Origin of the sequence: Marinicella pacifica, assembly GCF_014636635.1 — a bacterium.
Taxonomy (GTDB): Bacteria; Pseudomonadota; Gammaproteobacteria; order Xanthomonadales; family Marinicellaceae; genus Marinicella; species Marinicella pacifica.
The window spans coordinates 205,354-251,214 of the sequence record NZ_BMEO01000005.1 but is presented as its reverse complement, the minus strand read 5'-3'; the positions used below and the strand labels follow the sequence as shown (position 1 = coordinate 251,214).

The 45,861-nt window shown below is 45.1% G+C and carries 50 protein-coding genes and 1 tRNA gene (1 of these 51 only partly in view); 24 read left to right on the top strand and 27 right to left on the bottom strand.

Annotated elements, in window-relative coordinates; genetic code table 11:
• The first annotated feature begins 713 nt into the window (after nucleotides 1–713).
• The 4 genes from IEV16_RS08150 (at nucleotide 714) to IEV16_RS08135 (ending at nucleotide 1,953) form a co-directional block, all read left to right on the top strand.
• Complete coding sequence (locus tag IEV16_RS08150; protein ID WP_188365190.1) at nucleotides 714–926, top strand: addiction module protein; 213 nt, start codon at nucleotides 714–716, stop codon at nucleotides 924–926.
• A 16-nt stretch (nucleotides 927–942) separates the two neighbouring features.
• Nucleotides 943–1,242: a type II toxin-antitoxin system RelE/ParE family toxin gene (locus tag IEV16_RS13555; protein WP_188365189.1), complete on the top strand. Its 300-nt coding sequence runs from the start codon at nucleotides 943–945 to the stop codon at nucleotides 1,240–1,242.
• A gap of 101 nt (nucleotides 1,243–1,343) precedes the next feature.
• Nucleotides 1,344–1,625, top strand: a complete 282-nt coding sequence (locus IEV16_RS08140) for a type II toxin-antitoxin system RelE/ParE family toxin (RefSeq protein ID WP_188365188.1) — start codon at nucleotides 1,344–1,346, stop codon at nucleotides 1,623–1,625.
• 16 nt (nucleotides 1,626–1,641) lie between these two features.
• Nucleotides 1,642–1,953, top strand: coding sequence for a HigA family addiction module antitoxin (locus IEV16_RS08135; protein ID WP_188365187.1), 312 nt, complete (start codon nucleotides 1,642–1,644; stop codon nucleotides 1,951–1,953).
• A gap of 79 nt (nucleotides 1,954–2,032) precedes the next feature.
• Here the strand turns inward: IEV16_RS08135 and IEV16_RS13550 are convergent, their stop codons facing one another.
• The gene (locus IEV16_RS13550; protein ID WP_188365204.1) at nucleotides 2,033–2,281 is read right to left on the bottom strand and encodes a type II toxin-antitoxin system RelE/ParE family toxin; all 249 of its coding nucleotides are present in this window, start codon (nucleotides 2,279–2,281) and stop codon (nucleotides 2,033–2,035) included.
• Nucleotides 2,282–2,349: 68 nt separating this feature from the next.
• Nucleotides 2,350–2,592 carry a ribbon-helix-helix domain-containing protein gene (locus tag IEV16_RS08125; protein ID WP_188365186.1) on the bottom strand — a complete coding sequence of 81 codons (243 nt, stop codon included), beginning with the start codon at nucleotides 2,590–2,592 and terminating at the stop codon, nucleotides 2,350–2,352.
• A 259-nt stretch (nucleotides 2,593–2,851) separates the two neighbouring features.
• Here IEV16_RS08125 and IEV16_RS08120 point away from each other — a divergent pair, with 259 nt between their 5' ends.
• The 3 genes from IEV16_RS08120 (at nucleotide 2,852) to IEV16_RS08110 (ending at nucleotide 6,286) form a co-directional block, all read left to right on the top strand.
• A complete protein-coding gene (locus IEV16_RS08120) occupies nucleotides 2,852–3,127 on the top strand; it encodes a helix-turn-helix domain-containing protein (RefSeq protein ID WP_188365185.1) in 276 nt (91 codons plus the stop codon).
• Entirely contained in the window at nucleotides 3,127–4,449 is a 1,323-nt protein-coding gene (locus IEV16_RS08115; RefSeq protein ID WP_188365184.1) for a type II toxin-antitoxin system HipA family toxin, read from the top strand. Before IEV16_RS08120 ends, IEV16_RS08115 begins: the two co-directional genes overlap by 1 nt.
• 736 nt (nucleotides 4,450–5,185) lie before the next feature.
• A complete protein-coding gene (locus tag IEV16_RS08110; protein ID WP_229728296.1) occupies nucleotides 5,186–6,286 on the top strand; it encodes a DUF2333 family protein in 1,101 nt (366 codons plus the stop codon).
• A gap of 73 nt (nucleotides 6,287–6,359) precedes the next feature.
• Here the strand turns inward: IEV16_RS08110 and IEV16_RS08105 are convergent, their stop codons facing one another.
• From IEV16_RS08105 to htpG, 3 genes are all read right to left on the bottom strand, one after another.
• Complete coding sequence (locus tag IEV16_RS08105) at nucleotides 6,360–6,650, bottom strand: type II toxin-antitoxin system RelE/ParE family toxin (RefSeq protein WP_188365183.1); 291 nt, start codon at nucleotides 6,648–6,650, stop codon at nucleotides 6,360–6,362.
• Nucleotides 6,643–6,882 carry a ribbon-helix-helix domain-containing protein gene (locus IEV16_RS08100; RefSeq protein ID WP_188365182.1) on the bottom strand — a complete coding sequence of 80 codons (240 nt, stop codon included), beginning with the start codon at nucleotides 6,880–6,882 and terminating at the stop codon, nucleotides 6,643–6,645. Before IEV16_RS08100 ends, IEV16_RS08105 begins: the two co-directional genes overlap by 8 nt.
• 316 nt (nucleotides 6,883–7,198) lie before the next feature.
• Nucleotides 7,199–9,094, bottom strand: coding sequence for a molecular chaperone HtpG (gene htpG / locus IEV16_RS08095; protein ID WP_188365181.1), 1,896 nt, complete (start codon nucleotides 9,092–9,094; stop codon nucleotides 7,199–7,201).
• 114 nt (nucleotides 9,095–9,208) lie between these two features.
• Here htpG and ylqF point away from each other — a divergent pair, with 114 nt between their 5' ends.
• The 7 genes from ylqF (at nucleotide 9,209) to nth (ending at nucleotide 16,154) form a co-directional block, all read left to right on the top strand.
• Nucleotides 9,209–10,150 carry a ribosome biogenesis GTPase YlqF gene (gene ylqF / locus IEV16_RS08090; RefSeq protein WP_188365180.1) on the top strand — a complete coding sequence of 314 codons (942 nt, stop codon included), beginning with the start codon at nucleotides 9,209–9,211 and terminating at the stop codon, nucleotides 10,148–10,150.
• Nucleotides 10,151–10,831, top strand: coding sequence for an RluA family pseudouridine synthase (locus tag IEV16_RS08085; protein WP_188365179.1), 681 nt, complete (start codon nucleotides 10,151–10,153; stop codon nucleotides 10,829–10,831).
• 46 nt (nucleotides 10,832–10,877) lie between these two features.
• On the top strand, nucleotides 10,878–11,747 hold the full coding sequence (locus tag IEV16_RS08080; RefSeq protein ID WP_188365178.1) for a sulfotransferase family 2 domain-containing protein: 870 nt from the start codon (nucleotides 10,878–10,880) through the stop codon (nucleotides 11,745–11,747).
• 159 nt (nucleotides 11,748–11,906) lie between these two features.
• Complete coding sequence (locus IEV16_RS08075) at nucleotides 11,907–13,196, top strand: glycosyltransferase family 4 protein (protein ID WP_188365177.1); 1,290 nt, start codon at nucleotides 11,907–11,909, stop codon at nucleotides 13,194–13,196.
• Nucleotides 13,180–14,499: a sulfotransferase family 2 domain-containing protein gene (locus IEV16_RS08070; RefSeq protein ID WP_188365176.1), complete on the top strand. Its 1,320-nt coding sequence runs from the start codon at nucleotides 13,180–13,182 to the stop codon at nucleotides 14,497–14,499. Before IEV16_RS08075 ends, IEV16_RS08070 begins: the two co-directional genes overlap by 17 nt.
• Nucleotides 14,500–14,509: 10 nt before the next feature.
• Nucleotides 14,510–15,517 carry a sulfotransferase gene (locus IEV16_RS08065; protein ID WP_188365175.1) on the top strand — a complete coding sequence of 336 codons (1,008 nt, stop codon included), beginning with the start codon at nucleotides 14,510–14,512 and terminating at the stop codon, nucleotides 15,515–15,517.
• 1 nt (nucleotide 15,518) lies between these two features.
• Nucleotides 15,519–16,154, top strand: coding sequence for an endonuclease III (nth, locus tag IEV16_RS08060; RefSeq protein WP_188365174.1), 636 nt, complete (start codon nucleotides 15,519–15,521; stop codon nucleotides 16,152–16,154).
• 9 nt (nucleotides 16,155–16,163) lie between these two features.
• On the opposite strand, the gene sfsA is transcribed toward nth, so the two are convergent.
• The 10 genes from sfsA to hemB are packed head-to-tail and all read right to left on the bottom strand — an operon-like array spanning nucleotide 16,164 to nucleotide 24,628.
• Nucleotides 16,164–16,883, bottom strand: a complete 720-nt coding sequence (gene sfsA / locus IEV16_RS08055) for a DNA/RNA nuclease SfsA (RefSeq protein WP_188365173.1) — start codon at nucleotides 16,881–16,883, stop codon at nucleotides 16,164–16,166.
• Between the two features lie 7 nt (nucleotides 16,884–16,890).
• A complete protein-coding gene (locus IEV16_RS08050) occupies nucleotides 16,891–17,490 on the bottom strand; it encodes an HAD-IB family hydrolase (protein WP_188365172.1) in 600 nt (199 codons plus the stop codon).
• Nucleotides 17,487–19,019, bottom strand: coding sequence for a hypothetical protein (locus IEV16_RS08045; protein WP_188365171.1), 1,533 nt, complete (start codon nucleotides 19,017–19,019; stop codon nucleotides 17,487–17,489). The genes IEV16_RS08050 and IEV16_RS08045 overlap by 4 nt, the downstream gene beginning before the upstream one ends.
• Nucleotides 19,016–19,747, bottom strand: coding sequence for an SDR family oxidoreductase (locus IEV16_RS08040; RefSeq protein WP_188365170.1), 732 nt, complete (start codon nucleotides 19,745–19,747; stop codon nucleotides 19,016–19,018). The genes IEV16_RS08045 and IEV16_RS08040 overlap by 4 nt, the downstream gene beginning before the upstream one ends.
• 2 nt (nucleotides 19,748–19,749) lie before the next feature.
• On the bottom strand, nucleotides 19,750–21,075 hold the full coding sequence (locus IEV16_RS08035) for an FAD-binding oxidoreductase (protein ID WP_188365169.1): 1,326 nt from the start codon (nucleotides 21,073–21,075) through the stop codon (nucleotides 19,750–19,752).
• Entirely contained in the window at nucleotides 21,068–21,490 is a 423-nt protein-coding gene (locus tag IEV16_RS08030; protein WP_188365168.1) for a GtrA family protein, read from the bottom strand. The genes IEV16_RS08035 and IEV16_RS08030 overlap by 8 nt, the downstream gene beginning before the upstream one ends.
• A complete protein-coding gene (locus IEV16_RS08025) occupies nucleotides 21,490–22,362 on the bottom strand; it encodes a UbiA prenyltransferase family protein (protein WP_188365167.1) in 873 nt (290 codons plus the stop codon). Before IEV16_RS08025 ends, IEV16_RS08030 begins: the two co-directional genes overlap by 1 nt.
• A 30-nt stretch (nucleotides 22,363–22,392) precedes the next feature.
• On the bottom strand, nucleotides 22,393–22,839 hold the full coding sequence (locus tag IEV16_RS08020; RefSeq protein WP_188365166.1) for a YciI family protein: 447 nt from the start codon (nucleotides 22,837–22,839) through the stop codon (nucleotides 22,393–22,395).
• An 11-nt stretch (nucleotides 22,840–22,850) separates the two neighbouring features.
• Entirely contained in the window at nucleotides 22,851–23,639 is a 789-nt protein-coding gene (gene aroE, locus IEV16_RS08015; protein WP_188365165.1) for a shikimate dehydrogenase, read from the bottom strand.
• Entirely contained in the window at nucleotides 23,636–24,628 is a 993-nt protein-coding gene (gene hemB, locus IEV16_RS08010) for a porphobilinogen synthase (RefSeq protein WP_188365164.1), read from the bottom strand. The genes aroE and hemB overlap by 4 nt, the downstream gene beginning before the upstream one ends.
• 81 nt (nucleotides 24,629–24,709) lie before the next feature.
• On the opposite strand from hemB, the gene map reads away from it, so the two are divergent.
• Together map and glnD are read left to right on the top strand one after the other, a co-directional pair.
• Nucleotides 24,710–25,480 carry a type I methionyl aminopeptidase gene (map, locus tag IEV16_RS08005; RefSeq protein ID WP_188365163.1) on the top strand — a complete coding sequence of 257 codons (771 nt, stop codon included), beginning with the start codon at nucleotides 24,710–24,712 and terminating at the stop codon, nucleotides 25,478–25,480.
• A 2-nt stretch (nucleotides 25,481–25,482) separates the two neighbouring features.
• Nucleotides 25,483–28,092, top strand: a complete 2,610-nt coding sequence (gene glnD, locus IEV16_RS08000) for a [protein-PII] uridylyltransferase (protein WP_188365162.1) — start codon at nucleotides 25,483–25,485, stop codon at nucleotides 28,090–28,092.
• On the opposite strand, the gene IEV16_RS07995 is transcribed toward glnD, so the two are convergent.
• Both IEV16_RS07995 and IEV16_RS07990 read right to left on the bottom strand, forming a co-directional pair.
• Nucleotides 28,086–28,745 (bottom strand): glutathione S-transferase family protein, encoded by a 660-nt coding sequence (locus tag IEV16_RS07995; protein WP_188365161.1) that lies wholly within the window; start codon nucleotides 28,743–28,745, stop codon nucleotides 28,086–28,088. The genes glnD and IEV16_RS07995 overlap by 7 nt on opposite strands.
• Before the next feature lie 55 nt (nucleotides 28,746–28,800).
• Nucleotides 28,801–31,344, bottom strand: a complete 2,544-nt coding sequence (locus tag IEV16_RS07990; RefSeq protein WP_188365160.1) for a bifunctional aspartate kinase/diaminopimelate decarboxylase — start codon at nucleotides 31,342–31,344, stop codon at nucleotides 28,801–28,803.
• Between the two features lie 89 nt (nucleotides 31,345–31,433).
• Here IEV16_RS07990 and IEV16_RS07985 point away from each other — a divergent pair, with 89 nt between their 5' ends.
• The 8 genes from IEV16_RS07985 (at nucleotide 31,434) to pth (ending at nucleotide 38,783) form a co-directional block, all read left to right on the top strand.
• Nucleotides 31,434–33,803, top strand: a complete 2,370-nt coding sequence (locus IEV16_RS07985) for a Lon protease family protein (RefSeq protein WP_188365159.1) — start codon at nucleotides 31,434–31,436, stop codon at nucleotides 33,801–33,803.
• Between the two features lie 197 nt (nucleotides 33,804–34,000).
• Nucleotides 34,001–34,744: a hypothetical protein gene (locus IEV16_RS07980; RefSeq protein ID WP_188365158.1), complete on the top strand. Its 744-nt coding sequence runs from the start codon at nucleotides 34,001–34,003 to the stop codon at nucleotides 34,742–34,744.
• A gap of 5 nt (nucleotides 34,745–34,749) precedes the next feature.
• Nucleotides 34,750–35,352 carry a lipoprotein insertase outer membrane protein LolB gene (lolB, locus tag IEV16_RS07975; protein WP_188365157.1) on the top strand — a complete coding sequence of 201 codons (603 nt, stop codon included), beginning with the start codon at nucleotides 34,750–34,752 and terminating at the stop codon, nucleotides 35,350–35,352.
• Complete coding sequence (gene ispE, locus IEV16_RS07970; protein ID WP_188365156.1) at nucleotides 35,340–36,149, top strand: 4-(cytidine 5'-diphospho)-2-C-methyl-D-erythritol kinase; 810 nt, start codon at nucleotides 35,340–35,342, stop codon at nucleotides 36,147–36,149. Before lolB ends, ispE begins: the two co-directional genes overlap by 13 nt.
• Nucleotides 36,150–36,296: 147 nt before the next feature.
• A tRNA-Gln gene (locus tag IEV16_RS07965) sits at nucleotides 36,297–36,372 on the top strand.
• A gap of 54 nt (nucleotides 36,373–36,426) precedes the next feature.
• Entirely contained in the window at nucleotides 36,427–37,380 is a 954-nt protein-coding gene (locus IEV16_RS07960) for a ribose-phosphate diphosphokinase (protein WP_188365155.1), read from the top strand.
• A 61-nt stretch (nucleotides 37,381–37,441) separates the two neighbouring features.
• The gene (locus tag IEV16_RS07955) at nucleotides 37,442–38,137 is read left to right on the top strand and encodes a 50S ribosomal protein L25/general stress protein Ctc (RefSeq protein WP_188365154.1); all 696 of its coding nucleotides are present in this window, start codon (nucleotides 37,442–37,444) and stop codon (nucleotides 38,135–38,137) included.
• A 70-nt stretch (nucleotides 38,138–38,207) separates the two neighbouring features.
• Entirely contained in the window at nucleotides 38,208–38,783 is a 576-nt protein-coding gene (pth, locus tag IEV16_RS07950) for an aminoacyl-tRNA hydrolase (RefSeq protein ID WP_188365153.1), read from the top strand.
• On the opposite strand, the gene metX is transcribed toward pth, so the two are convergent.
• The 10 genes from metX to IEV16_RS07900 all read right to left on the bottom strand — a co-directional run.
• Complete coding sequence (metX, locus tag IEV16_RS07945; RefSeq protein WP_188365152.1) at nucleotides 38,762–39,859, bottom strand: homoserine O-acetyltransferase MetX; 1,098 nt, start codon at nucleotides 39,857–39,859, stop codon at nucleotides 38,762–38,764. The genes pth and metX overlap by 22 nt on opposite strands.
• Nucleotides 39,860–39,950: 91 nt before the next feature.
• A complete protein-coding gene (locus IEV16_RS07940; protein WP_188365151.1) occupies nucleotides 39,951–40,916 on the bottom strand; it encodes a hypothetical protein in 966 nt (321 codons plus the stop codon).
• Complete coding sequence (locus tag IEV16_RS07935; RefSeq protein ID WP_188365150.1) at nucleotides 40,913–41,770, bottom strand: ABC transporter ATP-binding protein; 858 nt, start codon at nucleotides 41,768–41,770, stop codon at nucleotides 40,913–40,915. Before IEV16_RS07935 ends, IEV16_RS07940 begins: the two co-directional genes overlap by 4 nt.
• Nucleotides 41,767–42,138 (bottom strand): GntR family transcriptional regulator, encoded by a 372-nt coding sequence (locus IEV16_RS07930; protein WP_188365149.1) that lies wholly within the window; start codon nucleotides 42,136–42,138, stop codon nucleotides 41,767–41,769. Before IEV16_RS07930 ends, IEV16_RS07935 begins: the two co-directional genes overlap by 4 nt.
• 4 nt (nucleotides 42,139–42,142) lie before the next feature.
• Nucleotides 42,143–42,343 (bottom strand): hypothetical protein, encoded by a 201-nt coding sequence (locus tag IEV16_RS07925; RefSeq protein ID WP_188365148.1) that lies wholly within the window; start codon nucleotides 42,341–42,343, stop codon nucleotides 42,143–42,145.
• A gap of 84 nt (nucleotides 42,344–42,427) precedes the next feature.
• Entirely contained in the window at nucleotides 42,428–42,862 is a 435-nt protein-coding gene (locus IEV16_RS07920) for a hypothetical protein (protein ID WP_188365147.1), read from the bottom strand.
• A 59-nt stretch (nucleotides 42,863–42,921) separates the two neighbouring features.
• Complete coding sequence (prmC, locus tag IEV16_RS07915; RefSeq protein WP_188365146.1) at nucleotides 42,922–43,740, bottom strand: peptide chain release factor N(5)-glutamine methyltransferase; 819 nt, start codon at nucleotides 43,738–43,740, stop codon at nucleotides 42,922–42,924.
• Between the two features lie 33 nt (nucleotides 43,741–43,773).
• Nucleotides 43,774–44,271: a hypothetical protein gene (locus tag IEV16_RS07910; protein ID WP_188365145.1), complete on the bottom strand. Its 498-nt coding sequence runs from the start codon at nucleotides 44,269–44,271 to the stop codon at nucleotides 43,774–43,776.
• Entirely contained in the window at nucleotides 44,258–44,806 is a 549-nt protein-coding gene (locus IEV16_RS07905; protein WP_188365144.1) for an RNA polymerase sigma factor, read from the bottom strand. The genes IEV16_RS07910 and IEV16_RS07905 overlap by 14 nt, the downstream gene beginning before the upstream one ends.
• Nucleotides 44,807–44,816: 10 nt before the next feature.
• Nucleotides 44,817–45,861, bottom strand: partial view of an ankyrin repeat domain-containing protein gene (locus IEV16_RS07900; protein ID WP_188365143.1) — the 3' portion only. It continues 461 nt past the right edge of the window; 1,045 of the gene's 1,506 nt are visible here — the last part of the coding sequence; its start codon lies off the right edge, out of view — the gene reads right to left on this strand; the stop codon is at nucleotides 44,817–44,819.

The following is a 45,861-nucleotide window of genomic DNA, read 5'->3' as shown; positions in this document are numbered from 1 at the left end:
AGTTTGTCCTTGTTATTTTACAAGACAGGTACTTTGATACCGTCACTGGGGGCGTTCATCTCATCATGCATATATTTAATGAGTCAAACCAGATTATTTAATTGATATTCATTCTATTTGCTTGGGTGTTTTGTGATAATTCCGAGAGATTTATATCTAATTTTAGAAAAACGATGCGTTTGACTGGTTTTTTTGTTTTGGCCCGATTCAGGCCAAGCGGTATAGCGTGCAATTTGAAAAGGTAGAGCCCTAATTGCCTTATCAAATTAAGAAGAATGTCTTTTAGTCATTGATCAAGTTTCTTCAAACAAACTTTCAATGTCACGATGAATCAACAAGGACAGGCACTATATTAGAAACCTAATGGGCTGGATTTAATTAAAAATTTGGCTATAAGATTTGAAATCCTGAATGAATTTAAAAGTAATTTGCCAGAAAAGCAGATGATTTAAAGATTTAGCAGATTTCTATGGGTATTTCCTGATTTGGGCCGAGTGGTCTGGCTTCACTGATGTGAAGTATGATGGATAGATCTCTGAATTTATGCTATTCGAGAGCAGGTTTCAATCGTAAACCCACAGACCATTGGTGGTCTCCCAGTTTAATACACTACACTAGCTTTTAAATTTGCTGAAATATAGCGTTGGTGCGCGTATAATAAATATGCGACCATATATGGTTTAGCGATTTTTTAACCATTTATTTAAAGCATTATGCAAGACACATTAATCAAAAAGTTATCTCGACTTGATATAGATGACAGAATTACCTTAGTAGAGGCCTTATGGGATTCGATTGCTTCTGATTCTAATTTATTAGATATTCCCGAACATCATAAAAATGTTTTAAATGAACGGCTTCAATCCCTTGAACAAGATACTCAGAATGGCAAGCCGTGGGATGAAATCCGAAAAAATTACATATAAAAAATTCATATGAATTGTGGCTAAATCACTTGTTCTTACCCCGCAGGCCGAAAAGGACTTTGTGGAGGCGTATGATTGGTATGAAAATCAAAACCTTGGACTTGGGAAAGAGTTCGCACGTTGCGTGGACAAGAAAATTGCTTCTATTCTTGCAGCTCCCTGTCATTACCAAGTTATTTACAAGGATATAGTCAGAAGGGCGTTAGTCAATCGATTTCCATTTTCTATTTACTTTGTTAATCAAAATGATTGCATTTCAATCTTTGCAATTTTACACCAACACAGAAACCCGGAATTCTGGAAGTCACGGATTTAGTCTGATTTTAATCGCAACAAAGCAAAGTTTTTTCGGTATAGTCAATGTGGTAATTAGCATCGTGATTGGCATTCGTCAAGTGACGGACTACAATGGATTTCATGATTAAGACCTTTGCTGATAAGCACACTAAGGCTATGTACGAATCTGGGACGTCGAAAAAATTTCTACCTAATATTCACGCACGTGCTTCAAGGAAGTTAGATTATGTAAATCTGGCGACTTGTCTTGATGATCTTAAGGTTCCGCCTGGGAATAGATTGCACAAACTCACTCATGATCGTAAAGGGCAGCATGCCATAGCAATTAATGATCAGTGGCGTTTTTGTTTTCGGTTTGATGACGGTGATGCTTTTGATGTTGAGGTCTGCGATTACCATTAATGTGAGGTGATATAAAATGACGATTAAAAATACCCGAATGAAACGAAAACCCACTCATCCTGGCGAGATGTTGCGTGAGGATTTTATGCCCGATTATTCTTTGAGTGTTACTGCGTTAGCAGAGTCCTTAGGTGTTTCAAGACAATCGATTAATGAATTGCTAAGAGAGCGGAGAGCGCTTAGTCCTGAAATGGCCGTACGTTTGAGTAGATTGTTTGGAAATTCAGCTGAGTTTTGGCTAAATGCACAGCGAGGCGTGGATTTGTGGAAGGCAAATCAAGCGCTTAAATCTGAAGTTGCCCGGATTCAGCCTATTAGAGTTGCTTAATAATAAATAATTAGTAGATTTACTTGGGTAGAGCCCTGTTTACCTTTATGAATTGAGAAGAATGTCTTTTAATCATTGATTAAGTTTCTTCAAACAAATCTTCAATATCACGGTGACGATGTAAAATCCTCACTATTTCAGGCGTGTTTTGGAACAGACGGTAGAAAATTAAAAAGTTTTGAAATTTACCAGCCGGGAAAAACTGAAATGGCTGCGACTTTATAAAAGAAACTTCAGCACCCAAGTCTGGCATTTGAGCCAGTGATTGGCAGATTCGCTTGACTTCATCTAAAAATTTATTGGCAGTTTTGACGCTGTCTTGAGCAATGTATTAGGTGAGTGAATCAATACACTACACCAGTTCAGCCAGTCGCGTAAGTCGGTATTGATTAGGCATTATTTTAAATTTGAGCGGAGCTGTTTAAAAAACTCTTCGGGAGTAGTATCTGAGGTCCCTGAATCAATGCCTTGCTGGAGTAAGACTTTAAGCTTTTTGCGCTCGGTATCTTTTTCAGCTTCACGTCTCAATAAATACTGAATATACCGACCCACTGATCCATGCTTTTGTTCTACGGCCAGCTGCTTGGCTTTTGTTTTTAAGTCTTCCGGGAATGAAATATTTAATGACTTTGTGTTCATGGCTTAATTCTTAAGATCAGTACTTATAGCATACAGTTAATGCATTTGATGCGCAATTAATGCGTATTGGAGGTCCAATCAAAGAGTTATCTTCCATTAATTTTCAAAAGTCGATTTGGATGCCTGTCTCTGATTGCTTTCCCTGATTGGTTTCATACAGACAATACAACATATACGTTGTTAGTGTGGAAATACAGCAAATATGTTGTATTGTTTTTATACAACGTATACACTGTAATTGTCAGTTAAAAAACATAAGATGAATTACACAATACAAAATATCGACCAATTAAAGCCTATTTTGAAAGGATTTCGAAAATTAAGAAATCTAACGCAGCAAGAAGTGGCTCAAAAATTGGGTATTAGCCAGCAGGCTTATCAGGTTCTTGAGGCCAATCCACAAAATGTTACGATGGAGCGTTTATTCCGAGTGTTTGTTATTCTTGATGTGAAATTCGATTTAATAGATAAGCAAGATAATACACGGGCAGATGTGGCTGAAGGTTCTGGAAAATACGATATGGATATGTGGTGATGGCCAAAAATATTAATTCCTTAGATATTTGGTTCAATGGTGAATATGTCGGTGTTTGGGGAAAACATAGGGGTCAAGAAACTTTTCAGTATGATCCAAGTTGGCTAACTAATAAATATGCCAGGGTGTTGTCTTTGTCTTTGCCTTTTACACCGGGTAATCAGGTGTTTTCGGGTGATGTGGTTAGATTTTATTTTGACAATTTATTACCCGATAGTCGTGATATCAGAGAAAGAATGGCGACAAAATTTTCGGCCAATGGTATTTCTGCGTTTGAATTATTGGCTGAAATAGGTCGTGACTGTGTCGGTGCCATACAGATTTTGCCCGCAGGTGAAGAACCACAATCGGTTAAATCTATTCAATATCAAGCATTAGATGATTCTGAAGTTGCAGATATTTTAAGAAACACAGTTGGATCAAATGTATTGGGTTTAATTAATCCGTCCAATGATTTACGACTCTCATTAGCAGGTGCCCAGGAGAAAACGGCATTACTTTGGTGTGATAACCGTTGGTGTCGTCCATTGGGTTCAACACCAACCACGCATATCCTGAAATTACCGATGGGATTGATTGGTAATATGAATTTAGATTTGAGTCACTCAGTCGAAAATGAGTGGCTATGTTCAAAGATTATTCGCGAATATGGCTTACCGGTTGCTCATTGTGATATGGCTTATTTTGAGGATATGAAGGTTTTGGTCGTGGAGCGTTTTGATCGAAAACTGTCACCGGATGAACAATGGATTATGCGTTTAGCGCAGGAGGACTTCTGTCAAGCCAAAGGCTTATCGCCGTTAGATAAATATCAAAAGGATGGTGGCTTGGGAATTACTGATGGTTTGAGGTTACTGGATGGTTCGATTCAGGCAAAAAAAGATAAAGAGATATTTTTTAAAGCCCAAATAATTTTCTGGATAATGTGTGCCACGGATGGCCATGCTAAGAATTTCAGTTTAAAGCATTTTGCCGGTAATCATTATAAATTAGCGCCTCTTTATGATGTGCTGTCGGTGTATCCTGTGATTGGCAAGGGCAAAAATCAATTGTCTTTTTATGATGCAAAATTGGCGATGTCGATAGACAGTAAAAATAAACATTATCGCGTCAAAGAAATACTAAGAAGACATTTTATCAATCACGGCATTAAAACGGGTTTCAGTCAAGAGGATGTCAATATCATGCTTGACGAGATTGCTTTGAGTACTGGTGATGTTATTAAAAATGTAAAACAGATTTTGCCTAATGATTTTCCATCGATTGTGTCGGATAAAATATTTGAGGGAATGATTAAGCAGGCTGATAAATTATTGGGTTAGAATGGGTTTTAGATTTTACCAAGAAAATCCAAAGTGATTGTTGTGAAAAGATTAGGGTAAATCTTCCAAACCTTGACGTTCGAGACTCTGTAAATAATTCTCTGTATCTGCCTGCGAGATTTTAAATAGTCGAACTTAAATAATTCACTTCAACGCCAACGATTTTGGTGAAAAAATTAGCCATTGGCGAGTATGTTTAGTGAATTTATTTAAGACCCAATAAAATGCCTTCAACAACTTTGTGAAGTTGAATGCAGCGGCGGCTAATACAGTATTATTTGTAGAAGTTCAGCCCCAATCTGACAGTTACCCATTTTCAATAACCGATTGTCAGCTTGGATTTAGTTGTTTAGCGAGGATCTTGCTTGATTGAGGATTTGTGCTTTATTGTCATGAATAAAACCGCTATTTTCAGCCCGTTCTATTTTTGCCTGAATCCAATTTAATTGCGGTTGCTGCTTTCTGGCTTTTCGAATGAGGTCGTTGACTATTTCACTTTTTACTGGAATATTCCTGATTGGCAACTTGATTATTGAGCCATTCATTGTTGCGTGATGTGTAGTGAAATGGTTTAAATGCCATGAAGTCATCAGTCAAATGGGTGATATAAGTAAATCCATTGGGTATAGTGTATCGAAGAAATTAGAGCATTGTAAATAACCCCAACCTCCGGCACATGCATTCTTAACGCTGATGTTGTTATAATCTTTATTTAATTTCCTGAAAATAAACAACCATGAATAACCAAATTCCTGATTCTGATAAGGCGGTGCATGATGAGATGCCGGCGGATTATAAGGCTGAGCCCGGTGATGGCGGCAATCGTTATAAGAAAAAGCGGGCGTTGACTTTGCGTAAGTCGTGGCGCTGGTGGGGCGTGGGGCTGGCTTTGTTTTTGGCTTTGCAGGTTTTGCTGGTGATGTTTTTTGACCGGGAGCCGGCATTATTTGATGTTCAGGTGAACGCCGAGCAATACGCGAAAGAACATCAGTGGCGGGATGTCACCGGGGTGACATCGGGGGCGGCTTTTTTGGAAATCACGGATGTTCTTTTAAATAAACCGGGCGGTTATATGGCCAATGATGTGATGCCGCCGTTTTTGTTAATGGATAATATGCCGAGCTGGGAATTTGGGGTGGTCATCCAGGTGCGAGATTTTGTGCGGGTGATGCGCAATGACATCAGCCGTTCGCAGAGTCAGTCGGAAGAGGATGCGGATCTGGCAGATTCAGATCCGAAGTTTCATAATGACCATGATAAATGGATTTGGCCGGCCACCGAGGGGCGGTATAAATCAGGTCGTGAGTTTTTTACCAGGTACATGAATCGACTGGCGGGTTCGGCACAACCGCCGGCGGAGTTTTATGCCCGGACCGATAATCTGGTGGTGTGGCTGAATCTGGTTGAAAAGCGTTTGGGGAGTTTATCAAAACGATTATCTGCCAGTGTTGGTGAAGACAGGATTAATACCAACAGTGGCGGTGATTCAACTGCGGAATCGGCGACCTATCAGCCGAGTGAGCTGCAGGTGAAAACCCCGTGGCTGCAAATCGATAACAATTTCTATGAAGCCCGTGGTTCGACCTGGGCGCTGATTCATTTGCTGAAAGCCATTGAAGTGGATTTTAAAGGTGTGCTGGAAAAGAAAAATGCGCTGGTATCTTTGCGGCAAATTATCCGTGAACTGGAGGCCACTCAGGACAGCATCTGGACGCCGATGATTCTCAACGGCTCGGGCTTTGGGTTTTTCGCCAATCATTCTTTGGTAATGGCTTCGTATATATCGAGGGCTAATGCCGGTGTCATTGATTTGCGGCAGTTGTTGGAGGATGGGTGATTTTGGGCTTAGTAGGTAGGCTTACAGAACGGGTAAGATAAATCGCAGGTCGGAATGCAGAAATATTTACAGACTATAAAAGTATGTTTTCTAAATCCTGCTTGCCGATAATGGTCATTATTTCAACCGTGTTATTTTGGATTCTAAAATAAATACTGTCAGAACCATAAACACATCTTCTGTAGCCGACTTTAATGTGATTAATTGATTCATAAGAAAATGGCCGCTGAGCGATTGTGTCGAATGACTTAAATAATGCGTTATAGTACTTGTCGGCTTGATTTATACCAAAGTTCTTTACGCCGTAATGATAAATCCTGATGAGATCATCTTTGGCTTCATTACTTAATTTATACTTAGCCATCCAATGAGGATTTTGCTTGTTTAAGGATTTGTTCTTGGTTGTCTTCGGTAAACCCACTTTTTTCAGCTTTTTCCAGTTTTAATTGAATCCAATCAATCTGGGCTTGTTGTTTTCTGGCTTGTCGAATGAGGTCATTAACAAGTTCGCTTTTACTGGAATATTCTTTACTGGCGACCTGATTTTTTAGCCATTGATCATTAGGTGGTGTAAAGGAAATGCTTTGTCTTGACATATGAGTACTCAACGGTTAGTGGTGTTAATATACACCAAAAGTGTATCAGGTGCAAAATATTGCACAATAACATGAGTCTTTCGTAAGGATCTTTGGCTCTTCTGGATATTTTTTAATTGGTGAATTTATGCTTTGCTTTTGTTTGCTGTCGCAAACTGGGGTATCGGGTGGCCAATAGGACGTAGGTCTGTCACGTTAAAAAGGACGAGATAGTGATCAAGTCCGATAACGACGCATCATAGTTGTTATTTAAAAAATTTGTGAAGTTATCGGGTTGCCATAACGGCAATCCGATAACTTCACAATTAAAGTAAACTTACCCCAACATATCCAGCATCAGTTGGTTCATTTTCTGGACGTATTCGGCGGGGTTTTTGAGTTGGCCGCCTTCGGCGAGGAGGGCTTGTTCGTACAACAGTTCGGACCATTGCTTGAATTGCTCGTCGTTGTCCATGTTTTCGATGTGTTTCACCAACGGATGGTTCAGGTTCACTTCCAGCGCCGGTTTCTGGCCGGGCATGGCCTGGCCGGCTTGTTCCATCAGCTTTTGCATGTGGATGGCCATGGCGTGTTCATCCATCACCAGGCAGCTGGCAGAATTCACCAGGCGGGTTGAGGCGGTGACTTCGCTGACATGGTCTTTAAGCTGTTCTGACAGCTTTTTTAGAAAGTCTTTGTCTTCTTCTGACGTTTTATCTTCTTTGTCTTTATCTTCGTCACCCAGGTTAATTTTACCTTTGGCCACGGACTGGAATTGTTTACCGTCATATTCCTGGACATGGCCCATCATCCATTCGTCGATGCGGCTGTGCATCAGCAGAACTTCGATGCCTTTTTCTTTGAATTTCTCTAAGTGCGGCGAGTTTTTCGCGGCCGCATAAGACTCGGCGGTGATAAAGTAAATTTTATCCTGCTTGTCCTGCATGCGACTGATGTAATCATCCAGCGATACATTCTCGGTGGCGTCGTCATTGTGTGTGGAGGCAAAGCGCAATAATTTCAGTACCGCTTCGCGGTTGGAAAAATCTTCCACCACGCCTTCTTTTAAGGTGTCACCGAATTCTTTCCAGAATGTGCCATAGACTTCGCTGTCGTTGGTTTTCTTTTTCAACATGCCCAAGACCCGTTTAACCAGACCTGAGCGGATTTTTTTCAGTAACGGGTTATCCTGTAAAGTTTCGCGCGAGACATTTAAAGGCAAATCGTTGGAGTCCACCACACCTTTAACGAAGCGTAAGTAATTGGGTAACAGTTCTTTCGAGGCATCGGTGATAAAGACCCGTTTAATGTACAGTTTTAAGCCTTCGCGGTCATCGGGATTCTGGAACATGGCGAACGGGGCTTTTTTCGGTACGTATAACAGATTGGTGTAACTTTGCGTACCTTCGATGTGGTTATGGGTCCAGAACGCCGCTTCGTTAAAGTCGTTGCTGATTTGTTTATAAAACGCCTGATAATCCTTGCCTTTGAGGTCACCGGGGTTTTTCTTCCACATTGCGGTGGCGTCATTAACCACTTCATACTCAGGCTCTTTGGCCGGCTTGTCATTACCGTCTTCGTCCTTTTCAGGATAAATGACTTCCAGCATTTTAATCGGGAAAGCCACATGCTCGGAGTATTTTTTTATTAATGAACGCAGGCGGTGGTTGTCAGCGAAATCCGCTTCGTCATCTTGTAAGTGTAAGATGATTTCGGTGCCGTGGCTGTCTTTGCTGATGGGTTCAATGGTGTAATCGTTTTTACCGTCTGAACGCCAGTTCCACGCTTCGTCGGCAGGCGCGCCAGCTTTGCGGGTTTTGATTTCGACTTCTTTGGCGACAATAAACGAGGCGTAAAAACCGACCCCGAACTGGCCGATTAAGTTGGCATCGGCTTTGTCTTTTTTAGCGATGGATTCGAGGTATTTTTTGGTGCCGGAGTTGGCGATGGTGCCGATGTTTTCAATCAACTCATCGTGGCTCATGCCGATGCCGTTATCAGAAACGGTGATGGTTTTGGCCTCTTTGTCGAAGTCCACCTTAATGTGTAAATCTTCGGCATTCAGTTCTTTGTTTTTAATCGCTTCAAAGCGCAATTTATCGCAAGCATCAGATGCATTTGATATTAATTCGCGCAAGAATATGTCTTTGTTCGAATATAGAGAATGAATCACCAGGTCAAGCACCTGATTCACTTCTGCCTGAAATGTGTGTTTTTTGGCTGTTTGGCTCATGATTAATCGTAAAATTTTAGGATGCCAGTAAATTAGGGATGATTGGGTGGTTTTCAAGGCGCAAGCCGGGACAGTCATGTAAAATGTGGGTTTTGTTCATGTTGTACCGATATTATGACGATTAACTGGTTCCCGGGTCATATGCATAAAGCCCAAAAAGAAATTCGGGCTTTGTTGCCGGAGGTGGATTTGGTGATTGAGGTGCTGGATGCGCGGTTACCGTACAGTTCACAAAATCCTTTGCTGGCCAAAATCCGCGGGCATAAGCCGACCATTCAGTTATTAAATAAAGCGGATTTGGCTGATGCCGATGTTACCGGGCAATGGCTGCAGGCTTTTGAACAAGTGGATCAGGCTAAAGCCTATGCCGTCAGTCTGTCTGAACCGGCAGTGATGAAACAGATTCCTGACTGGTGTCGCGCCATGTTTCCGGAGCGTGAAGTCAATAAAAAGCCCATTCAGGTACTGATTATGGGTGTCCCCAATGCCGGTAAATCAACGGTGATTAATGTGATTGCCGAACGCGGCATAGCCACCACTGGTGATGAAGCGGCGGTGACCAAACGACAGCAGCGGATTAAATTACCAAAAAATGTGATTTTGCATGACACCCCAGGAGTTTTATGGCCGCGATTTGATAATCAATACAGCGCCCATCGTTTGGCAATCGCCGGCAGCATTAAATCTTCAGTGGTCGATATGGGGGATTTGGCGCATTTTCTGACTGCATTTTTAGCGGCACATTATCCGCAAGCCATCCAAGAGCGGTTTCAGGTTAGTGTAGATAGCGTCTTCGATACTGCTGATGAGATGGCGGTCTATGAATTAATGGAAGCCATTGCCAAAGCCCGGCATTTTGTCAAAGCCGGTCATCAGGCGGATATGGAGCGTTTTTACCGTCAGTTAATTACCGAATTCAGACAAGGCCAGTTAGGCCGAATTACTTTAGAAACGCCGGCCATGCAAACAAAAGAAGTGGCGGAAGTTGAGCAGATACTGGCCGAAAAAGCCGCCAAAAAAGCCGCGCGAAAACAGCGCTTTAAAAAGAAACGCTAAATGATTGATTATCAACCGCCTGAAACGGCCATTGAAAGGGTGTATGGTGACGACGATATTCTGGTGGTGAATAAACCCGCAGGCTTATTGTCTGTACCGGGGCGGATTTATAAAGATTGTCTCGTTAGTCGGTTACAGGCTGATTTTTCAGGTGTGCGTTGTGTCCATCGTCTGGATATGGAAACCTCCGGTTTAATGGTGCTGGCGCTTAATAAGCCGTCTCAGGTGAATTTAAATAAGCAATTTGAGCAGCGCCGGGTGGATAAACGCTATGTGGCACGGGTTATCGGTCACCCCGAACAAGATTCAGGTGAAATCAATGTGCCATTAATTTGCGACTGGCCTAATCGCCCGAAGCAAAAAGTAGATTTTGACGGCGGTAAGACAGCCCTAACGCACTGGGCGGTTTCTGAAAGAGAAGCGGCGACCACGTTGTTGGACTTAACGCCGGTTACGGGTCGTTCGCATCAGTTGCGGGTGCATTTGTGGTATATGGGTTTACCGATTGTGGCTGATTCGCTTTATCAGCCAGCGGCGATGGACCGGGAGCAAATAAAGCAGATCAAAACAATACAACGCAAAAAGAACCGTCACAGTTTGCATCTGCACAGTACACTTTTACAGTTGATGCATCCGGCTAACGGTGCAATCATGACTTTTGAATCAGCTGTGCCTTTTTAGGCAATTTTAATGAATAACGGCAGAATAGGGTAAAATCAAATATTTAATGAACGATAATAACGTGACTCAGGACAGTGAATATTTTAATCAGGCACGGGGTTTTTTGAGCCAATGGGTGTTGACGCCTGAACAAGCCATGCAGAATCAGTCGCCGCGTCTGGTGTTTTCGCATGTGCCTAAAACCGGTGGTACCACGCTGGAAGCGATTCTTGCAAAAAATTACCGCTTGTCGGATGTGCTGCACCTGAATGCGCCGGAGTTTAAGCGCTATCCTGAGATACTACAATTAAAGAAAAACCCGCCGCGATTTATCTGTGGCCACCATCCCTTGCATTCACCACTTTATCGGCATTTATCGCCTGCGCCGTTGTTTCATCTGACTGTGGTGCGTGAGCCGGTGTCGCGGGTCCTGTCTTACTATAACTATCTGCGGCATAAAACCGACCATCCACTGCATCCACAGGCCTGTGATCTGGATTTGGTGGATTTTGTGGAAAGTGGTGCCAGCCCGGAGTTAAACAATGGTCAGGCGCGCCGATTCAGTGGTTATCTTCACCAGAGTCCACCGGATGACCTGTCCTTGTTTGAAATGGCCCGGGATGTTTTACAGGATAGTTTTTCGCTTGTTGGGACCACGGCGTGCTTTGATGAGACTTTGCTGTTACTGCATCATTTTCTGGGCTTTTCTGATATTTTCTATCAGCGCCGTAATCAATCGCCACAAAGCATAAAGCCCGAGGAATTAAACAATCACCAGCGTTCGGTTATCGGGCGTTATAACCAGGCTGATGCCCATTTATACCGCTACGCCGAAACCCGGCTGAACAAGCTGATATCAGAATATATTTCAGATACATTGATACAAAAATTCTGTGAAGCCAATTCACAAAATCACCAATGGTCAGGATTAATCTGACCGTTTTTACAGTTAATTGGCGTTAAAGAACATTAATTTTCACAGAATTAAGATTCGGAAACGATTGAATCAATTCAATGGGTACATTGTTTTGTTACAATGAGACTTCTGCTAAGGTCCAAGTTAAGAGACCCCGATACAGACACAAGAGGGATATGAATGGATAAAACAACAAACATATTGGTGGATGGTTTTAATCTGGCCTTAAAAAAAGGCTCCGGGATTAAAACCTACGGCATGACCACCCTCGATGCCTATCAGAAATTAGGTTATGACGTCGGGGTGCTCACAGATAATCAGTTTGTCACCGGCGAAAACGCTTTACTGGATGAGGTAAATTTATTTGACCAGGATGAGGTGCGTTTGCATCCCTGGTTAAATTACAAATGGTTGCGCAATCTGCGCGCGGCCAGTTATATGCTGCGATCACGTCAATCACACCGAGTGGTGCCGCATTATGTGGAGCCTGATCCGGATAATTATTTATCCAAAGTCGGTGGTGATAAATACAGCTATATTGAGAATATTCCTGATGTGTTTCATATGGCCAACCGCATGTTTGCGCTGACCAAACGGCTCACCAAAATAAAGCCCACTGAAAAACCGGATATTTTTCACCTGACCACGCCCTGGCCGGTGAAGATACCCGGGGTTAAAACCGTGGTGACCATTCATGATTTAATTCCCTTAAAAATTCCGTTTACCACCCTGGATTTCAAAAAATATTTTTATTATTTGTTTAAACAGGCGGCCGAATCGGCGGATTTGATATTGTCGGTGTCCGAACACACCAAGAAAGACATCATAAATATTTACGGTGTTTCCGAAGATAAAATCAAAGTCACGTACCAATCTTACCGGGCGTCGAAAACGGTCAATCATGACGACGCAAAGACCTATTTAAAAGCCCAAAACCTCACCCCTCAAAAATATATTTTGTTTGTGGGTAATATTGAACCGAAAAAGAACATCAAACAACTGATTCAGGCCATGGCCTATGTCAAGAAAGGCTATAAACTGGCGGTGGTGGGACGCAAAGCCTGGATGCATGAAAGTCAGTTAAAAGGACTCAATAACTTCTTGAAGAAAGATGACTATGTGTTTCTTGATTATGTGCCGGAATATGAGCTGGGTATGTTGTACCAAAACGCCACCTGTCTGGTGATGCCATCGTTATATGAAGGTTTTGGTTTGCCGGTGCTTGAGGCCATGCAACATGATTGTCCGGTGATTTGTTCCAACCGATCGTCTTTGCCGGAAGTGGCCGGTGATGCGGCGATTTATATCGATCCCTACCAATTCGGTGAAATTCGTGATGCCATTAACAGTTTAATTGAACATCCGACTAAACGGGCCGGTATGATTAAAAAAGGCCGGGAGCGGGTGGCCTTTTTTAGCCCTGATAATTATGCCCATCGTTTGGCAAAAGCCTATGAAGGCCTGGTTTAAGCGTCTGTTAAAAAAGGATAAACAACCGGCGTATTACTTTGCCCATATTCCCAAAACCGCCGGTACCAGTCTGATTGTTTTGCTGGACCGCTATTTTGCCCACCAGGATATCATGCCTGAACAGTTATGGCGGCAGGTCAGTGATCTTGCGGCGGTTAAATCTCATAATTACCGCTTTATTCGGGGCCATTTTGGTGGTGGCGGTGCGGCCATGTTGACCCATAGGCCTCTAAAAAAACTGACCATGTTGCGCGACCCGGTTGAATTGTCCTTTTCTACTTATGCATTTATTAAACGCGAAAAAAACACCGTGGTGCATGATTTAGTGGTGGGTGAAGCCCTGAGTTTTGAGGATTTTCTGATCCATCCGGACACTCAGAATCTTGTCAGCAATCGCATGGTGCGTTACCTGTCTTTTGATTTCAAGCACGACCCCAGCGCCCAGGAAGTATTTTTATCACCGCAAACCATTGCGGATTTACAGCCTTTGTTGTCCGGAAACAGCCCCATATTAACGGATGAACAACGTTACCAGCGGGCCAAAAAATGGCTGAATCAAGCCTTATGGTTTGGGGTTTTAGACCGGTTTGATGATGCCATGCGCTTATTGAGTTATCGCATGCGCTGGCCGCCGATGGGTGCCAGTCAGAAACTCAATAAACACATTAAACGACCGGTAATCAGCGATTTGGCAAGACAGCGGGTGTTAGACAATAACCGCCATGACAGTCAACTCTATGACTATGCGCAACAACAATTTGGCAGTCAGTACCGAACCATGCTGAATGCCTTAGATCTGGATGAACTCAGTTCGGAAAAAGCCATTGATGCGGCGCTGGATCAGCATTATCAACGGCATTATGCCCGTCAACACATAATGGCTGAAGCGATTGATTATGATTGTGGTCAGAAATTGCTGGGACAAAACTGGCACCGACGCGAGTGGATTGAGGCAGACAAGGCTTTTTTCAGGTGGTCAGGGCCGACAACGCGCGCCAGTTTGGATTTTTGGGTAAAGCCACATAATTACAAGATAACACTGCATATCATCAATGCTTTGAGCGAATCATTATTAGACGGATTGAAGATTTTCATTAATGACCAGGCCGTTGACTGGTCAAGTAACGACAGTGGTGTGGTACGGACAATACAGTTGAATTGTCCAAAAGCACTGGTTCAAGACAACGGTTTACTGCGGATTGGATTTAAATGTTCTCAGGTTATGTCGCATGCCGAGGCGTTTGGCAGCAATGATCAGCGGCAAGTTGGATTTGCCCTGAAAAAAATTATCATAAAGCGTTAAAATAGGGTGTATGAAACAAAATCCTGTATTTATTGTGGGCCGGTTTCGCAGCGGCACGTCCTATTTCTGGCATATATTTAACCAGCTGGACAGATTCCGTGCCTGGTATGAACCGCTACACCCGCAATTGCCGGCACAAATTAAACACACCGCACCCAAAGCAGATCATGTTTATATTCAGGATTACTGGACTGCTTACCGGGCGTTGGATGATTTGAGTCGCCATCATCGCATTGAGTTTGGCAGTGAGCGCTTGTACCTGACTGCGCAGGACAGTTGGCCGGAATTGCGTCATTACCTGGATTATTTAATCAACGCCAGTGGTGATCGACAGCCGGTTCTGCAGTTTAACCGCATGGATTTTCGATTGCCCTGGTTAACGGGTTTTTACCCGCATGCACAATTGGTGTATTTAAAGCGCGATCCGATACAACTTTGGTGTTCGCAAAGAAAACATATTCCCAAAATCAATCGCAACAATGAATCTTATGCTGATGCCTATGAGTTGATGCAATGGTGCGCTGATCTGGCGCCGTTGCTGCCATTTTTAGCGCCGCAAAAAGAACGGCACGGGTTTTATCGGTTTTATTGTTTGTACCGTTTATCCGTTCTGATGGGAACCTATTATGCGGATGTGGTGATTGACCTGGATGAAGATGTGTTTAACAGTGATAATTATTTATCCAAATTAGCGTTGTTGGATTTTAATGAAAACGAACTTGAAACAGCCCGAACCCTTAAGCATGTGCCCGAAAGCCACGAATTACCCGATCAGGAAGTCGAGATTTTAACCGCAATCATGACTGAAGTGGATGGTTTGTTAGAAACTTCCGGATTGGCTGCCGGGTTTGCAAAACACAGTCTTGCTGAGATTAAACAACAACATGCTGATTTCTGGTCTCAACAAACGTTTAATCCTTCAACGGTGATTGCCGAGCTGACCCAAAGCTGGCATCAGGAACAAATGGAAAAAATCAGCTTATTGGCCGCGTTAAATGAAATGAAAACGCCGCCTTAATATGAATAAACAAAAACGTACCGAAATTTTTAAACGCCTGCGGGACAACAACCCTGAGCCCACCACTGAGCTGGAATACAGCACACCTTTTGAGTTATTGGTGGCGGTGACCTTATCGGCTCAAGCCACCGATGTTGGTGTCAACAAAGCCACCGCCCGATTATTTCCCAAAGCCAATACTCCTGAAGCCATCTTGGCGCTGGGCGAAGAAGGTTTAAAAGATTACATCAAAACCATCGGTTTGTATAATTCCAAAGCCAAGCACATTATCCAGGCTTGTCAGATATTGGTGGATAAATTTGATTCCGTGGTACCTGATAATCGCAAGGATTTAGAATCATTACCGGGTGTCGGTCGTAAAACCGCCAATGTGATTTTGAATACCGCCTTTGATCAGCCGACCATGGCGGTGGACACACATATTTATCGGGTGTCCAATCGCACCAAAATTGCACCCGGTAAAACTGTTTTAGAGGTTGAAAAAAAGTTACTGCGACTGGTGCCCAAAGAATTCCTCAAAGACGCTCACCATTGGCTGATTCTCCACGGCCGTTATGTTTGTAAAGCCCGCAAGCCTTTATGTAAAAAATGCATTATTGTGGATTTATGCGAGTATAAAGACAAAAATCTGGATTAGTGTCGTGCTTTAAACAACTTCAATGGCCTGTTTAATGGTCATCTCATTGGCTGTGATTGCGGACTGATAAGCGATGACTTCGACCCCGGCTTGACGGGCCTGGTCATATAAGTCTGCGTACTTTTGATCGATATGTTTGGCCGCATCAACGGTTTGAATACCGCTGTGTTGCACCAAAAAGAATAGAACGGCGCGGTGACCTTGTTGTTTCATTTCAATCAGCTCGCGTAAATGTTTTTGCCCGCGGGTGGTCACGGCATCGGGAAAAAAGCCGGCACCTTTTTCGAAGTCATCACCGGATTCCAATAAAGTGACGGTTTTAATTTCCACATAACAGTCGGATCTATCCGGGGCAGTCAGCAACAAATCAATGCGGCTGTTTTCATCGCCGTATTTAACTTCCTGTTGTACCTGGGCATAGCCCTGTAATTCATGAATGATACCGTTTTCAATACCTTCCATCACCAGTTGATTGGCCAGATGGGTGTTGATACAAATCATGTGGCCGCCCCGGGTTTCATTAATCACCCAGGTATAGCGGTATTTGCGCTTGGGATTTTCAGAATCCAATAACCAGGCGCTGTCGCCTTCAGCCCAGCAATTTTTCATCGATCCGGTGTTGGGACAATGGGCAGTGAAATCACCCATCTCAGGGTGCGTTACATCGGCCAGAAAGCGTTTATGGCGTTTAATTAAGGTGGTTTTTATAAGCGGGGGATTAAATTTCATAGGTATTCTATCGAAATGGTTTGTAATGAGGCTCATCGGCCAATGCCAGCATATCGGTATCACCGGACGAGTCACCGTAAGCGTAAATATAACTGTAATCATCTAAGGTCAGATGTTTTTTGAGCCGTGTGACTTTTTCAGTCCCATGACAATTAACACCATGTAAGCAGCCATTGATTAACGGACCGGCTTTGTCTAAATGACTGGCAATCAGATCAACCCGGATTTGCTCGGTCCAGGGTTTTAGCCAGTCTTCAACAGAAGCAGAAATAATCACAATTCTGTGCTGCTGTTGTTGATGCCATTGAATCTGTTCTACTGCTTTGGGACGAATAATGGCCGGTAATTGATTGCGGGCATAATCGTTGGCCAAAGCCTCAAATTGTTGCACCGTTAAATGGGATAAATAATGGGCCATAAATAATTGCTTGGCTTTGCTGTTAGAAGTTCTTTTTAACAGGTAAGACAACAGCATCGGGGATTGTTTGATCAGACCACTGTAATAACGGCGATGACCCACGGCAAACTGAATAAAGTCCACCATGCTGTCTTTGTGACTGATGGTGCCGTCGAAATCAAACAAAGCCAGTGTTGATGGTGTGTTCATAAGCCCGGTGTGGTGTATAAACCTTGTGGAAAATAATGAACATCAAACAAGCCGCAAGAAAAAGTGCTGTTGATTTGTTTGGGGCTATAGGCTTTTAGGCGTGCTAAATCCAGTTGGTAATTTGCATCGTGATTGTTCCTGATTAACACAAAATCATATCGCTCATGTTGCCATTGACTGGTACTGATCCAGTTATAGGGTACTAAATCGGGCGTGTATGCGGCGATGGACACCTTGTTTTTGCTTAATAACATGGTGCGTTTGGCATCCCAGTAATGAGCAATCCCCCGTTGAGATTGGGTTGTGCTTATAAATTCATCAAAGCACTGAACCGCCGGCGGGTAATAATTAAATTTGAGCGGTTGTGTTTGTTTGTGCCATACGTTCACACAGAGAACGATGCCAATCACTAACAAACCCACGCGTTGAATCCACAGTGTTAAAACGGATGAGGTGGGCAACAGGATTAACAGCAACGGCAACAATAATAACGGCATAAATAACAACGGAATAAAGTATCTGAAATCAATGGTTAAGTTACTCAAAGCAATCACAGCAATATTTGTGACGCTTATCAATGCCACCGATAAACACAGCATTAAAAAGAATGTGTCTGGGAAGGAACCGGTGAATAAATACTTTGCCAATTGATAAGCCAATAGCCCGTAAAAAACAACAAAAATTAAGGTGTAAACAAAATGGTCGTTGAATAATTGAATAAATAGTCCGGTAATCACCGGCAGATTTTCGACCCAATGCTGGAATCCAAATTGAGGCGAGAATCGGGTGGGGTTGGGTACCCATAAATAATGTAAACTATAGCCCAGGATCAAACCCATAACGAGCAGTACTAAGGACAAGAGAAAAACGCGCTTTGAAATCCTGTTGATTAGGTGCAATACGGATAGGACGACTGTGACTGGTAAAATAAATTGAACAATAAAAAGCTTATCTGCTGCCACTGTTAAGCCAGTCAGGATGATTAAAATGAGGCTCAAGGCGTGACGTTGACCATCAAAATTGAGCCATTGAGCAAACATGTAGAGGCCGATTAAAAGGCTTATAAAAGCGCCAAAATGGTGACCGCTGATAATGGCATGAATGGTTGGATGACCCATGACAGACAAATACAGCAAAGCCAAAACCAAGGTTGTATGTAAGCATGCTTGCGTGCGGCTAAAAAATAGGCGATTTAGGCCATATAGTGCGAGTCCTACCAGCAAACCTTGTAGCAGAGCAAAAATAAATTGAGCCAGATAAGCATCCTGACTTATAACATAGGCAATTAGATACAGGGGTAAATCCGGAAAAAAATAAGGCGCTGGTGGTAAAGTCCAATCTTGCCAGGCCCCATGCTCATACAGCAGATTATTCAGCAAGGCCGGCAAATATAAGCTGTCGGCATTAAACAGCATGCCAAAGCGTTGCAGGTCATGACTGAAATAAATAACCCCGAAATATGCGCAGGTTAGCAAGAACACAAGAAGACTTAATATAAGCCAGGTTTTTGAATAGGGTTTTCGGCTCATAAATCCATTTTCTTAAACTGCCACTCGGGGATGGCGCGGATGATGCGCATAATCCAGGCCCAGATGCCTTTGCTGTAAAGTACGTTTTTATTTTTCTGCTGGGCTTTATAAATGGCTTTGGCGACCTGTTCGGGTTCTGCCGTGAGTTTTTGCGGTAAATCCATATCGGCGGTCATTTGGGTGTTCACAAAGCCCGGCTTAACCGTTAACACATGCACCTTGTCTTGATACAGTCGGTTGCGTAAGCCCGATAAATAGGTGCTAAAACCGGCTTTGGCGGCGCCATACAGGTAATTTTTCTGCCGGCCTCGGTCACCGGCCACGGAGCTGATGCCGATAATAAAGCCCGATTGTCTTTCAGCAAATAAATTGGCCAGAATATTGAGAACAGACACATTGCCCAGCAGATTCTGGTTCATGATTTGTTCGGTTTCTGACCAGTCATTTTCGGCCTGTTGCTGGTCACCTAAATAACCAATCGCTGTTATAACGCCATCGGGTAACTCCGGCAGCTTTGCAACAAACGCCGCATGGCTGTCAAAATCATTGGCATCAAATTCATGGAGGAATACCTTGATGTCGTGTCTAATGGCCAAGTCTTTGGCCAAATCATCCAGTTCGTTGATGGCCCGACCGGCGAGCAATAAATCCCAGCCGTTGGCCGCGTATTGTTGGGCCACGGCCCGGGCGATGTCACTTTTGGCACCAAGTATAAGTAATGAAGACATGGTTATAAGCCTACTCGTAAAGATTGTGCGGAATTAAAGTGCCGGTGCATGTTATGCGTCCGACGAAATTGTCTGAATTGGTCAATGTTCGGGTAACCGCGCTCAAACACCTCTTGGGAAACACGGGCATCTTTGGCCAGATAAAAGCGGCCGCGGTGTGTTAAGACAAGTTGATCCAGTTTTTTCAACAGTGGGAACAGTTTATCCTGAATTTTAAAATCCAGCGCCAAGCTGTAACCTTCCAATGGGAAGGACAGCCAGTTGTTGTTTTCTTTGCCATGGAGTTTTAAAACGGCTAAAAAAGAGCCTTGTCCAGCATCGGCAATGGTTTTTAGAATTTCTTGCAGCCCCTCGAAACTGGTGTCTTTGGGCAGGATAAACTGATACTGGATAAAGCCTTTGTGGCCATACATGCGGTTCCAGCGCTGAATACCGTCCAGGGGGTAAAAAAATCGTTCATAATGAACCCGTTCGGTCTTAACCGGTTGTCGTTGGCGGTGATAATATAAGGTGTTAAAAAGTTGAATGGTCCAGGCGTTGAGCATAAAGCTCGGAAACCAGCGGGGCATGGTGCGTGCTTTTTTTCTGGCCAATGCGATGGGCCCGTCTTCTGAAAACTCACCCAGACTGACTAAACTTCGTCCCAGGGATTTGTTTTTCGCATAACAGTCAATCCAGGCCACTGAATAGGGACTGGATTGGTTGTGTTCAAAGACCGCAAAGGTTTCTTCTAAGTTTTGGGTTTTGTGGGTGGTTTGATTAATTTCTGTGGATGCAATGGCTTTGAGCTGAATGGTGGCCGATAAAATAATCCCGGTTAAACCCATACCGCCACAGGTGGCGCGGAATAAATCGGTTTCAAGGTTTTGGTTACAACGAACGGTGGTGCCGTCAGACGTTAACAAATACAGATCGGTAACATAAGCACTAAAACACCCGGCTTGGTGGTGGTTTTTACCATGCACATCAGCCGCAATGGCCCCACCGAGGGTGATAAAACGGGTGCCGGGTGTGACCGGCAAAAACCAGCCTTTGGGCACAATGACCTTAAGAATCTCATCTAAGATGACTCCCGCCTGACAAGTCAGTAAACCTTGTTGGGTATCAAAATCAATAAAATAATTCTGGGCTTTGCGACAGTCGATAATGCACTCACTTAAGGCACTGTCACCATAACTGCGGCCATTGCCAAAAGCGATGGTTTTGGGGTTATCGTTGTTGCGAATAAAGCGATGTAAATCTGCTTGTGTGCGGGGTGTAAAAACGCTGTGCTGTAATGCCGGAAAGCGGCCCCAGCCACTTAATTGTTGGCTATTGGCTCTAGGCATGGTGAGTTTCGTGTTGCTTAAAACTGAACAGGCTGTGGCCAATAAAACTGGTGATCGCCGGTACCGCTATGCCGCAGGCATGGGCCATGGCTTCGGGATAAAAAGTAATGTTCAATATTGGAAACACGGTGTTGGCGAGAAATAGGCTGATAATGAGGGTCTGTGCAATCGCTAACACGTTCACAATCGTGAAATACATCAGCTGTTTTTTCACCGATTGTGTCGATGGTTCGAACACACAGGTTTTAAATAATATAAACGCCACCACCATGCCGGTCAGATAAGCGCAGACAATGGCCACCGGATAACTGAACACAGTGCTGTATAAAAATCGGCTGCCAAAATTCACCAAAGCCGCCAGTCCGCCGGTAAGCAAAAACAAAATAAAGCGTTTTGAAAAAAAATCGGTGCGCATTATGGGTGTGCGGCAAAAAAGTAAATCAGCAAATAACTGACCAACCAACCTGCAATGGTCAGCTGGATGAACCCATCATACATCAGTACCCGGGTCGGGCTGCTGCTTTTTTGATCCACAAAGGTAATTTGCATGTACCTTAAAATCCCTAAAATCACAAACACTGCGGTTAAATAAACATGCTGAGTTCCAAAACGATTCATCACTTCCGGTGTAATGGTGTATTGAATGTAGCCGATAATAATCACCGCCGACATCAGCACCATGGCGGCATTGATAAACTCCAGATTATAGCCATCAATGTTTTTGCGGGTGGCCTGACCTTGTTGTTGCAGTAAAACATCATCCCGCCGTTTGGCAAAACCTAAGAAAATCGCCAATAAAAAGGTCATGATAATTATCCACATGGACAAAGGTTGATTTAAAAACACATTGCCGGCAAATAAGCGCAACACAAAACCAATTGCAATGATAAAAATATCAATAATCGGCACATGTTTCAGACCCAGTGAATAGGCGATGTTCATCAAAAAATACAGAGCCAACACGTAAAATAAGTCGGTCTGCAAAAAAAAAGCGCCACCCAACGCCACAACACCTAAGCTCATAAATAAAAACCAGGCGGTTTTTGCGCTCACGGCCCCTGAGGCAATCGGACGGTTTTGCTTGCTGGGGTGCCGGCGGTCCTCAGCAACATCATTGAGGTCATTAAACACATAAATGCTGCTGGCCACCAAACAAAAAAGCCCAAAACCCATCAGTGTCTGCCAGAGAATGTCCGCCTCAAAGGCAAAAGCAAAAAACAAAGGCGCAAACACAAACAAGTTTTTTAACCACTGGTGAGGTCTGATCAGGCTGATTAAATTGTTCATAGGCATTAAGTCAAATTTCCAGACAATTCTTTAAAAGGATTTTTTACTGATTTTTTTATGCCATTGATTGATCATCGGTAGGGTGGCTGAGCCGTACCAAGGTATCAGTTCCATACGCAGGCGACCGGCCTTTATGGCAGGGTCAGTTTCGGTAAGTTGTTTGGCGGCTTCGACCGTGGCGACATCAAACACATAAATACCGCGTAAATCCTGTTCATTGGGCATAAAGGGACCGGCCAGCACCAGTTGGCCCGCTTCAGCTAGGCGGCGGATATTGGCCAGATGGGCCTGTTGGAGCTGCTGTGCGGTTTCTTGGTCCTGATCCTGGTTGGGACCGGGTTTCAGCAGTGCCAACACATAGATTTTCATGCCATAATCATCCGCCCCTAAAGATTGAGCAAGTTCAGCGTCATAATCCTGTTGCGCCACCGACAGGTTCGTCATCAGCAATAAAACCATGACATCAATTATTTTCATTTTATTCACTCCTAATTATTATTCGGCAGGGTAATTTTAGGCACCCGGTTAAACCAGCGTTCAAATGCCAGCGCCGCCTGGTGATGCAACATACCCAAACCCGCAAAAGTTTTGGTGACACCCAGTTGCATGGCTTTCTTGAGAAAAGGTTGGGCGGCCTCACCATAGGATAAATCATACACGATGGTGTGTGGTTTTATCCACTCAGGATGTAATGGTGGTGACTGGCCGTGATGACCTAAAGAGGTGCCGTTGATCAAAACATCAAAAGCATGCGTCGTGTCATCTTTGATTAACACGTCACAGTTTCCTGACCGGGCAGCCAGTTGCCGGGCTTTTTCAATGGTGCGGTTATAAATACGGATGTGTTCGGGTTTTGTGGCTAACAGAGCCGGCAGAATACCTTTGACCGCACCACCGGCACCCAGAATTAAAATCCGTTGGTTGTGTGTTTGGATTTGTTTTTGTTTGAAATCATTGACCAGACCCGCACCGTCGGTGTTATCGCCCCACAATTGACCGTCTTTGATAAATAAGGTATTAACAACAGCGGCTTGTTGTGCCCGTTCGGTGAGCTGATCGGTGACGGCCAGTGCCGCTTGTTTGTGGGGTATGGTGATGTTGGCGCCGTGGCCGCCGCTGTTAAAAAAATCATTAATCCGTGATCTTAGTTCGGCGGCACTGACTTGAATCAGTTGATAATCAATGTCGAACCCAAATTGTTGCGCAAATCCTTGGTGAATCTGCGGCGATAAGCTGTGTTTAACCGGGTCACCGAATAAAGCCAACTGGTATGTCATGAAGCATCCAGCCAATGAATCACCCGATCGGCGTAATAGGTCAAAATGGCGTCACAGCCGGCGCGTTTAAAGCACAGCAGAGATTCCATCACAGCACCTTTTTCATCTAAAAAGCCGTTGTTGATGGCGCTTTGCAGCATGGCGTATTCACCGGATACCTGATAGGCGCAAATCGGCACATTAAAATAATCTTTGGCGGTTTTAATAATATCGAGGTACGGCATGCCGGGTTTAATCATCACCATATCGGCACCTTCATCAATGTCCATTTGAATTTCATCAATGGCTTCGCGGGCATTACCGGGATTCATCTGGTAGGTTTCTTTTGAACTTTTGCCGAGATTCCCGGCTGAGCCCACCGCGTCGCGGAAGGGTCCGTAAAACACTGAGGCGTATTTGGCTGAATAGGCCAGAATGCCCACATTGTGACGTTTTTTCTGCTCAAAAGCGGCGCGGATTTCACCTATACGGCCGTCCATCATATCCGAAGGTGCCACCATATCAGCACCGGCGTCGGCGTGAGACTGTGCCTGCATCACCAGGGCTTTGATGGTCACATCATTCAAAATTTGCCCCTGGTCGTTAATGATGCCGTCCTGACCATGAGAAGTATAAGGATCTAAGGCCACATCGGTGATTACCAACAAATTCGGAATTTCTGATTTGATGGTTTTGACCGCTTTTTGGACCAGGCCTTCGGGGTTCCAGGCCTCTGAGGCGTCATCGGATTTAAAAGCCTTGTCCACCACCGGAAATAAAGCCACTGCGTTAAGACCTTTATCCACCAGTTTATGTAATTTATCCAATAAAAGATCAACACTCATGCGCTGGACGCCGGGCATGGATTGAACCTGCTCAGAACGATTAAAGCCGTCCAGGATAAAAACCGGCCAGATGAGGTCATCGGCACTGAGTCGGTGTTCTTGCGACAAATTTCTGATTGACTGGTTTTGCCGTAACCGCCGTTTACGGGTGTGGGGGAAATACATGTCTTTTCAAGCTTTTGGAAACAAAGGTGATAGTTTAGTGAATTTAAGTTAAAATTTCAGCCTTTATCAAACGACCGAAATATGGCTGTTATCATTAAAACGCCTGAACAAATTGAGAAAATGCGCGCTGCCGGCCGGGATGCAGCTGCGGTTTTGGACATGATTGGCCCTTATGTACAACCGGGTGTGTCCACACTGGAACTGGATGAACGCTGTCACCGGTTTATTGTGGAAGAACAAGGCAATATTCCGGCGCCCTTAAATTATCGTGGATTCCCAAAATCTATCTGCACATCTGTGAATCAGGTGATTTGTCACGGTATTCCGAGTGCTGACCGAATTTTGAAAGACGGTGATATCATCAACATTGATGTCACCGTGATTAAAGACGGCTGGCACGGTGACACTTCACGGATGTTTTTTGTGGGTGAACCCAAACAACGCGCCAAACGCTTGGTTGAAGTCACCTATGAAGCGATGAAAATGGGTATTGAAATGGTCAAGCCCGGTGTTCAACTGGGAGATATTGGTGCGGTCATTCAGGCCCACGCCCTCAAAAACCGATACGCTGTGGTGTACGAGTACTGTGGTCACGGCATCGGACAGACCTTTCATGAGGATCCGCAGGTATTACATTATGGGCGTCCGGGTACCGGTCTGGTGTTGGAAAAGGGCATGACCTTTACCATTGAACCGATGATTAACCTCGGTAAACGACACAGCAAATTATTATCTGACGGCTGGACCGTGGTGACTAAAGACCGATCCTTATCGGCACAATGGGAACATACGTTGGCGGTCACCGATGATGGTTTTGATGTGCTCACTGAATCGCCTAATTTTCCACTTTAACCATGGCTCTGCTGGCGCCACCGGATCATGCGGAAGAATACCTCAACATTATCGCCCTGGATACGGTTGAGGACGATGATTATCTGGCGGTTTTAAAACAGCTTTTACAACAGGCCGAAGAAAAAATCAACGCCGATTTTTATCGCTGGCACAACATCACACGTTTGGTCAAAACCCGTGCCTGGCTTGTAGAGCAATTCGTTTTAGAATTATGGTTACGCTGCGATTTACATCATCATGACCTGACTCTGGTGGCGGTCGGCGGCTTTGGCCGTGGTGATTTACAGCCTTTTTCTGATGTTGATTTGCTGATTTTATTTGATCAGGTCTTGCCGGAAGAAGCGGTCAGTCTGTTTATTCAGAACCTGTGGGATTTAGGCCTCGATGTGGGACATGCGGTGCGTACCGTGGCGGAAACGGTTCAATTGGCCGCGCAAAATATTGTGGTCGCGACTAATCTCATGGAAAGCCGTTTTTTGCGCGGCAACCCAAAATTGTACCGGGACATGATGACTTTAACCGGTGATCAGCGGATGTGGTCAGGCCGTGATTTTTTTCAGGCCAAATACGCCGAACAGCAGGAGCGTCATCGCAAATGTGGCGGCAGTGCTTATAACCTCGAACCCAATATAAAGGAAGGACCGGGTGGTTTGCGTGACATCCAAATGGTCACCTGGGTGGCACAACGGCATTTTCATGTGCAATCCATGCACGGTTTGGTGGATGTGGGTTTTTTACACCCCGATGAATACATTCGCTTACAAAAAGGCTTGCGTAAGTTGTGGAAAATTCGCTTTGCTTTACATCTTTTGGCCGGGCGAAAAGAAGACCGGTTATTGTTTGATTACCAGAAACAATTGGCCGTGGTGTTTGGTTATCAGGACGATGATGAATCCCTGGGCGTGGAAAAATTCATGCAGAATTATTACCGCAACGCGATGTATTTAGAGCAACTCAATATGCGTTTATTGCAGTTGTTTAAGGAGAATATTCTGCAGGGTGATGAAGACAAACAAGTGACCCTTATCAATGATGAATTTTCCATTATTAACGGTTTTTTGGAAGTCAACGACCGACAGGTGTTTCTGGATCGTCCGGCGGCCTTATTTGAACTGTTCCACCATTATCAGCAAAACCCCAATGTCTATGGTATCCGTGCCAACACCCAACGGTATGTGAGCATGAGTTTACATTTGATTAACGATGAATTTCGTCATGATGAATCGGTTAAAGCCATTTTTCTGGCAATTTTTAAACATAAAAACCTGGTGTTCAATCAATTAAACCTGATGAATGCTCTGGGGGTTTTGGGTCAGTTTTTACCGGTTTTTGGTCGCATTGTTGGGCGCATGCAATACGACCTGTTCCATATGTACACCGTTGATCAACATACCTTATTTGTGGTGCGCAATATCCGGCAAATTTTTCTTAACGATGAGGTCCACCCGCTGGCGCATAAAGTAGCTGATCAATTCAAACGTCCATATGTTCTCCATTTGGCGGGATTTTTCCATGACATCGGCAAAGGCCGTGGCGGTGACCATTCAGAAATCGGGGCCGGCGAAGCGCGTTTATTTGCCGAAGAGTTTAAATTACCCAAAGCCGATGGACAATTACTCGAATGGCTGGTGAGGCACCATCTGGTGATGTCGGTGGTGGCCCAGAAGCAGGACATCAATGATCCGGCGGTTATACAACGTTTTGCTGAGCTGGTGCGGCGTCAACGTTATTTGGATGCCTTGTATATTTTAACCATAGCCGATATTGAAGGCACTGATCCCAAATTATGGAATTCCTATAAAGACAGTCTCCTCAGTGAATTGTACTTGCGCACCACGGTGCATTTGGACAGTTCCCAACAGGCCGACGCAGTGGCGCAAGGTAAATCAGAAGCCCGGGAATTAATTTCCGAAGCGCAAATACCGGCGATTGAGTCTTTATGGCAGAAAATACCCGAACGTTTTTTTGATTACGCCACGCCTGAGCAGGTCGCGGCAGTGAGTATGGCGATTGTGGCGAATCTGGGGCGCGATACGGTGTGTGTGACCGACCGCCATGATGATGGTTTTGAGGTGATGCTGTATGGCGAGAACCAATTGGGTTTATTTCATCAGGTGGTGGAAGTGTTTTCCAATCATCACATCAGTGTGGTCAATGCCCGTATTTTTAGTGGCAGTGACGGCCGTATTCTGGATCATTTTCACTGTCTGGGTGAGTATGATCAAGAATTATTGACCCACATTGAAGCGGCGTTGTTAACCGCGCTTAAAACACCGGTGAAAGAAATTCGTAAGCGCGATATGGTGGCCACCCGTCGTGAACGGCTGTTTATCGAAATGCCGGAAATCACCTTTACCCGAGGTCGTGATGACAGTGAAACCCGGGTCGATGTAAAATGTTCTGACCACGATGGCTTGCTGGTCAATTTGACCCGGATTTTCGTGTCCCACGGCATTGATATGCAAGCGGCAAAAATTGCCACTTTTGGCAACCGCGCTGAAGATGTGTTTTGGTTATCTGTGAATCAAAAAGCCTTACCCGTCAAGTTACAACAAACCATTGCTGCTGAGTTTAAATCTTTGCTCAGTGATTTATCCGCAGACAGTCATTGAATCAGCTTGCTGCCGGCTTGTTGTAATTGTTTTTCATCGATTTCACTGGGTGGGATACTGATGCCTTTTTGTACTTGCGGTCGCGTGGCAATCGCAGCGACCCAGCGTTTGAGGTTTTTAAAAGGCTCAATGTCCACGCCGGACCATTCATGGGTGTGTACCCAGCACCAGTTGGCGATATCTGCAATCGAATAATCACCGGCCAGGTAATCTCGGTTTTCCAATTGTTTATCCAGCACCGAAAAAAGTCGGTTGACTTCTTTTTGATAGCGTTCAATGGCGGCGGGTATCTTTTCAGGGAAATAACGGTAAAATACATTGGCCTGGCCCATCATCGGACCGATGCCGCCCATCTGAAACATCAGCCACTGAATTACCCGTGAACGCGCCTTGGTTTCCGTGGGTAAAAACCGACCAAATTTGTCGGCCAGATAAATCATGATGGCTCCGCTTTCAAACACCGCAAAGTCATCGTTATCGGTGTCAACAATCGCCGGGATACGGCCGTTGGGATTAATGGCCAGAAAGCGTTCGGATTTTTGTTCGTTTTGATTAAAATCAATCACGTGAACTTCGTAATCAACACCCAATTCTTCCAATAAGACAGAAATTTTGTGGCCATTGGGGGTGGCCGCTGTGTAAAGTTTAATCATGGTTTTTAGCGTGTAAAAAGACCATTATAACGCGTGAACCCCGGCAGGTTAAGGGTCAGTCGCCAATGATCAATTCCTGCGCCGGATCGCGTAGATTATAGCGTGATGCCATAGTCGCACCATAGGCGCCGGTGTTGGCAATTAATACCACATCACCGGCCCGGGTGGCCGGCATCGGACGGTCGATGCCCAGAATATCACCGCTTTCACACATCGGTCCGACGATGTTGGCGCTGAAATCACAGGGCGCATCCAATCGGGTTAAATTGACAATATTGTGCCAGGCACCGTACAGGGCCGGACGAATCAATGAATTCATGCCGGTTTCAAGTCCAATGTAACCTTGCTTGCCTTTGAGCTTGGTTTGGGTGACTTTGGCCAGCAGCACACCACAGTGTGCCACCAAAAAACGACCCGGTTCCATCCACAAGGCAATATTTGGGTGTTGCTGTTTAAAGTCGGACAAAGATGCGTTTAGGGCTTTGAAGTCCAGACCGCTGTCTCCGGGGTTTTCTTTAATCCCCAGACCACCGCCGACATTAATCACTTCAACATCTTTAAAATAAGCCAGACCGCGGGCCAGAAAATGAGCAATCCGTTGCCAGTTCCGGTGATCCAGAATGCCGCTGCCGGTGTGTGCATGTAAACCGAAGACCAGGATCTCATGTTGCTCACACCAGTCGGCCAGATTCGGCAAGGTGGACTCGGGTATCCCGAATTTTGATTGCTCCCCTGCGGTACGCACATAGCGGTGGTGTCCACTGCCATGACCCGGATCAAGGCGCAAAATAATACGCCGGTTTTTAAAAACCGCCGGATAATCATACAGCAGCGCGGGGTTGTCGATGGTGGTGGCAATGCCCTGTTCCAGCGCCCGGCTGTATTCTTCAATGGGTGCAAAATTCGGCGTAAACAGTAAATTCCGGCGATCAGGAGGTGATTCAAGGCTTAAGCAACGATCAATTTCTCCGGGTGACACCGTTTCCAGGCCAATGCCCTGCTGTAATATTTTTCCTAAAACTGCCGGATGTGCGTTGGCTTTCATGGCAAAGAAGAATCGATCCACGGCGGTCAGTGATTTTAGGATATCCGCTTGTTCAGCCAGGGTGTTTAAATCATAAACATAGCAGGGCGAATGCAAGTCTGCCATAGCCAAAAGCCGTGATCGCTGTTGCTGCCACCAGGGGATGACGGTGACCGGGTTGTCGGTGCGTCGGGCCACCAAATCCGCCCAACTCGGTCCAAATTCATCGCGTTCGGGTAAGCGGGTGATTAACACTTCATGTAACGCACGTGCCAGCTTATCGGCCTGATCTTCATCCACCACAAAGGTTTGGTTCAAGTCATTGGAAGATTGGGTGGTGATGTAAATCCGCTGGTCGGCAAAGGTGGCGACCACTGAAGCAATGGTGTCAGCCAGCGCACGAATGCGGTAACCCACCAAGGTAACAGCCGAACAGTTGGTGGTGATATTTACCGCACACAAAGGCGTTAAATGCTGTTTTAACCGGGTTAAAATAGCCGGGGTGATAACATTGTCGGCTGCATCCAATGACACGGTGACATTGGTCTGAGCGGTTGAAACCAGATCCACCGACAGTCCCAGTTCTTTATAGACCGCAAATAAATCACTCATAAAACCCGCCTGATGCCACATATTGATTGATTCCATAGACACCAGTGTCACCCGATGGCGGGTGTTAACAGCACTGACTCGGGGTTTGGTGGGACTGAATTCACGCTTTAATACAGTGCCCGGTGCATCAGGTCGCAGAGTGTTTTTAATGTATATGGGGATGTTGTATTGTTCGGCCGGCAGAATCGAGCGCGGATGAATCACGGTGCCGCCACTGGCGGCAATTTCGCGGGCTTCTTGGTAACCCAGGCGTAATAATAATTTGGCTTGCGGAATCTGGTGCGGATTGGCGCTGAAAATACCGTCCACATCGGTCCAGATTTCTATGCGTTCGGCTTGGAGTAATACGGCCATATAAGTGGCAGAGGTGTCCGAGCCGCTGCGCCCCAATAACACGGTTCGACCGGCTTCATCGGCGGCAAAAAAACCCGGCATCAGGTAGAAAGATTGTTTAAGTTGTTCCCGGATAACCGGATTGGGGTGGACCTCGCACTTGGCTGATAACACCCGGGAATGCGGGTTTCTGTGGTCATTCACCGTGGTTGTCAGCCAGTCTTTAGGATTCAGGCTGTCCACGGTCTGTCCCGTTCGAATATGGTTGATAAATACACGGTGACAGACCCGTTCGCCCCAGCACAGTAACTCGGCCTGCTGATAATCATTCAGTTGCGGTAAATCACATAACTGGCGCAATTGGCTTAAATCAGATTTAAAATCATTGATCGGCTGTTCAAAGTCATTAAGTAATGCCTTGAGTCTGCTTTCAACGGACTTATATACGCTGGTGCCGGTTTTTATTTGTGCTTCCAGGGCATTGGTTAAACCATAACAGGCCGAATGGACCACTAAAACCCGATAACCTTGTTCGATGTTGTTGCTGACTTGTTGTAGAATAGTGCGCCATTGCGCCGGTGTCGAAACCGAGCTGCCGCCAAACTTTAATACGCGCCACTGCATGCCCATGAAAGTGTTGATAAAAAGAACAGACTTTAGGGGAAAAGAGCAGTCCGTGCAAGCATAATTTTGACTTTGATTTTAACCAGAGGATTTTCATGAAACACGCCACACAATTAAACGGTGCCGCAGTCAGATGGCGCTGTGATGCTGATCAGTTGGGTTTTAAGACCACCGATGAAGTACAACCGGTTAAAGGGGTTGTGGGTCAGGATGAGGCGGTCGATGCCTTGCGGTTTGCCATTGAGTGTCGTGCTTTTGGCCAAAATGTGTATGTGCGGGGTCTCAGCGGTACCGGTCGCATGAGCATGGTGTCGGATATTCTCAAAGATTCAAAGCCACAAGTGAATGGTAAAAAAGAGCATTGCTATGTAATGAACTTTGAACAGCCCGATCGGCCACGGTTGTTGACTTTGGCGGCGGGTCAGGCACAGTCTTTTGGTCAGGCCATGGATGAACTGGCGGCTTACATCGCCGATGATTTGCGCGAATCACTGGACTCCAAAACCATGGCGGAGGAAAAGGCCGAGACCGAGACCGCTATTCAACAAGCCATTAATGCCGTCACCGAACCTTTTGAAAAGGAACTCAAAAAACAATCACTGACGTTAATGAATGTGCAAACCAATCAGGGAAATCAAACCATCATTGTTCCGGTGGTTGAGGAACAGGCGCTTGATCCGCAAAGCTGGCAACAAAAAGTCCATGCCGGAGAAATCAGCGAAGAACAGCAAAAACAACTGATGGACAGACAACAGCAATACAGTCGAGAGCTGGAGGAAATCAGCCGCCAGGTGAATGAAATCAAAAAAAACGGTATCAAAGATATCCGTGCCATCATGGAACGCTATATTTCACAATTATTGGATGTGCAGATTCAGAACATCAAAAGTCAGTTTGCCACTGAGGCTGTTCATGAATTTTTGGATGCCCTAAAACAGGATGTGATTGACCAGTATTTTTATAAAAAGAACAAAAATTATCAGCCCCGGGAACGCTATGTGGTGAATGTCCTGTTGTCCAGACGTGATGATAAAAAATGTCCGATTGTTACCGAAAGGGTGCCTACTTTGCAAAATTTATTGGGCACCATTGAAAGTAAATGGGGTGAAAACGGTCCGGTGATGGCCGATCACATGAGTATAACCGGTGGTTCCCTGCTGCAGGCAGACGGGGGCTTTCTGGTGCTGGATGCACGCGATTTGATGACCGAACCCGGTGCCTGGAAAATTTTAAAACGCACCCTGAAAAACAGTTTGCTGGAAATCGTACCGGCTGAAATGAGTTGGCCTTTCGGTCAACCTTCCTTAAAACCGGAACCGATACCGGTAAATATCCGGGTGATTTTACTGGGCGATGCCGGGTTGTATTATTTGCTGGATAACCGGGATGCGGATTTTCCTGAGTTATTTAAGGTACTCTCTGATTTTGATTCTGTGATTGACCGAAACGCCCAAGGCTTTAAGCATTACAGCGCCATTATTGCCAAAATTATTGAAGAAGATGACCTGTTGCCATTTACTGCCGAAGCGGTGGCGGGTTTAATCGAACACGGCGCGCGGGTTTGTGCCCAAAAGGATAAACTCACCGCACGTTTTTCGCGGATAGCCGATATAGCCAGAGAGGCGCATTATGTGGCGTGTAAAGGCAAGCAGCTTTTGGTTGAAGGTGAAGATGTTACCACCGCTATCCGTCGCACCAAACAGCGCGCCGGATTGCCTGCCAGAAAATTTCGTGAACAACTGGCCAACGGTACCATTAATGTCGCCACCTCAGGTAACCGGGTGGGACAAATCAACGGTTTGGCAGTGATTCACGCCGGTCCGATTGTCTATGGTTTTCCCTCCCGCATCACCGCCTCAATCGGGGCCGGCCGTGCCGGGGTGATTGATATTGAAGGTAAGGCCGGTAAATCCGGTTCCATTCACACCAAAGGGTTTGAGATACTGGGCGGTTTGCTGCGCCATATGTTGCCCTTAAAACACCCGCTCACTTTTTCCGCTTCCATTGCCTTTGAGCAGAGTTACGGCGGGATTGACGGCGATTCGGCCTCCGGTGCCGAATTTTGTTGTTTGATATCCGAATTGACGAAAATCCCTATATACCAGGGTATCAGCATGACCGGTGCCATTGACCAGCATGGTCTGTTACAAGCCATTGGCGGGGTTAATGAAAAAATAGAAGGATTTTACGATGTGTGTACCCTAAACGGCTTAAACGGCCAACAAGGTGTGATTATTCCGGCCAGTAATGCCGGAGATCTGATGCTGCGACCAGATGTGCAACAAGCCTGTATCGATGGTCAGTTTAGTGTTTTTGCGGTTGACAACATCAGTCAGGCGATGGAAATTCTGATGGGCCAACCTGCCGGTTTACTGGTGGATGGTGAATATGCGGAAAACAGTATCATGGGACAGGCCATGCAAAAAGCCCGGCAATTCTGGCAGCATGTGAACGATAAGCACTAATCGCTTAAGTGTTAAAATTGTGACTGGGGTCAAAGAAGTTAACGCAATTTTTAATTAATCTGGGTATCTTAATGATATAAAAACATTTATTTAATGATTGGATTGAACAGATCAAGATAATTTGTTAAAATGTTTTTAACTTTGAACTAACTGTGCCTTTTTAAGGTCTTAGCTCATCAAGTGAATCGGGAGTGAATATGAAGCGTCTTTTCATCACAAGTTGTCTGTTTTTTATGAGTGCTGTGGCTGTCGGCCAAACAGCTGATAAAAGCCTGCAGACTTTGTCTCAGTTTGAAAACGCGCCGATTTTACCCTTTACCTTGTCGAATTCGGATTTGTTGTTAAGTGATCCGGTTTATGCCGATGATTATGCTTTTGATTTATTACAACCGAATAACGGTCAGCGCACTTATCTGGAAAAACAAAACAATTTGTACGGCCAGCAACTGACCTTTCGAATGCAGTTTGCCGACTGGTTGTCTTTGCGGTTAGGGGTGTATGACGGTACACAAACCAGTCAATTATTTATGCTTGCACCACAAGCCGCCCATCAAAGCAATCTCTTTAAAGATTTAAGTTATCAGCTGGGTCTCAGCTCCGTGTTGGATATCAGTTCCAATTGGCGTTTTGGTCTGGATTTGAGCACCGGTCAGGTTTCCGGAGATATGTTGGGCCTGTATCAGGATCAGCTGGACACCGCCAGTTTTGGTTTGGGCGTGCGTACCCAGCGTTTTGGCGCCAGCCTGCATTCAGATTATGCCAGTAGCCGTCAAAATAGCCAGTTGTACCGTTCCAGCATCGATTTACAAGTGGACTGGCATTTTAATCAAGATGGCACTTTATCCTTCGGCGCCAGAAAGAACATGAATGATGATGTCGCCACCAATTTAGACCGTTTGACCGGCACCGTTCCCTATATCAAATTCAAACATAATCTATAATCGCCATGGCTATCACCGGTTTTAAGCCGTGTTATCGGCGGGCACTGTCTTGTTCGTCAACACTGGCTTGTCTGGTTTTGCTGGTGGCATGTCAGAGTATTCCAAAACAAACAGATGTCGCCTGTGATTTGACCCGGCCTGTTCATTTAAGTGATTTTAATCTGTCCGGTAAACTGGCCATATCAGATGGTGCCGAAGGCGGCAGTGGACGCCTCAACTGGCAACAACGGGATAATCATGTTCTGGCTCAATTTAAAGCTCCCCTGGGTCAGGGTGACTGGCTGATAGAAGAAAGTGAACAGGGTGCCCGCATGGTGATTAATGGTGAGCCGCCCTATTATGACAGCGATGCAGCCGACCTGGTGGCCGAAGCTGTGGGCTGGTCGGTGCCGTGGCACGCGCTCAAGCATTGGTTGCTGGGACAGCCCATGAATCAAAATCAAGCGGTTATCCAATATACAAAGACAACAAAAACAATCAAAGAGCAAGGTTGGACACTTGTGTATGATCGTTTTCAAGCTTCCTCCTTTGGTTGTCTGCCGCATCGGATGATGGCCAGTCAATCACCCTACAATTTGCGCTTAGTCGTTCGCCAATGGCAGTGGTGAAGGTATTATCACCGGCCAAAGTAAACCTGATGTTGCGGATTTTGGCGCAACGTTCCGATGGTTACCACGCATTGCAAAGCTGCTTTGAAGTGTTGCCCTGGGGCGACGAGATGACATTTTTCACCGAAAAAAGTCAACAGCCATCTGTCACCATATGTGGTTTTAAAACCCTTGCGCTGACTGATAATATTATTTACCGGGCGGCAGAATTACTTAAACCCTTCATTCAAGCGCCTTGTGTTGTTCATATCAAAGTGAACAAAAAGATACCCAGCGGTGCCGGACTGGGTGGTGGCAGTTCTAATGCCGCTGCTACTTTGAAAACATTGAATACACTGTGGAAGTGTCGTCTGGATGCGACATCGTTGTCTGCACTGGCTCTCAAATTAGGCGCTGATGTGCCTTTTTTTATGACAGGACAGTCAGCGCTGGTGACAGGTATCGGTGAACATATTAGGCCGATGCGGTTTTTTTCGGGTTATATTTTGTTGTTGTTTCCACCGCTGCCGATAGCCACTGAAACGGTGTTCAATCATCCCGGCTTAAAACGCAACCAAACCCCGTTGCCGGAACGATTATTACGGGATTCAAACTTTTGGATTAATGATTGTTTGCCGGTGGTTTTGTCAGAATTTAAAGAAATCAAAAAACTGTTTGATTGTTGTTATCCCGCTATGCGACTACGATTATCCGGCACCGGTTCCACGTTGTTTGCTTTGTTTGACGATAAACAGACGGCGCTTAAACAGCAAAAAATGGTTTCACAATATTGTCGAAACCGTCTGCTTGAAATATAATTGGCAACAAAAAATCCGACTTTATTAAAATTATGAATTTTGTCGGTAAAATGCATGAATTAGCTTTGCAATCATTGTTATTGTGGTTATAATATGCCGCCTTTGACAGCGATTACAAAGCTGGTAAAGAGAGAAGTTCTCGCGAATTGGGATGTCGCCAAGTGGCTAAGGCACCAGGTTTTGATCCTGGCATTCGCAGGTTCGAGTCCTGCCATCCCAGCCATATTTTGTGATGCCTGCGCTATGCGCGGGCATACTCATTTAAGGGGCCAACGAAATGTTCGATCGTGGAATCAGGTTATTTTGCGGTAACGCTAATCCTGAATTGGGCAAAAAAATTGCCAACAATCTGGGTGTGCCCCTGGGGCGTGCCAACGTTGGTCGTTTTAGTGACGGTGAAGTTTCTGTTGAGATTCGGGACAACGTCCGGGGTCAGGATATTTTTCTGATTCAGCCCACCTGCCGCCCCACAGCGGACAATTTTATGGAATTGCTGGTGATGGTGGATGCTTTAAAACGGGCCTCAGCCAAATCCGTGACCGCGGTGATTCCTTATTTTGGTTACGCCAGACAAGATCGTCGGCCGCGTTCTGCGCGGGTGCCGATTACCGCGAAAGTGGCTGCAAAAATGATTGCTGCAGTGGGTATTGACCGGGTGTTAACCGTTGATTTACATGCCGATCAAATTCAGGGTTTTTTTGATATTCCCGTGGATAATGTCTATGCTTCGCCTCTGACTTTGGCCGATATGTGGCAAAAGTATGACAGTGAGGAAGTCACGATTGTGTCACCGGATATCGGCGGTGTGGTCAGAGCCCGGGCGATCGCCAAGCGATTGGGCTGTGAGCTGGCCATTATTGACAAACGCCGACCCAAACCCAATATGGCGAAAGTGATGAACATCATCGGTGATGTGAAGGGCAAAATATGCATCCTGGTAGATGATATGATTGATACGGCGGGGACTTTATGCGCCGCTTCAACCGCATTAATGGAATGGGGCGCCAGGGAAGTGAATGCCTATTGTGTGCATCCGGTGTTATCCGGCAATGCCATTGAAAACATACAAAATTCAGACATCAATGAATTGGTGGTGACAGACACCATACCACTTCGTGAAGAAGCGCTGAATTGTAAAAAAATTCGTCAGTTATCGGTGGCCGAAATGCTCGGTGAAACGATACGGCGTATTGCTAACAGAGAGTCTGTTAGCTCCATGTACATCGATTAAAAATATCGATTGAATTAAGACTCTGGTCGCAAGGGTCTAACATTAAAAGTAGGAAATAATTATGGCTATTTATAAAGTAGATGCAAAACTCCGTGACGACGTGGGGAAAGGTGCGAGCCGCCGCTTACGTCGTGAAGGACGCGTGCCGGTGGTGCTATACGGCGCCGGGCGGGATCCCAGAAATTTAACCCTGAATCACAATAAAGTGTTGCGTTTGATTGAAGACGAAGGTTTCTTCTCAAGCATCATTGAGTTTTCTGCCGATGGTGGCGCCAAACAAAAAGTGGTTTTAAAAGACATGCAACGACACCCGGCTAAACCGGTGGTAATGCACATGGATTTTATGCGGGTGGATGATAATCAAGAATTGGTGATGAACATTCCAATTCACTTCTTGAATGCCGATAAATGTCCTGCCGGTAAAGTGGCGGGTATCGTGATTGATTATCAAATGCATGAAATTGAAATCACTTGTTTACCTAAAGATTTGCCCGAGAGTTTTGACATTGATCTGGCTGAATTTGAGGTGGGAGATTCGGTCATGCTCAGTGACATTAAGATGCCTGAAGGTGTTAAGGCCATGGCGTTTGTGCGAACTGAAGATGAAGACTATGATGAAGTGATTGTTAATACCGCCACCGTTATGGACACTTCGGATGATGAAGATGTTGAAGAGCCTGATGTGGATGTACCGACTGTTGATGAAGACGAGTCCGGTGAAGATGCTGATTCTGATGAAGAAAAAGACAGCGAATAATCTGATTTAATGACACAGATAAAACCACGGCTGTCGATGACATGCCGTGGTTTTTTTATGGAATATACCTATGATTGCCGTAATATTTGGTCTGGGCAATCCCGGCCAGGAATATAAACACACCCGCCATAATGCCGGATTTTGGTATCTTGATGCCCTGGCTGATTATGTGGGCATTCAATTTAAAAGCGAAAAAAAGTTTAATGCCGAAGTGGCTCAAACAGATTATTTTGGTGAAAAGTTATGGCTGGTTAAACCCCAAACCTATGTAAACCGTTCGGGACAGAGTGTTTTGCCTTTTACGCAATTTTACAGAATCACCGCGCAGCAGGTTCTGGTGGCTTATGATGAATTGGATATCCCGCCGGGCACTGCAAAATTTAAGCGCGGTGGCGGTCATGGCGGTCACAATGGTTTGCGCGACATAATTCCCGGTTTGGGTCCTGATTTTAAGCGTTTACGCATCGGTATTGGTCACCCTGGTGATAAATCAAAAGTAACCCCCTGGGTTCTGGGACGTCCCAATCAGAAGGATACAATCAGTATCGAACGTTGTATTGAACAATGCGTTGATATAACTGCTGATATGGTGAAAGGTTTGGATGAGCAGGTTATGCAAGTTCTTCACACAGTGGACAATAAATAATGTTTAACGGCTTGAGAAAAACAAACTTCATCCACCAAAAAGGCATCATGTCCCTGAATGGAATCAGTGATAAACAAATCAGTTTTCACGCCTGCTTGATTTAAACAATCAGACACGTCCTGTTGCAACTGGGTGGGAAACAACAAATCAGTTTGGGTACCCATAATCAAGGCTGACTCGAGTTCGACATCAGACAAAGGGTTATCAAAGATACGCCGGGCTTTGTACTGATAACCGTCAAACCAATCCATGGCACGGGACAAATAAAGATAACAGATCGGGTCAAATTGGTGAATAAAACGGTTGGCATGGTGCTCTAAATAGCTTTCCACCGGAAACTCGATGCCAAAGGGGTGTTCCGGGACTTTTTTTAAAGAGCGTGGAAAGCGCTCATTCCATTCTTCAGCAGAACGGTAAGATAACATGCCGATTTTACGGGCAAATTTCATGCCGTCAACCGGCCAGTCTTCGCGGGAATAAAATCCCCGGTTAAAATTATTATCATTAATGATGGCTTCACGCTGTAAGGAGCGAATCGCGGTACTGAAAGGTGGTGACGCAAGCCCCGCAGCAATTTGCAACCAATGGCGGGTGATATTGGGTTGCTGTTGAAGCAAAGCAATACCGGTCATACCGCCCATGGAAGGCCCGATCAGGGCATGCAGACGTTCAACACCCAGGTGCTGACACAACAAAAGGTTGCTGTGGGCAATGTCCTGTAAACATAAATCCGGAAAATCAAAGCGATAGGCACGGTTATTGGCAGGATTAATGGAAGCCGGCCCGGTGGAACCCTTGCAACTGCCTAATGAACTGGCACATATCACATAAAAATGGTTGGAATCGATGGCTTTACCGGGGCCCACCATATACTCCCACCAGCCAGGTTCGTCATCACGGTGGTGACGACAAACATGGGAATCAGGGGACAGGCCGGTCAAAATTAAAATGGCATTATCGGCTTGAGGATTCAATGTTCCCCAGGTTTCATATTGCAAACGGGCACCAAACAATCTCCCGCCACGGTAAAAAGTGAAGGGTGAAGGCAGTTGAAAATGTTTCAGATAATCCGGCATAAGCGCTATTAAAAAACGGCCTCATAGAGGCCGTATAATGAATCTCAATATTGTAGCAAAGCGACCCCTTAATAAGAAGTCGTCATGATCTTTAAATGGTGTTTCGATAACGTCGGATATAAACCGCCAAAGTCACCGTGACAGCGGCAAATAAAAGGCCGTATAACAGTTCAATTTGCATTAAGCCATTGAGCATGCTGTAAATCACTTCACCACTGGTCTGGGCGGTGGGGTCAAAATCCATTTTTTCGAAATCTTTGTGTCCAAGACCGGTGGAAAATGGAGTGGTGGCTTTAGCAAATAACAGTCCGATGGTTTGAAAAAAACCAAATTTAAATAAATTCAGGTTCACCAGAGCGTTGTACCAATACCACACAAAACCGGCCATCAGGGGGGCAAAAACTGCCAGTAGAAACGGCCGTCGTTTAGCCACTGAGGAAGCGAACATTAACCAGCCATATAAGGGTAAAGCCCATAATGATTGCACCAGACAGCCAATGATAAAAGCCCCCCAGTTTTCAATAAAGGACACATTAAGCCATAACAGTGAAAATGGATTAAGACCATTGAGCAGTAAAATCAAACTGATCACCACAAACATCATCAAATGGCTGATCATGAGTCCAAACACGAAACAAGCAGGTGCCACCACCGTCGCAGTGATGAGTTTGGATAAAACAGTCTGGGTGTCTGAAACCGGCAGAGATTTGTAAAATAATATACTGCCGTCTTTGCGATCGTCATAAAGGCTGCCCAAAAGAAAAAAGAACACCACGACAAACAAAATAAAATGGTACAAAGAACCGGTTATCAGCATAAACACATCTAAGGCAAAATTTAGTTTATCGTCACCGATATGTTGTAGCGAACCGATGGCCAGCTGTAAATTATCTCCGCCGCTGACATCCAATACAAAGCGATCCGTGGTGAAGTAGCTCAGCAGAGCCATAACCACCAGAACGATGCCGATGATTATTGGGGTTTTGAAAAAAGAACCTTTGTGTTCTCGGAATTCTAACTTCAGTAAAGCCGAAAACGTTTTTATGCGGTTTTTCATGATGCGTCCTCCTTCATGATGGCAACAAATAAATCTGATACCGAAGGTCTTTGCACTTCCCCCAGTATTTCCACCTGATCGCGTGAAGCGGCTTTAAATAACATGATGTAGCGGTTAAAAACCTTTTTAACCGTCAGCGGTTTTAACGCCATGGCTTTATCATAATCATTTTGGTGCACCATCACTTCAAAATAGTCACGCGTAAGGCTGTCCATATCACTGTTTAAGACAATTTCACCGTCCTTGATAAACACCACATCGGTGAGGATATGTTCAATTTCTTCCACCTGGTGGGTGGTGATAATAATGGTGCGCTCATGGGTAAAGTAATCGTTGATGAGGTTGTCATAAAATTCTTTGCGAAACAGGATATCCAAACCCAGGGTGGGCTCATCAAGAACCAGTAACTGGGCGTCAATCGACATCACAATCGCCAAATGTAATTGTGCCACCATCCCTTTGGAAAGTTGTTTCACTTTATGGCTGGGTTTGACCTTGGTTTTGGCGATGAATGTTTCTGCTTTGCGGCGGTTAAAATTGGGATGAACCTGCTCGGTGTAGTCAAGTAATTGTCTGACCTGAATCCATTTAGGCAGTACCGCCACGTCAGCGATAAAGCAAATGTCTTTCATCAATTCGGCGCGTTTTTTAAATGGATCAATGCCCAAAACCGATAAATCACCGTCACAGGGTGCTAAACCAAGAACCGCTTTAAGGAAGGTGGTTTTTCCGGCACCGTTGGGGCCGATTAAACCGACCACTTTTCCCCGTTCAATCTCAATGTTGATGTCTTTTAAGGCCTGGAACTGACCATAATTTTTATTTAAGTGATGGGCTTTCAGTAAAGCGCTCATGATTGTCTCCCGGTTTTTTCTAAGGATTTAATTAATGCATCGGTGTCGATGTTGAGTTGTTCGATTTTTTGCAGAACATGGGGCCATTGTTTTTGTATAAAATCCTGGCGTTGCTGCTGCTGTAAAATAACCTGAGCCTGGTCACTGACAAACATACCAAGGCCGCGTTTTTTGCTCACCAGATTATCATCCACAAGAATTTGGTAGGATTTTGATACGGTGATGGGGTTGACCTGATAATCCATCGCCAATTGTCGCACCGAAGGGAGTGCGTCGCCGGCCGCCACATCGCCATTTAAAATCATGTCTTTAATCTGATCAGCCAATTGTAAATAAATGGGTTGGCTGTCATTCCAGTTATGTGACATGGGTTTACCTGATGGCCGGCAACAGCAAAATAAAGCTGTGATTTAATTTATTGAGTTTTTGAAGCGGCGCGACCTGCTGGCTGATTTCAGCTTCAGCGGCTGGCATCGGGCTGAAATTTAACCAATAGCCAATCATTAAACTCATGGTTAAGGCGGTTAATAGCAGTGCAGTGGCCAATAGATTTTGTTTGAGATCAGTCATCATAAAACCTGTGTGTGTATAATAGTGTTGTAGTTTACTATAACACCATAACAAATGCAAATAGCCCATAAGTCATGTTTCAGACGGTTAGCGATAAATGGGAGGTTCCTGTCGACCTAATCGGTATAAACTTCCGTGGTTTTTAAAATATTCTGTTCGATCTTGTTCGGATTGAAGTGAGCAATCGAGCGCATACTCAAGGCGTTCCTTCCCCGAAACTGAGAAATCATCCGCTAAAATCCAGCTTAGTCTTTCACGGGCATATGCGGTTAAAGCCGGGACTTGCAAGCTGGGCAGGTTATGATAGGGCTTTTGATCAATTTTAAGCCGGCATTCAAGACTGGAGGCTGCGCGCGATGAGGCTTGCCGGTGTGACAAGCGTATGTCCATGCGTTTTTTGCCGATGTCTAAGGAGGTGATTTCGATGAGGGTGTGTAAATTGGTGTTGGGTTTTTCCAGTCGGGGCGGACCACAGGCTGTTAACAGCGCCACCATGCCAATTAACATCATGCGTTGAATCATAATTAATCCCAAAAAAATAAACCATGATTATACGATGGACCGGCAGCGGTTAACATGATTTAACAGAACCGATTTTTGTAACCCAGAGTTGCTCTCGGCCGTTGTTCAATATCGAATAGAGATTGAACCTGCCGGTATTTATTTTCTGTAAAGAGCTCAAACACCGCCTGTTGCTGGTTGTATCCGTGTTCTACCACAAGTAAACCGTCGGCCTGTAAATAGTCAGCAGCCTGTTCTATGATGATCTTTAAATCGGCCAAACCTCTTTGCTCGGCCACCAGTGCGTTGATCGGTTCATGGTTTAAGTCTTCCAAATGCAGATCACCGGGTTCGATGTAAGGCGGGTTGCTGACAATTAAATCAAAATCATGGGTCGTTATCTTTGAAAACCAGTGGCTTTGAATAAACTGAATGCGGTTTAAGCGGTATATTTGGGCATTTTTCCGGGCCACTTTAAGCGCTTCTGGACTGATGTCGGTGGCCGTTACCGCACTGTCTGGAAATAACCGTGCCAGAACAATGGCCAAAGCACCGGAGCCGGTGCCTAAATCCAGTATTTGTTTGGGTTTTATCGGTAATTCAAGCACAGTTTCAATGATTAATTCCGTATCCGGACGCGGAATTAAGGTGTGTTCGTTGACCTTTAGCTGCACATCCCAAAACGCTTGTTCGCCGGTGATATAGGCCAGTGGTTTGCCGGCTGAATAATGTTTTAGGTATTGGTTGAGCTGTTGGGTTTGTTGTGACGTTAAGAAGAGGTCATCGTGGGCATATAGCCACGCGGTAGATTGTTCTAAAACATGGGTCAGCAGTTGTCGGCGCACAGCCAGGGGAATACCCCGATGTTCCGAAGCCAGCCACTGCGCTATGGTGTTCAAACCTGATCGCGATGATATTGGTTGGCGTTGTTATTAACTGAAGTTTGCCCGAAACAATTGATCGCCATCATTTTCTCCATCAAAGCCGGCTTTGCTTAAACGGTCCCTGTCACCCTCAAAAGGCAGTGAATTAATCACATCATGGGTTGCCACATCAGTTTGGGTGGAGACCGAAAGGATGGGTTGGTTGCTTAAGAAAACAACGGCGGTCAGCGTAAAAACAACGGCCAAAGATGGCATTAAAACAGGTGATTTTGGACGCAAAGCGTTGAAGAAATTGTGCAAACGATGAGATAACGATGCGTTTTGAGTGTGGCGTTGAGTTTGAATAATATCCTGTGCCACTTGCTCGCCCCAGGGCTGCATATGAATGGCCAGTTTAACCGCCTGAGCCGAATGGAAATCACTGACAATGGTTTCTGCGTGGCTCATATTGGGCGTACCCAGACAATCAGTCAGGTTGAAATTATCATCGGCCGCTTGTGTGCTGTTTTGAAAAATTTGTGCCAATTGTTGTTCAGTTAATTTCATAGTCAATACCCATTCTTTCTAATTGTTCCTTTAACGCATTCATGGAACGTTTGGATAAATTTTCTGCTTTATAGTAAGACCATCCGGTCAAAGCCATCATTTCTTTTACGGTGTAACCCTGTAAGCGCATCTTGACGGCAACCCGGCGGTCTTCCGGCAAGCATTCAATCGCCTTTAAAAGATTCTTGCGTAATTCTTTATCGGCCAGTTTATCGTCCGGCTGCTGAACCTCGCTGTCGAGTTCAGCCCGGAAGCTGTCCGTTTCATCACGGTGTTCAGGTAATTGTGTTTCTTGTGCATGGCGGTTATTTGCCCGGGCTAAGTCAACAATCACATTGGCCGTGATTCTGTATATATAAGACGCAAGGTTTTCGATTTCTCGGTCACTGTCCAGCAACTTAATTACGCGAATAGAGACTTCCTGATACACATCATCACGGGTGACGCCGGTGATGTTGATTTGCTTGCTGAACACAGCCTGATCGATAAGGTGCTGATGTTTCTGAAACAGGATGGTTAGTTGCTGCTTATTCACGTCTTTGTTGTTAACTGATGTAGGACAGTATAACCCCTCGGGTGTTGGCCAAATGATTCTGCTGACAATAATCCAAAGGGGTGAAGCCTTGTTTATCTTTGGTTTTGGCATCAGCCTGCCATTTTAACAGTTGATGGGCCAGTGAGGCCACTTGCTGGTCTTTATCCCTGCGACCTAAAAAGGTTAATAAAGCCAAGGGTGTGCGGCCATGTTGGTCGCGCTGATTAATCGGAACCTGATAACTGTGAATTAATTTTAGGGTTTGTAAAGCTTTACCGGTTTGGCTGTAATAGGCAGCGGCGGAAACCACATTATGGTATAAATTACCGTTGGTTGGGTCAAGGCTCAGTGGGTTGGCACCGGCTTCCACCAGTCTGCTCAGGCAGGATTCACTCCATTGTGCCGCAGCCAGGTTTACATACGGATATCCGCCAGGGCCTTGTTGGTTTAACTTAACCTGATGACGTAACAGTAATTCAACCACATTATCTGAGCGGCTGATTAAAGCACTGGATAAAGCCGTGCTGCCATTTTGGCTGCGAAAATTCACATCGGCGCCTTGTTCAATGAGGAAAGAACACACCGCGCGTTTGCCTTGGCCTGCGGCATGAATTAGTGCGGTACAGTCTTTTTGATCGGTTTGATTGATGTTGGCACCTTTGAGCAAGAACCGGTTTAACTGGCCAAGGTTTCCTTTGGCAATGGCATCGAACCATTCATTGTGTGGGGTTGTGCGGTGTTTTGGCGTATGGTTTTTTTTTGTTTGTTCACGACTTTGTGGCGCAGATGTCTGATCAGTAAATAAGGGCAGTTCCATTTGTTGTTGTTTGGCAATGACAGCATCCAGTCGCTTGGCAATGTCAGGGTGTTTTTGTTTGGCTAAATCGTAGGCAGATTGTGACTGTTTGTTTGGCTTCACCATGGAAACGTCATAATCCAGCAGCAGCTGGATGAGTTTGACAGACGGGTTTTTTGATTTTAAAGCCAGCACAAGGGCGTTGTCTTTATTGAGGTTACAATGGTTGACATTGGCACCTGCTTCAATCAGCTGTTGA

Coding starts and splice junctions, on each gene's coding strand:
- htpG (WP_188365181.1), bottom strand. CDS start 9,094: ATGAGCCAAACAGCCAAAAAACACACATTTCAGGCAGAAGTGAATCAG.
- IEV16_RS07955 (WP_188365154.1), top strand. CDS start 37,442: ATGGCTATTTATAAAGTAGATGCAAAACTCCGTGACGACGTGGGGAAA.
- IEV16_RS07925 (WP_188365148.1), bottom strand. CDS start 42,343: ATGATGACTGATCTCAAACAAAATCTATTGGCCACTGCACTGCTATTA.
- hemB (WP_188365164.1), bottom strand. CDS start 24,628: ATGTATTTCCCCCACACCCGTAAACGGCGGTTACGGCAAAACCAGTCA.
- IEV16_RS08050 (WP_188365172.1), bottom strand. CDS start 17,490: ATGAACACACCATCAACACTGGCTTTGTTTGATTTCGACGGCACCATC.
- IEV16_RS08065 (WP_188365175.1), top strand. CDS start 14,510: ATGAAACAAAATCCTGTATTTATTGTGGGCCGGTTTCGCAGCGGCACG.
- IEV16_RS08115 (WP_188365184.1), top strand. CDS start 3,127: ATGGCCAAAAATATTAATTCCTTAGATATTTGGTTCAATGGTGAATAT.
- IEV16_RS07995 (WP_188365161.1), bottom strand. CDS start 28,745: ATGATTAAACTTTACACAGCGGCCACCCCCAATGGCCACAAAATTTCT.
- IEV16_RS08100 (WP_188365182.1), bottom strand. CDS start 6,882: ATGTCAAGACAAAGCATTTCCTTTACACCACCTAATGATCAATGGCTA.
- IEV16_RS08025 (WP_188365167.1), bottom strand. CDS start 22,362: ATGAACAATTTAATCAGCCTGATCAGACCTCACCAGTGGTTAAAAAAC.
- IEV16_RS07930 (WP_188365149.1), bottom strand. CDS start 42,138: ATGTCACATAACTGGAATGACAGCCAACCCATTTATTTACAATTGGCT.
- IEV16_RS08140 (WP_188365188.1), top strand. CDS start 1,344: ATGATTAAGACCTTTGCTGATAAGCACACTAAGGCTATGTACGAATCT.
- IEV16_RS08030 (WP_188365168.1), bottom strand. CDS start 21,490: ATGCGCACCGATTTTTTTTCAAAACGCTTTATTTTGTTTTTGCTTACC.
- ylqF (WP_188365180.1), top strand. CDS start 9,209: ATGACGATTAACTGGTTCCCGGGTCATATGCATAAAGCCCAAAAAGAA.
- IEV16_RS07910 (WP_188365145.1), bottom strand. CDS start 44,271: ATGAAATTAACTGAACAACAATTGGCACAAATTTTTCAAAACAGCACA.
- IEV16_RS07940 (WP_188365151.1), bottom strand. CDS start 40,916: ATGAAAAACCGCATAAAAACGTTTTCGGCTTTACTGAAGTTAGAATTC.
- IEV16_RS08070 (WP_188365176.1), top strand. CDS start 13,180: ATGAAGGCCTGGTTTAAGCGTCTGTTAAAAAAGGATAAACAACCGGCG.
- glnD (WP_188365162.1), top strand. CDS start 25,483: ATGGCTCTGCTGGCGCCACCGGATCATGCGGAAGAATACCTCAACATT.
- lolB (WP_188365157.1), top strand. CDS start 34,750: ATGGCTATCACCGGTTTTAAGCCGTGTTATCGGCGGGCACTGTCTTGT.
- ispE (WP_188365156.1), top strand. CDS start 35,340: ATGGCAGTGGTGAAGGTATTATCACCGGCCAAAGTAAACCTGATGTTG.
- sfsA (WP_188365173.1), bottom strand. CDS start 16,883: ATGAAATTTAATCCCCCGCTTATAAAAACCACCTTAATTAAACGCCAT.
- IEV16_RS07935 (WP_188365150.1), bottom strand. CDS start 41,770: ATGAGCGCTTTACTGAAAGCCCATCACTTAAATAAAAATTATGGTCAG.
- metX (WP_188365152.1), bottom strand. CDS start 39,859: ATGCCGGATTATCTGAAACATTTTCAACTGCCTTCACCCTTCACTTTT.
- IEV16_RS08150 (WP_188365190.1), top strand. CDS start 714: ATGCAAGACACATTAATCAAAAAGTTATCTCGACTTGATATAGATGAC.
- IEV16_RS07920 (WP_188365147.1), bottom strand. CDS start 42,862: ATGATTCAACGCATGATGTTAATTGGCATGGTGGCGCTGTTAACAGCC.
- IEV16_RS08120 (WP_188365185.1), top strand. CDS start 2,852: ATGAATTACACAATACAAAATATCGACCAATTAAAGCCTATTTTGAAA.
- IEV16_RS08040 (WP_188365170.1), bottom strand. CDS start 19,747: ATGTCTTCATTACTTATACTTGGTGCCAAAAGTGACATCGCCCGGGCC.
- IEV16_RS07985 (WP_188365159.1), top strand. CDS start 31,434: ATGAAACACGCCACACAATTAAACGGTGCCGCAGTCAGATGGCGCTGT.
- IEV16_RS07960 (WP_188365155.1), top strand. CDS start 36,427: ATGTTCGATCGTGGAATCAGGTTATTTTGCGGTAACGCTAATCCTGAA.
- IEV16_RS08125 (WP_188365186.1), bottom strand. CDS start 2,592: ATGAACACAAAGTCATTAAATATTTCATTCCCGGAAGACTTAAAAACA.
- IEV16_RS07990 (WP_188365160.1), bottom strand. CDS start 31,344: ATGGGCATGCAGTGGCGCGTATTAAAGTTTGGCGGCAGCTCGGTTTCG.
- IEV16_RS08105 (WP_188365183.1), bottom strand. CDS start 6,650: ATGGCTAAGTATAAATTAAGTAATGAAGCCAAAGATGATCTCATCAGG.
- aroE (WP_188365165.1), bottom strand. CDS start 23,639: ATGACATACCAGTTGGCTTTATTCGGTGACCCGGTTAAACACAGCTTA.
- pth (WP_188365153.1), top strand. CDS start 38,208: ATGATTGCCGTAATATTTGGTCTGGGCAATCCCGGCCAGGAATATAAA.
- nth (WP_188365174.1), top strand. CDS start 15,519: ATGAATAAACAAAAACGTACCGAAATTTTTAAACGCCTGCGGGACAAC.
- IEV16_RS08035 (WP_188365169.1), bottom strand. CDS start 21,075: ATGCCTAGAGCCAATAGCCAACAATTAAGTGGCTGGGGCCGCTTTCCG.
- IEV16_RS08045 (WP_188365171.1), bottom strand. CDS start 19,019: ATGAGCCGAAAACCCTATTCAAAAACCTGGCTTATATTAAGTCTTCTT.
- IEV16_RS07980 (WP_188365158.1), top strand. CDS start 34,001: ATGAAGCGTCTTTTCATCACAAGTTGTCTGTTTTTTATGAGTGCTGTG.
- IEV16_RS08075 (WP_188365177.1), top strand. CDS start 11,907: ATGGATAAAACAACAAACATATTGGTGGATGGTTTTAATCTGGCCTTA.
- IEV16_RS08020 (WP_188365166.1), bottom strand. CDS start 22,839: ATGAAAATAATTGATGTCATGGTTTTATTGCTGATGACGAACCTGTCG.
- IEV16_RS08135 (WP_188365187.1), top strand. CDS start 1,642: ATGACGATTAAAAATACCCGAATGAAACGAAAACCCACTCATCCTGGC.
- IEV16_RS08080 (WP_188365178.1), top strand. CDS start 10,878: ATGAACGATAATAACGTGACTCAGGACAGTGAATATTTTAATCAGGCA.
- map (WP_188365163.1), top strand. CDS start 24,710: ATGGCTGTTATCATTAAAACGCCTGAACAAATTGAGAAAATGCGCGCT.
- IEV16_RS08110 (WP_229728296.1), top strand. CDS start 5,186: ATGAATAACCAAATTCCTGATTCTGATAAGGCGGTGCATGATGAGATG.
- IEV16_RS08085 (WP_188365179.1), top strand. CDS start 10,151: ATGATTGATTATCAACCGCCTGAAACGGCCATTGAAAGGGTGTATGGT.